32 protein-coding genes and 1 other RNA gene are annotated in these 41,142 nt (G+C 70.1%); 20 read left to right on the top strand and 13 right to left on the bottom strand.

Translation table 11 applies throughout. The features are described 5' to 3' along the window. The 3 genes from VGJ14_19685 to VGJ14_19675 form a co-directional block, all read left to right on the top strand. A partial coding sequence (locus tag VGJ14_19685) for a histidine phosphatase family protein (GenBank protein HEY2834650.1) occupies window positions 1-681 on the top strand: 681 nt, incomplete at its 5' end. Then, window positions 678-1,310 carry an NUDIX hydrolase N-terminal domain-containing protein gene (locus tag VGJ14_19680; protein ID HEY2834649.1) on the top strand — a complete coding sequence of 211 codons (633 nt, stop codon included), beginning with the start codon at window positions 678-680 and terminating at the stop codon, window positions 1,308-1,310. The genes VGJ14_19685 and VGJ14_19680, both read left to right, overlap by 4 nt. A gap of 16 nt (window positions 1,311-1,326) precedes the next feature. Then, on the top strand, window positions 1,327-1,806 hold the full coding sequence (locus tag VGJ14_19675; protein HEY2834648.1) for a VOC family protein: 480 nt from the start codon (window positions 1,327-1,329) through the stop codon (window positions 1,804-1,806). 7 nt (window positions 1,807-1,813) lie between these two features. On the opposite strand, the gene VGJ14_19670 is transcribed toward VGJ14_19675, so the two are convergent. From VGJ14_19670 to VGJ14_19655, 4 genes are read right to left on the bottom strand one after another with little or no spacing between them, the layout of a single operon-like run. Next, on the bottom strand, window positions 1,814-2,836 hold the full coding sequence (locus VGJ14_19670) for a putative zinc-binding metallopeptidase (GenBank protein HEY2834647.1): 1,023 nt from the start codon (window positions 2,834-2,836) through the stop codon (window positions 1,814-1,816). Between the two features lie 9 nt (window positions 2,837-2,845). Continuing rightward, complete coding sequence (locus tag VGJ14_19665) at window positions 2,846-3,805, bottom strand: transglutaminase family protein (GenBank protein ID HEY2834646.1); 960 nt, start codon at window positions 3,803-3,805, stop codon at window positions 2,846-2,848. Further along, window positions 3,802-6,318, bottom strand: coding sequence for a circularly permuted type 2 ATP-grasp protein (locus VGJ14_19660; GenBank protein HEY2834645.1), 2,517 nt, complete (start codon window positions 6,316-6,318; stop codon window positions 3,802-3,804). Before VGJ14_19660 ends, VGJ14_19665 begins: the two co-directional genes overlap by 4 nt. Then, complete coding sequence (locus VGJ14_19655) at window positions 6,315-9,698, bottom strand: transglutaminase family protein (GenBank protein HEY2834644.1); 3,384 nt, start codon at window positions 9,696-9,698, stop codon at window positions 6,315-6,317. The genes VGJ14_19660 and VGJ14_19655 overlap by 4 nt, the downstream gene beginning before the upstream one ends. A gap of 156 nt (window positions 9,699-9,854) precedes the next feature. Here VGJ14_19655 and VGJ14_19650 point away from each other — a divergent pair, with 156 nt between their 5' ends. Then, entirely contained in the window at window positions 9,855-10,250 is a 396-nt protein-coding gene (locus VGJ14_19650; protein HEY2834643.1) for a YciI family protein, read from the top strand. 27 nt (window positions 10,251-10,277) lie between these two features. On the opposite strand, the gene VGJ14_19645 is transcribed toward VGJ14_19650, so the two are convergent. Next, window positions 10,278-13,508, bottom strand: a complete 3,231-nt coding sequence (locus tag VGJ14_19645; protein ID HEY2834642.1) for a Pls/PosA family non-ribosomal peptide synthetase — start codon at window positions 13,506-13,508, stop codon at window positions 10,278-10,280. Window positions 13,509-13,644: 136 nt separating this feature from the next. Here VGJ14_19645 and rnpB point away from each other — a divergent pair. The 6 genes from rnpB (at window position 13,645) to VGJ14_19615 (ending at window position 22,048) form a co-directional block, all read left to right on the top strand. Then, window positions 13,645-14,035, top strand: an RNA gene (gene rnpB, locus VGJ14_19640) — RNase P RNA component class A. A 261-nt stretch (window positions 14,036-14,296) separates the two neighbouring features. Beyond that, window positions 14,297-16,360: a galactose oxidase-like domain-containing protein gene (locus tag VGJ14_19635; protein HEY2834641.1), complete on the top strand. Its 2,064-nt coding sequence runs from the start codon at window positions 14,297-14,299 to the stop codon at window positions 16,358-16,360. Further along, window positions 16,357-17,505: a hypothetical protein gene (locus tag VGJ14_19630; GenBank protein ID HEY2834640.1), complete on the top strand. Its 1,149-nt coding sequence runs from the start codon at window positions 16,357-16,359 to the stop codon at window positions 17,503-17,505. Before VGJ14_19635 ends, VGJ14_19630 begins: the two co-directional genes overlap by 4 nt. Window positions 17,506-17,631: 126 nt before the next feature. Next, the gene (locus VGJ14_19625) at window positions 17,632-18,108 is read left to right on the top strand and encodes a Fur family transcriptional regulator (GenBank protein HEY2834639.1); all 477 of its coding nucleotides are present in this window, start codon (window positions 17,632-17,634) and stop codon (window positions 18,106-18,108) included. Continuing rightward, window positions 18,095-20,284 carry a catalase/peroxidase HPI gene (gene katG / locus VGJ14_19620; protein HEY2834638.1) on the top strand — a complete coding sequence of 730 codons (2,190 nt, stop codon included), beginning with the start codon at window positions 18,095-18,097 and terminating at the stop codon, window positions 20,282-20,284. The genes VGJ14_19625 and katG overlap by 14 nt, the downstream gene beginning before the upstream one ends. A gap of 126 nt (window positions 20,285-20,410) precedes the next feature. After that, window positions 20,411-22,048, top strand: a complete 1,638-nt coding sequence (locus tag VGJ14_19615; GenBank protein ID HEY2834637.1) for a N,N-dimethylformamidase beta subunit family domain-containing protein — start codon at window positions 20,411-20,413, stop codon at window positions 22,046-22,048. On the opposite strand, the gene VGJ14_19610 is transcribed toward VGJ14_19615, so the two are convergent. Both VGJ14_19610 and VGJ14_19605 read right to left on the bottom strand, forming a co-directional pair. Beyond that, window positions 21,972-23,249 (bottom strand): polysaccharide deacetylase family protein, encoded by a 1,278-nt coding sequence (locus VGJ14_19610; protein ID HEY2834636.1) that lies wholly within the window; start codon window positions 23,247-23,249, stop codon window positions 21,972-21,974. The two genes, VGJ14_19615 and VGJ14_19610, sit on opposite strands and share 77 nt — an antisense overlap. 98 nt (window positions 23,250-23,347) lie before the next feature. After that, window positions 23,348-23,596: a hypothetical protein gene (locus VGJ14_19605; GenBank protein HEY2834635.1), complete on the bottom strand. Its 249-nt coding sequence runs from the start codon at window positions 23,594-23,596 to the stop codon at window positions 23,348-23,350. Window positions 23,597-23,896: 300 nt separating this feature from the next. Here VGJ14_19605 and VGJ14_19600 point away from each other — a divergent pair, with 300 nt between their 5' ends. Next, the gene (locus VGJ14_19600; GenBank protein ID HEY2834634.1) at window positions 23,897-24,577 is read left to right on the top strand and encodes a hypothetical protein; all 681 of its coding nucleotides are present in this window, start codon (window positions 23,897-23,899) and stop codon (window positions 24,575-24,577) included. A 155-nt stretch (window positions 24,578-24,732) separates the two neighbouring features. Then, window positions 24,733-25,515, top strand: a complete 783-nt coding sequence (locus tag VGJ14_19595) for a hypothetical protein (GenBank protein ID HEY2834633.1) — start codon at window positions 24,733-24,735, stop codon at window positions 25,513-25,515. Window positions 25,516-25,536: 21 nt separating this feature from the next. On the opposite strand, the gene map is transcribed toward VGJ14_19595, so the two are convergent. Next, on the bottom strand, window positions 25,537-26,382 hold the full coding sequence (map, locus tag VGJ14_19590; GenBank protein HEY2834632.1) for a type I methionyl aminopeptidase: 846 nt from the start codon (window positions 26,380-26,382) through the stop codon (window positions 25,537-25,539). Between the two features lie 20 nt (window positions 26,383-26,402). Here map and VGJ14_19585 point away from each other — a divergent pair, with 20 nt between their 5' ends. Further along, complete coding sequence (locus tag VGJ14_19585) at window positions 26,403-27,227, top strand: helical backbone metal receptor (GenBank protein HEY2834631.1); 825 nt, start codon at window positions 26,403-26,405, stop codon at window positions 27,225-27,227. A gap of 51 nt (window positions 27,228-27,278) precedes the next feature. On the opposite strand, the gene VGJ14_19580 is transcribed toward VGJ14_19585, so the two are convergent. The 4 genes from VGJ14_19580 to VGJ14_19565 all read right to left on the bottom strand — a co-directional run bounded on the left by VGJ14_19580 (window position 27,279) and on the right by VGJ14_19565 (window position 31,658). Continuing rightward, entirely contained in the window at window positions 27,279-27,569 is a 291-nt protein-coding gene (locus tag VGJ14_19580) for a hypothetical protein (protein ID HEY2834630.1), read from the bottom strand. Between the two features lie 145 nt (window positions 27,570-27,714). Beyond that, complete coding sequence (gene panB, locus VGJ14_19575; GenBank protein HEY2834629.1) at window positions 27,715-28,572, bottom strand: 3-methyl-2-oxobutanoate hydroxymethyltransferase; 858 nt, start codon at window positions 28,570-28,572, stop codon at window positions 27,715-27,717. 150 nt (window positions 28,573-28,722) lie between these two features. Beyond that, window positions 28,723-29,772: a hypothetical protein gene (locus VGJ14_19570; protein HEY2834628.1), complete on the bottom strand. Its 1,050-nt coding sequence runs from the start codon at window positions 29,770-29,772 to the stop codon at window positions 28,723-28,725. Between the two features lie 125 nt (window positions 29,773-29,897). Beyond that, window positions 29,898-31,658, bottom strand: coding sequence for an NAD+ synthase (locus VGJ14_19565; protein ID HEY2834627.1), 1,761 nt, complete (start codon window positions 31,656-31,658; stop codon window positions 29,898-29,900). An 87-nt stretch (window positions 31,659-31,745) separates the two neighbouring features. Between VGJ14_19565 and VGJ14_19560 the strand changes: the two genes are divergently transcribed. From VGJ14_19560 to VGJ14_19550, 3 genes are all read left to right on the top strand, one after another. Continuing rightward, window positions 31,746-32,057 (top strand): EthD family reductase, encoded by a 312-nt coding sequence (locus tag VGJ14_19560; protein HEY2834626.1) that lies wholly within the window; start codon window positions 31,746-31,748, stop codon window positions 32,055-32,057. A 77-nt stretch (window positions 32,058-32,134) separates the two neighbouring features. Further along, window positions 32,135-33,472, top strand: coding sequence for a glutamine synthetase family protein (locus VGJ14_19555; protein HEY2834625.1), 1,338 nt, complete (start codon window positions 32,135-32,137; stop codon window positions 33,470-33,472). Between the two features lie 23 nt (window positions 33,473-33,495). Continuing rightward, a complete protein-coding gene (locus VGJ14_19550) occupies window positions 33,496-36,483 on the top strand; it encodes a bifunctional [glutamine synthetase] adenylyltransferase/[glutamine synthetase]-adenylyl-L-tyrosine phosphorylase (protein ID HEY2834624.1) in 2,988 nt (995 codons plus the stop codon). Window positions 36,484-36,490: 7 nt separating this feature from the next. Here VGJ14_19550 and VGJ14_19545 read toward each other — a convergent pair whose 3' ends face one another. Further along, window positions 36,491-37,519, bottom strand: a complete 1,029-nt coding sequence (locus VGJ14_19545) for a hypothetical protein (protein ID HEY2834623.1) — start codon at window positions 37,517-37,519, stop codon at window positions 36,491-36,493. 370 nt (window positions 37,520-37,889) lie between these two features. On the opposite strand from VGJ14_19545, the gene VGJ14_19540 reads away from it, so the two are divergent. From VGJ14_19540 to VGJ14_19525, 4 genes are all read left to right on the top strand, one after another. After that, window positions 37,890-38,516 (top strand): hypothetical protein, encoded by a 627-nt coding sequence (locus VGJ14_19540; GenBank protein ID HEY2834622.1) that lies wholly within the window; start codon window positions 37,890-37,892, stop codon window positions 38,514-38,516. A gap of 280 nt (window positions 38,517-38,796) precedes the next feature. Continuing rightward, window positions 38,797-39,369: a collagen-like protein gene (locus VGJ14_19535; protein ID HEY2834621.1), complete on the top strand. Its 573-nt coding sequence runs from the start codon at window positions 38,797-38,799 to the stop codon at window positions 39,367-39,369. A 272-nt stretch (window positions 39,370-39,641) separates the two neighbouring features. Beyond that, entirely contained in the window at window positions 39,642-40,361 is a 720-nt protein-coding gene (locus tag VGJ14_19530; GenBank protein HEY2834620.1) for a hypothetical protein, read from the top strand. 148 nt (window positions 40,362-40,509) lie between these two features. Beyond that, window positions 40,510-41,127, top strand: a complete 618-nt coding sequence (locus VGJ14_19525; protein HEY2834619.1) for a hypothetical protein — start codon at window positions 40,510-40,512, stop codon at window positions 41,125-41,127. Window positions 41,128-41,142 lie beyond the last annotated feature (15 nt).

Raw genomic sequence — 41,142 nt, 5'->3', positions numbered from 1 at the left:
GACGCCGCCCCGAAGATCATCGGCTGGGCCCGCGACCTGGGCACCATCACCACGTTCCGGTTGCTGCGCCACGGGCAGACCGAACACACCCTGCAGCGCCGGTTCAGCGGCGGTTCCAGCGACCCGGCGTTGACCGAGGTGGGCCACCGGCAAGCCGATGTGACGGCGCGTCACCTCGCCACGGCCGGGCCCATCGACCTGATCGTCAGCTCGCCGCTGCAGCGCGCCCGGCAGACCGCCGCCGCGGTCGGTGCTGCTCTCGCCGTCGACGTCGTGATCGACGAAGACCTGCGCGAGTGCCACTTCGGGGTGTGGGACGGGCTGACCTTCGAGGAGGTCCGCACGGGGTGGCCCGACGAGCTCGCCGGCTGGCTGGCCTCGCCGGCAAAGGCCCCACCCCGCGGGGAGAGCATGCGCGAGGTGGCCACCCGGGTGAGCGCCGCGCAGGAGCGGCTGTTGGACCGGCACGCCGGCCAGAACGTGCTGGTGGTCGCGCACGTCTCGCCGATCAAGATACTGATCCGGTTCGCGCTGGACGGTCCGGAGCACCTGGTGCACAAGCTGCAATTGGCACCCGCCTCCCTGTCCACGGTGGCCTGGTACGGCGACGGCAACAGCGCGCTGCACTCCTTCAACGACACCGGCCACCTCGGTGCCCTGGCCAGGGTGGACGGCACATGACCGAGTTACCACCCCCGGACGGATCGGTGTGGTTGAACTGGGCGCGCAAGCTCGACGCCATGGCCCGGATCGGCTCGGAGTTCGCGGAGAACCCCTACGACCAGCGCCGCTACGCCGAGCTGGGCTCGATCGCCCGGGCCATGTTCGCCGAGCTGTCCGGCCGTCCCGAGGTGGAGCTGCCCGACCTGTATCACGCCACCGAGGGCTACGTGACACCCAAGGTGGACGTACGCGCCGCGGTGTTCGACGAGCAGCACCGCCTACTGCTGGTCCGTGAGGTGGCCGACGGCCGGTGGTCGCTACCGGGTGGTTGGGCGGACGTGGGGGACGCCCCTTCGGTGTCCGCGGCCCGTGAGGTGTACGAGGAGTCCGGGTACACCACCCGGCTGACGCACCTGGTCGGGGTCTTCGACGCGCACGACCCGACCACGCCGTTCAGTGCCTACAAGATCGTGTTCTGCGGGGAGCTGAGCGGTGGGGAGGCGGGCGGCGACCACGAGACCGATGGGGTCGGGTTCTTCGCCGGCGATGACCTACCGCCGCTGTCGCACCGACGCACCCCCGACCGCGTGGTCGCCGCGATCCTCGCCCATCGCGCCGACCCGAGCCTGCCCGCACTGTTCGAGTAACGAGAAGGGCGAACGCATGCCTCGGATAACCCCGTGCCTGTGGTTCGACGGCAACGCCGAGGAGGCGGCCGCGTTCTACATCAAGATCTTTCCGAACTCCGGCGTTACCAACGTCGTTCGCGCCCCGTCCGGGGGCACCCCGAGCAACGAGCCGGGGGCGGTGATGGTGGTCGAGTTCAGCCTGGATGGGGCGAGCTTCGTCGGGTTGAACGGCGGGCCGCACTTCACCTTCTCCGAGGCGATCTCGCTGCAGATCCCGTGCGCCGATCAAGCCGAGGTCGACTACTACTGGGACGCCCTGGTGGACGGCGGCGAGCCGGGTCCGTGCGGGTGGTTGAAGGACCGCTTCGGCTTGTCCTGGCAGGTGTTCCCCACCCGGCTGATGGAGCTGAACAGCGACCCGGATCCGGAGCGGGCGAACCGCTCCATGCAGGCCATGATGACCATGCAGAAGATCGACCTCGCGGCAATCGAGGCGGCCGTCGCGGGCGGCTGACGCGACGTCAGGCGGCAAGTCGCTCGCGCGACTCGGCGGCGATCAGCGAGTGCACCAGGCGCAGCTTTTCCAACACGGTGGGGGAGAGCACGAACGGATAGAGATCGCGCTTCCCCATCGACCGATTGACCGCGTTCAGGGCGTAGGTCAGCGGCAACCAGGCATTTATCAAATCGTCGAAGTCGTCGTGCTCCTCCAGCGGAACCGAGCTGAGCGGAGCCAACGGGTCCGGCGGAGTGTCCAGCTCCGGACCGGCCACGACGATGCCGAACGCTGCCGCGGTCTGCAGGCTGTCGCGGATGTGCAGGTAGTGCGCGAAGGTCTCCGCCCAGTCCTCCCACGGGTGGGCGGCGGCGTAGGTCGAGACGTGGGTCTCGGCCCAATTCGGATCGGGGTTGCCGGTGTAATTCGCCTGTAGTGCCGCGGCGTAGTCGGCGCGCTCGTCGCCGAACAGCGCGCGGAACACGTCCAGCGCGGGCCGCCCCGCCACCAGCACCGTCCAGTAGTAGTGCCCGACCTCGTGGCGGAAATGCCCGAGCAGGGTGCGATAGGGCTCCGCCATCTGCACGCGCAGTGCCTCTCGATGCCCGGCGTCGCCCTCGGCCAGGTCGATGGTGATCACCCCGTTGTCGTGCCCGGTGGTGACCGGTTGGCCGACGCTGGACAGCAGATCGAAGGCCAACCCGTGTTCCGGGTCCTCCTCGCGATTGCGGACCGGCAGGCCGAGGTCGTCGAGTTGGTAGAGCAACCGGCGGGAGGCGCCCTGCGCCAGCACGAAGGCGGCCATGCCCGCTTCGTCAGCGTCGTTGGGACGGGTGCGAGTCAGTTGACAGCAGTCGCACAACGGGTCCGGGCCCGGCGCCGTCCAGTTGCAAGCGGCGATCTCGGCATTGGCGCAACGCAAACCGGGCGGCACGCAGACGAAGTCCGCGGTCCGCCGCTCAAAACCCACCTGCGTGCCGCAGGCCAGGCACCTGCTGTTCTCGAAGAACAGCAGGGCCCCGCAGGAGGGACAGGTGAACGCACGCACTGACGCACGCTACCCGGCGAGCGGGGAGTCCACTCCCGCCGGCGCCACCGGCACCGGCTCCATGTCCACGAAGACCTGCATCGTGCTCTGCTTGCTCTCGGTGAAGATGACGCCACGCAGCGGGGGCACGTCGCCGTAGTCCCGGCCGATCGCGGCGACCACGTAGGACTCGTCGACGAACTGATGGTTGGTCGGGTCCAGGTCGACCCAACCGAGGCCCGGCGCGAAGACCGACACCCAGGCGTGCGACGCATCCGCTCCGACCAAGCGCGCCCGGCCGGGTGGGGGACGAGTTTCCAGATACCCGCTGACGTAACGGGCGGCCAGGCCGGCCGCACGCAACGCGGCCACCCCGAGATGAGCGAAGTCCTGGCAGACGCCCGCACGGCGGGCCAACACCTCGGCCAGCGGGGTGGACACCGTGGTGACCCCGGTGACGTAGGCGAATTCCCCGATGCGCTCGAGCAGATCGACGAGGACCTCGTCGAGGCTGCGGCCCGGCCGCATCAGGTCGGTGGCGAACGCCGCTACCTCAGGGGCACGCCCGATCATCGGGGAGGGCAACAGGAACGGGCGAGCGTCGAGCAGGTCCGGGTCCAGGTCGGCGCGGTCGGCCAACCGATCGCGGACAACGCGGGCCCGGACATCGCGCAACGCGTCGCGGTCCACCTCGGGACGGTGCACGTCGATCAGGCTGCGGCAGGTGACGGTCAGCTCTCGATGCGGCTCGCGCACCACGAAGTAGACCGAGCGGTTGCCGAAGAAGTCGGCGTGTTCGGACAACTCGACCGGACCCGGCTCGGTGTCCAGCGTGTACTCCAGGCGGTGCTGTCCCTCGCCGTGACGGGGCACCAGATGAGCCCGTCCGTAACTGGTCTGCACGTCCTCGTCGTAGCGGTACTCGGTGCGGTGGGTGAGCTGATAACGCCGCGCACCGGGCGGCGCCGGCACCGGGGCCGGCGCGCTCACCAGGACTCCGCGGCAATGACGGTGCCCGCCAGCGGGCGCTGCGGGGCGCGCTGGACGAAGAAGATGTCCTGCAGGTCCGCGGCCAGCGTGGCCAGGTCCGCGCCGAGTTCATCGAGGAACGCGCGCAGGGCGGGACGGTCGCCGTCGGCCTGCGGGATGGCCAGGGCGAGGGTGTCCGCGGCGCGCACCCGGGAACGCAGATCGCCGAGTAGTTCGCGCACCCCGGCCATCCGCTCGGCATCGGACGGGATGCGCTCCAGCGACTCGCCGAGCCGGTCGAGTTGGTAACCGATGGCCCGCGGGTTCTCCCGATCCACCAGCAACAGATCAAGCACGGTGCCCACGCCGGCGCGAGCGGTGTAGCGACGCCGGTAGGTGATGATGCTCTCCGCCGCGATCAGCACCGATTCCACGACCAGGCTGTCGGTGTCCGCGCTGCGTGTGCCGCCCAGGCCTGCGGACAGCAACGCGCAGACGTGCGCGGCGCGCTCCAGGCGTCGGCCGATCTCGCAGAACCGCCAACCGGCGTCGCGCACCAGGCTTTCGGCCATCAGCCCGGACAACGCCAGCAGGCCCTCCAGCACTTTGGCCAACGTCGTTGGCGTGTCGGTGTCCTGGCGGTTCTGCAGTTCGCGTTCCAGACCACCGAGCACCAGCCAGGTGTCGGTGGACAGTTGTTCGCGTACGTCCCCGGACAACGCGGTCAACCGCCGCACCGCGTGGGCCAGCGTGCCCGGCCGGTCCTCGTTGAACACCACATCGGTGATGTCCGGCGCGGTGCCGGTCACCGCGCTCAGCGTGCGCAGCAGCACGGCCAGCGCGGCCGCCCCCTGCTGCTCGGGTGAGTGGTGGAAGTCCGCCCAGCGGTCGTTCACGGCACGCAGCACGCGCGCGGTGTCCTCGGCGCGTTCGGCATAGCGGCCCAACCAGAACATGTCCTCGATGACCCGTGGGGAGTCGGTCATCGGCAGGATCTGCGACGGGGTGGCCTCGCGGACCCAGGGGGCAACGGTCGGTGCGCCACGCGTGTTGCGGATCCAGATGTCCTTGGATGTCGGCGGGGTCTCACGCGCCGTCAGTCCGCCGTGCGGAGTGCGCACCTGGCCGAGTCCACCGGTCATCACCTGATAGCCGACGCCGGAGGCCACGGCGAAGGTGCGCAGGGTGAGCAGCTGCGGGAACAGGTCGTCGGCCACCACGCTGGGTGCGGTGGAACAGGCCAGCGCCTCCTGGCCCACCCACAGATGCGGCTCGGCCTCGATGCGTCGGCGCAGGTCGTCGCGCTGCGCCTCGGACAGCTCCCATCCGTTGATGTGGGTGCGCGCGATGCCGCGGGCCAATGGTTTGATCACCAACTCGGCCAGCCGTTCGCGCACCAGGGTCAGCTCGTCGGGGTCGCCGCACCACCGGGTCGGCACCGACTTGAGCCGCAGCGGTTCGTCCAGCAGCAGCTGGCAGAGCGGGGGCAGGAACGGCAACAGCGCCGGGTTCTCCACCACCCCGGCGCCCAGCCCGTTGACCACCGCGACATTGCCCGAGCGCGCGGCCTCGACCAGACCGGGCACGCCCAGTTCGGAGTCCGGGCGCAGATCCAGCGGGTCGCAGAACCAGCTGTCCACCCGGCGCAGGATCACATCCACCGGCTCCCGGCGGCCCAACGTGCGCCGCCACACCCGGCCCTCGGCGACCATCAGGTCCGATCCGCGGACCAGCGGATAACCCAACAGCGTGGACAAGTAGGCCTGTTCGAAGGCGGTCTCGCTGTGCGTGCCCGGAGTGAGCAGCACGGCGCGGGGCGCCTCCGCGGTGGGCGGGGCCACCTGCTCCAACCCGATCCGCATCGCGTGGAAGAACGGCCCGAGGCGGTGAATCTCCGCCTCGCGGTGCAGGGTCGGCAGCACCCGGGAGACCACCCGCCGGTTGGCCATCGCGTAACCCGCACCCGAGGGGGCCTGCACCCGGTCAGCGACCACACACCAGGTGCCGTCGCGGGCCCGGCCGAGGTCTGCCGCGGCCAGGAACAGTTGCCGCTTGGCCCCGATCACCCCGTCCCAGGCGCGCAGGAAGCCGGGGTGCGCGTGCACCACCTCGGTGGGCAGTATCCCGGACCGGATCGACTCCCGTGGTCCATAGAGGTCGGCCAGTAGCAGGTCCAGCAGTTGCGCGCGTTGGGTGAGGCCGGGTTCCAGCACCGCCCACTCGACCTCGTCGAGGAACACCGGCAGCGGGTCCAGGCCCCAGCGCTGCTCCTCCTCGGCGCCGAGCGGACGGTAGGTGACGCCGTCCTCGTCGAGCAGTCGCTCGACCTCCGCCGCGGCCGCGGCCAGCCCCTGCGGACCGAGTTGCTCGGCGACGGCGGACAGCTCGCGCCAGCCGCCGCGGACCCGGCCGTGGAAGCCGACCATCTCGTCCCAACAGGAACGCTGCGCGGCCCGCCGGGCGGCGTAGGCGTGCACCATCCCGCGCGCGGACTCGCGAGCGCCCGGCCCGGATCCGGGCAGCGTGTCGGTCACCGTGGCGCGGGGAAGCGGCGCAGGTCGAGCGTGCGCGGGTACTCGCCGGCATCGGCCGCGGTCGAGGCGACCAGGGAGGTGGCCGGGGACGGGTGCATGGACGAAGACTGCCATGCCGCTGGGTCCACCGGCCCCGGCGTGTGCCCGCCGACGGTGAATCGCGCGCCGCGCCGGGATTCCGCCTCGGCCGCGTTCACCGGGAACGTGGTCCACGCGCGGCCGCCCGGGTGCGTGACGTGGTACGTGCAGCCGCCCAGCGAACGGTGGTTCCAGATGTCCACCACGTCGAACACCAACGGGGAGTGCACCTTGATGGTGGGGTGCAACGCGGAGGGCGGAGCCCAGGCCCGGTAGCGCACGCCCGCGACCAGCGAGTCCGCGCTGCGGGTCGGGGACAGCGGCAGCGGCACCCCGTTGCAGGTCACCGCATGGCGGCCGGGCACGGCACCGCTCACCTTCACCTGCAGGCGTTCGGTCGAGGAGTCCACGTAGCGCGCGGTGCCGCCGCCGGCCACCTCCTCGCCGAGTACGTGCCACGGCTCGATGCCGGCGCGCAGCTCCAGATGCACCGGGCCGACGTCGACCGAGCCCAGCCGCGGGAATCGGAACTCCGCGAAGGGGTCCAGCCAGGCCGGGGAGAACGGCAGGTCGTGCGCGGCCAGGTCGGCCATCACGTCGCCCACGTCCGCCAGCGCGTACTCGGGCAGCAGAAACGTGTCGTGCAACCGGGTGCCCCAGCGCACCAGTGGACCGGTGTACGGGCGCTCCCAGAACCGCACCACCAACGCGCGCACCAGCAGCGCCTGCACCAGCGCCATCTCCGGATGCGGTGCCATCTCGAAGCCACGCAGTTCCAGCAGGCCCAGCCGTCCGCGTTCGGTGTCCGGGCTGAACAGCTTGTCGATGCAGAACTCGCTGCGGTGGGTGTTGCCGGTGATGTCGGTCAGCAAGTGGCGTAGGGCCCGGTCCACCTGCCAGGGCCGGGGACCCTCGGGCGCTTCGGCCAACCGGGCGAGCTCGGCGAAGGCGATCTGGAGTTCGTAGAGCGTCTCGTGCCGGCCCTCGTCGACGCGCGGCGCCTGACTGGTCGGGCCGATGAACCGCCCGGAGAACAGGTAGGTCAGGCCGGGGTGGTGCTGCCAGTAGGTCAGCATGCTGACCAGCAGGTCCGGCCGGCGCAGCAGCGGCGAATCGGCCGGCGTCGGACCACCCAGGGTCAGATGCCCACCCCCGCCGGTGCCGGTGTGTGCGCCGTCCATGGCGAACGTCTCGGCGGCCAGCCCGACGCCGTGCGCCGCCTCGGACAGCGTCCGGGTGATCTCCGTCAACTCCGACCAATCGGTCGCCGGATGGACATTGACCTCGATCACGCCGGGGTCGGGGGTGACGGTGAGCGTGCGCACGCGGACGTCGCCGGCCGGCGGGTAGCCCTCCAGCACGACCCGCACTCCGGTGCCGGCGGCGGCCCGCTCCACGACGCCGAGCAGCGCGACGGTGTCTGCGGCATCGGGTAGCGGCGGCAGGAACACGAACACGTGCCCGTCGCGCTCCTGCACGCATAGCGCCGTGGTGGGCGCGCCCTCGACCGGCAGGACCCGGGCCGCGGCGGTCCGCACGATGTGCACGGCGGGAACGGCCGCCACGCTCGGCCGGAGCGGGGCCACGGGGGCAAAGCGGGAACGGTCCGGGTCGATCGGCGGCGGGGTCCAGGCCAAAGCGTCCAGCGGTAGCCGCAGCCCGGCCGGGGACGTGCCGGGAAGCAGGAACACCTCGCCGCGGCGGCAACGCCAGACGGTGGTGGTCCAGGCGGTGCCTTCCTCGGAACGACTCAGCGGAATGGCCCACGCCGCCGGCCGGCCGTTCTCGGCGTCCAGCGCCGCGACGATCTCCGCTCGGCGAGCGGCGTCCGCGGGCCAGGCCGCCGTACCGGGGGCGGGCGGCGGGGGACCGGCCGGCAGCCGGGCCTCGGTGGCCAGCAGGTCCAACGGGTCCTCGAACAGCGGCCGAAGATACTCGGCGGGCACGCCGAGCCCGGCCGCAATGGCCCCGGTGACCGCCGCAACGGCCTCGGCAGCGGCCTTCGAACCCGGTTGGAGCGTTGTGTCGGCCCACGGGTGGTCGAGCAGATCGGGGTCCAACCACAAAGGGGTGCCATCGGCCCGCCAGAAGATGCCGATCTGCCACCGCGGCAACGGCTCACCCGGGTACCACTTGCCCTGCCCGTGGATGGCAACGCCCGCCGGTGCGTAGTGCTCCATCAGGCGCCGGGCCAGCGCGAGTGCGTAGTCCCGCTTCTCCGCACCGTCGGCGGCGATCCGCCACTGCGCGGAGTCCATGTCGTCGGCCGCGACGAAGGTCGGCTCGCCGCCCATGGTCAGGCGTACATCGCCCGCGGCCAGGCGCGCGTCCACCGCCTCGCCCAGCGCATCGATCCGTTCGAGTTGGATGGCGGAGTACGGCTTGCTGACCCGTGGGTCCTCGTGGATGCGTCGCACGCTGTTCGCGAACTCCAGCGTGCTGACCGCCGGGCCGGTGCTGCCGCTGATCGGAGCGGCGTGCTCCGGGCGGGGACTGCCCACCAGCGGAATGTGCCCCTCCCCGGCCAGCAGTCCGGAGGTGGCGTCCAGCCCGATCCAGCCGGCGCCGGGTACGTAGACCTCGGCCCAGGCGTGCAGGTCGGTGAAGTCCTCGGTGAGGTTCGCCGAGGCGTCATCGGGCACCAGTTGAACCAGGTAACCGGAGACGAAACGGGCCGCCAAGCCAAGCTCGCGCAGCATTGCCACCAGCAACCACGCGCTGTCCCGGCACGATCCGACGCCGGTCTCCAGCGTCGTGTCGGGAGACTGCACACCGGGCTCCATACGAAGCGAATACGCGATGTCGCCGGCCACCCGGCGGTTGAGTTCGACGAGGAAGTCGACGATCGCCGTGCCCTTGGCGGACGGGGCGTCGAACTCCTCGAGCCAGTGCCGCAGCCGCGGACCAGCACCGGAGCCGACGGGGGTGCCGGGCTCGTCGACGCGGCGCAGGTAGGCCGCGAGATCCTCGGCCGAGCCGAGCGGGTACTCGAACGGGAACTGCCGGGCGGAGTCGTCGACGAAGAAGTCGAAGGGATTGATGGGGCTGAGATCGGCCACCAGGTCCACGGTGATCGACAGTTCGGTCGCCGGCTGCGTGAAGACCAGGCGCGCGGCGTGGTTTCCGTAGACGTCCTGCTGCCAATTCACGAAGTGCTCGGCGGGAGAGACGCGCAGCGAGTATCCGGTGATCGACGTGCGGCAGTGTGGCGCCGGGCGCAGTCGGACCAGGTGCGGACCGATGTCGGTGGGTCGATCGAACCGGTAGACGGTGCGGTGTTCGACGGCGACGCGGATGGCCACAGGATCCTCCGACCCACAGTTCGGGCGAACGTACGTGCGCAGCGTGCCGGGACGGCCGACGCGGACTGTTTCAGTCCGATGAAGGTATGACTACCGCCCGTTGCCCACGAACGGGTGAGCGTTTGACCTCCGTCATACCCGGCCGGACGAGGATGCGTGCAACAGCAGGAGGCGCCGGTGGCTGTGGCCCGTCATTTCGTGTACCGACTGATTCCGCGTGCGGTCGCGGGTTCGGTCGAAGTGCGCGACGTGATGGCCGAGCACCTCACCTACTGGGCCGGCTTGTTCGACGGGGGTCACGTGGTGGTCGCCGGTCCGGTGTCGACCGAGGAAGGCGTGTACGGGTTGGCGGTGGTGCAGGCCGCCGACGAGGCCGAGGTGCTCCGCCTGGCTGCCGCCGATCCCGCGATCATCGCCGGCGTGGCCGACTTCGAGGTGCTCGCCATGCCCAGCGCGTGGGCGCGGCCGGACGGCGACATTCGTGAGCATCGACGCCGGATCGCCGCCGCGCGACCGCGGGCGCGGCGCGGGCGCCCGGCAAACCGCCGCTGAGACCGGTGCGGTCGGTCGCCGGCGGACTCAACGAGGAGCGTCGGTCAGTTGTGCCGCTGGTGCGGCGGCTCTGACTGCCGCGGCGCGGCGGAGCATCGCGGCGTCCAGACCGGCGGCCACGACGAGGGCCAGCGCACCCGCGCTGCGCCAGGCGAGGTCCCAGCCGGGTTCGGCGAGCAGAAACACCCCACCGAGGGCCAGCACGATGCTGTAGAGGAGCAGGACCAGGCGGCCGCGGGAGGGCGCCGCGGGCCGGTCGGGCGCCGGCGGGTGGGTGGGCACCATCTCGACCTGGAGCGCCAGTTGGACGGGCTCGGGCGCGTCCACGGTCGTGGCGGGCAGGGCAACCGGCTCCGGCCACGTCAGGAACGGGTCCGCGGGCTGCGCGGGGTTGCCCGCCCAGTACTCGCCGGCCGGTACCTGCTCCCCCTTCATCAGGAACGAGTCCGCGGCCAACAGCACGCCGTCGCCGATCGTCACGCCGTAGTGCACGAAGGAGGCGACGCCCAGTGTGACGCCCGCGCCCACCACGGTCTTCGCGGACTTGAAAGCGCCGTCCTCCTGTGAGTGCGTCTGCGCGCCGCTGGACGCGTTCAGCGTGGCGTAGTCGCCGACGGTGACGAAGCTCTTTTCCGGGAACGACGCCCCGTCGTCGAAGACCCGCTTGCCGATCTTCGCGCCGAGCAGGCGCAGCACCACGCTCTTGAACGGAGTGCCGTTGAGGAACTGGACGTAGCCGCGGGAGGGCACCTTCCAGTACCGCTCGTGACGCCAGAATCGGTTGTCGTAGATGGAAACTCCGTCCGGGCACAGCGAGGCGTAGCGGGTGCATGCACGTTCCACCGCGAGGTAGAAGGCGAACAGGAACACCGCGTAGCCGGCCTCGGCCATCGCCAGGCCCCAGGCGCTGCCCGAGGAGTCGATGGCCTCGCCGCCCGCCTCGGCAAACACGAACAACGAGAACACGCCGATCCAGCGCACCAGCAGGAACATCAGCACGGTCAGCGTGTTGTGACGATTCTTCTGCCGCAATCCGCGGCGCAGTTCGGCGGGGTCCTCGATGGCGAAGCCAGTGTCGCGGGCCACGGTGCGGGGGATCTCGAAGGGCGGGGAACCCAGCAGGCCGACGCCTTCTCGCACCGGGCCGTCGATCGGGACCATGGTCATGGTGCCGATCAGGCAGTTGTCCCCGACCGTGGCGCGGGGCGGGTAGGCAATGCCGTTGCCCAGGAAGCTGTGGGCGCCGATGGACACCGGGGCTACCCGGAACGTGGACGCCGAGTAGTCCACGTTGTTGAGCGACAGGCCGTCAGCGATGACCGTGCCGGTGCCGACCCGCGCGGCGAACGGGGTGTCGTGCGCGACCGTGCCGAAGTTGGTGCCGGTCTGCAGGATCGGGGTGAGCCGGTAGCCCAGTGCGCGCAGGAAGTACACGACGTAGGAGCTGTCGGCCACCATCCCCGCGTAGAACTTCATGGTGGTGATGCGGGTGATGGTGCGCAGCGCGGAGTGCCGGATGCCGTGCAGTCGATAGACCTTGTCCGGTCGCACCAGCAGGCTCAGCGCCCGCGCGGTCAGGTTCAGCACAGGGAACCAGACCAGCAGCACGCCGAAGAACAGCACCGCCGAGTTGGCGGCGGCGCTGCCGTAGAAGCGTGCGGTGCTCAGTGAGGCCGTGCCGGGCGTGCCGCCGCTCAACCGGATGGCCAGATTCCAGAATCCGTCCAGCACCGCCAAACCGAGCGGCAGCGTGAACAGGATCGTCCACAGCAACTGGCTGATGCCGAACAGAGTGCGGCGGCGGCGCGAGCAGCTGCGGCACGGGTCCGGCTCGACGGCGCCGAAGTCAACGTTGCCCGGCCCGGCGGGGGAGCCGTACCAGCGCTCGCCGGCGGGCACTGATTGGCCGGGGTGCAACGCGGAAGCGTGACCGAGCTGGGCGCCGTCGCCCATCGCGGTCTCGATGTCGACAACAGTCTTGGCGCCGACCACCACCCGGTCGCCGAGGGTGATCCGTCCGGTGCGGATGAGGCCGGCCTCGGCGTGGTAGCCGGGCATCACGGTGTCGCGGCGGATGACGGTGTCCTCCCCGACGGAGAACAGGTCGGTGCACAGCGGAACCTGGTTGGTCAGGATCGTGGTGCCACGGCCGATCCGCGCACCCAACGCGCGCAGGTACACGCCGTACAGCGGGGAACCGAGCATGATCAGGATCAGCGGGTTGCGCTGCACCACCGACTTGACCACCCAGAACCGCAGGTAGCGCAGCGACCAGACGCGGATGGTGGTCGGCTTCCACCGCCCGATCAGCGTCCACTTCAGCAGCACCGGCAGCAGGAAGCAGGCCAGCACACCGCCCGTAGCGAAGGTGACCGCGCGCAGGTACGTCGCGAGCGGGCCATGCGCCGGGTCCAGCCAGCGGTAACCGACGACGCTCGCGGCCGAGACCAGCACGGGCAGCAGCAGCAGGATCACCAGCTGGGCCAGGCCGCAGAAGGCGTAGGCGAACCGCCCGACCGGGTCGATGACGAAGGGCGCCGGGGGCCCGCCGCCGCGCACCGGTTCGATCGCCGCGGGCGACGCGGCGGGCGCCGGGGCTGCGTCCGCGCCGGGCACCAATAGCGCGGCTGCCCCCGCGCCGGGCGCGAGTGCGGCGGCCAGCTCGGCGAGGGTCGGATGCCGGTAGACGTCCTTCATCGACACCTTGGGTAGGTCCGTGCGCCTACGGACCGTCGCGCAGAACTTCGCCATGGTCATGGAATCCGCGCCGAGTTCGTCGAAAACGTGCGCGCCGGGGGAGACTTCCGCGCCGGCCAGCAACTCGGTGAGGATCTGCCGATAGGCCTTGAGTGTCGCGAAGAAATCGCCGGAACCCACGGGCTCGATCGGGGCGGGTGGAGCCGGGTGCTCCGCGATCTCGGTGCCCAGCGCCGCGCCGAGGAACGCGGGGGCGGGAGCGGACTCCACACCGACCCGGGGCACCGGCACGGCTGCCGGAGGGGGCGTCGGCGCGGATTCCAGGCCCGCGACGATGGCCGCGACGCTGGGCCAGCGATAGATGTCCTTCATGGAGACGCGGGGCAGCTCCGAGCGCTTGCGCACGGTGGCGCAGAACTTCGCCATGGTCAGCGAATCAGCGCCGAGGTCCTCGAAGAACGTCGCCTCCGGCGTGACCGTCGCAACCCCGAGTACCTCGGCGGCGATGGCGCACAGCTGGACGGTCAGCTCCGACCGGTCGCCCGAATCGGTGCGGCCCACTGGTTCCTCCGGTCAGACGTGCGGCAGTACAAACCGAGAATGCCTACCGATCGGTCACTTTGCACGGACCGCGCAGGTGAGAGTCTGGAAAAAAGTCGCTGAGAGGTATCTGTCGAAGTAGGGTTTCCGGTGGCGACGAGCCGGCCGGGCGGCCGCGGCGGAGCGATCCGTCGAGGAAAGTCCGGACTCCACAGGGCAAGGTGGTGGGTAACACCCACCCGGGGCGACCCGCGGGACAGTGCCACAGAGAACAAACCGCCACTGCACTTCGGTGCAGCGGTAAGGGTGAAACGGTGGTGTAAGAGACCACCAGCGTCCGGGGTGACCCGGGCGGCTCGGTAAACCCCACCCGGAGCAAGGCCAAGATCGGCGGGCTCGCCCGTCGTGTGTGAGCGTTCGAGGGCGGCCCGCCCGAGCTCACAGGTAGGCCGCACCGAGGCCGACGGCAACGTCGGTCCCAGATGGATGGCCGCCGGTCGGCCCGCAAGGTCCGGCCACAGAATCCGGCTTACAGGCCGGCTCGTCGTCTCCTCTCACCGACCGCTGCGCGTCCGGCTCGTGATGCAGTTTGGAACGCATGGGGCATTTGAGGCGCCTCATCGGCCACAGGCGGCGCAACGTGCATTGCCGGCCCGGGTAGGGCGGTGGTCCGCCGGCTCCCCCCGCTCGGATGGTTTGGGTGGGTTTGCACTGGAATGACCGGTCTCCCCGGGTGCACGATGAGCGCAGGCGCTCTCGTCCCAGGTCGTGATGCCGGACGACCGGAGGCGCCCCGGTGAGGTGAGACGATGCGCAACCCGGTCCTCGCGGTGACTGCCGCCGCCCTGATCGCCCCGTTCGCCCCGACGGCGCCCCACGTCTTCACCGCGGCCCAGACCGGGCTGTTCAGCGGGGTGTTCGAGAACCCGAAGGGCATCAACTGCGAACGGGCGTTCAACCCGCAGCCGCGGTGCAACCCGACGGCCAACGCGATCGCCGAGCTGGCGGACGGCCGCGACCTGTACTGGAGCGGACTGGAGGGCATCAACCACGTCGGCAACAAGGACACCCTGGTCACCGAGTTCGGCACCACCGCGCAGAACAGCAACTCGGCGATTCTGGACCTGCGCAGCGGGACGCCGAAGTTCTCGGTGCCCAAGCAGCCGGACACCGGAATCAACCCCAACGGCAACCCGGACAACGAGTACCTGCCCGGGCCGCTGCACAACAACGACGTCACCGACAACGACGGCGACCTGTTCTGCGCCGACCTGAACTTCCTCGCCGATGGGCGGGTCATCACCAACGGTGGTACCGCCTACTACCAGGAGCCCGGCATCCCCGGGCACCCCGAATACGGAATCGTCGAGCTCAACGGCCTGAAGAACACCCGGATCTTCGATCCGCGCACGAACTCCTGGTCCGAGGCCGGGAAGATGAACTGGGCCCGCTGGTATCCGACCATGGTCACCCAGCCGGACGGCTCCATCATCACCTTCAGCGGCGTCACCAAGATGATCAAGCCGTACTACCCGGACCGGCCCGGCGATTCGATGGCCAACGAGCGCCACATCGAACGCTTCAACCCGGCCACCGGGCAATGGACGACGTTGCCGGATTCGGCGAAGAAGTCGCTGCCGCTGTTCCCGCGGATGCATCTGCTGCCCGACGGCCGCACGCTGTTCAACGCCGGCGGCCAGGTCGCCAACCCGATGGGGTACTCCTGGGACGAGGCGACCTGGGGCTTCGACTCGGTCTTCGACCCGAAGACCAACGGCTGGACCGACCTGGGCATGAACGACTTCGGCGGGCTGCCGCTGGGCTTCCGGGGGTCCGGGGTCTCGGTGATGCTGACCATCAAGCCCGGCGACACCGCGACGAAGTTCCTCTCCGTCGGCGGGGTGCCGTTCGAGTGGCCCGGCGGCTACTTCGGTCAGCTCGCTACGACGTTGACCTCGGTGGGCTACGGCACCGACGCCTTCTCCTCGGTCTCGGCCGGGAATCTACACACCCCACGCTGGCTGTCGGACGGCGTGCTGCTGTCCACCGGCCAGGTGTACGTGGTCAACGGCGGCGACCGCGATCACCTGGAGACCCCCGGCATCGACTACGCCAACAAGTCCACCGAGATGTGGGACCCGGCCACCAGCAAGTGGACGGTGCTCGAGCCTCAGGCCCACCGGCGCAGCTACCACACCACTGCGGTGCTGCTGCCCGACGGTCGGATCCTGGTCGGTGGGCACGCGCCGGTGGGGGCGCTGCTCTACGGTCAGCCCACCGACGCGGCTGCGGACAACTTCGGCATGGCCCCGGGTTGGGCGGACTCCAGCTTCCAGATCTTCACCCCGCCGAACCTGTACTGGGGCAAGCGTCCGGTGATCACCGGCGTGAACCCGATGATCAGCACCAACAAGGTGCTCACCGTGAAGGTGGACCGGCCGCAGGACATCTCCAGCATTCGGCTGTACCGCAACCCGTCGCAGACCCACCTGGTCGACGGCGACCAGCGCAACGTGGAGTTGAAGATCGTCGGCCGGACCGCGAACGCGGTCAAGGTTGAGGTGCCGGGTAGCAACTACCTGACGCCCGGCCCGTACTTCCTGTTCGCGCACACGATGTCGAACCAGGGCGAGATCCCCTCCGTGGCCCGGCAGGTGTTCGTCGACTCCAAACAACCCGTCGCGATGGTCCATGCCCTGATGGCCCGTCAGATCGAGCTGGCGGCGAAGGAGTTGCGCGCCGGGGTCCCGGTGGTTCCGCTCACCCCCGACCCGTCCCGATCAACGCTTCCCGACACCGGTCGTGACCACGCCGTGCTACCGGGCGCCCCGGTGCGCTCGACGGCCGGACGTCGGGGCCGCCGGGCCCGGTGAGGCGGCGCTCCGGGTCACCTTCCGTCCGGGCGCGGCTGGTCCGCGGTCCGCTGCTCGTCGCGGTCGCGGTCGCGGTCGCGGTCGCGGCGGTGCTGTGCCCAGCGCCCGCGGCGCTCGCACACGGCACCGATCCGACGCTGGTTCCGGTGATCGACTCGATCTCCCCGGCGCTGCCGGCCGGCGTCGTCGTCCAGGTCCGCACCGGGGTCAGCGAGCAGATGCTGGTGGCGAACCCGGCGCGCGACGTGCTCACCGTGCTCGACCCGGACGGGACCGCGTTCCTGAAGGTGTCGAGCGCCGGCGTGCTCGGCAACCTGGCGGATCCGTTCTTCTCCGAAACGCTGAATCCGCCCGACGTCCCGCCGCGGTTGCCCACCGAGGCGCGGCCCGGTGCGAAGCCGCACTGGGTGCAGGTGTCGCAAACCGACGCCTTCGGCTGGTTCGAGCCCCGGCTGCACCCGCTGGCTCCCGGCACCGAGCCGAACAGCACGATCGTGGCGCGCTGGACGATCGGGATGCGGATGGGTTCGGTCCCGGTCACGATCATGGGGGCGTTGGAACGCAAGGCTGTCACCGGGACGTTCGTGGCCGAGCCCGACCCACGCCGCGACGACCTGCAGCTGACCGTGTCGCAGGGCCGGGTGCCCGCGCTGTTGCTGGTCGCACCGCCCGGCCGCACGGTCGTGGTGCTCGGTGAGGACGGCAAGGACTTCCTCCGCCTGGACGCCGAAGGGGCCTGGGCCAACACCGAGAGCCGGAACTTCCGCGACAACATCGACTTCACCGACCAGGCCGAGGGCCGCACCGGGTGGGTGCGGGTCGGCGAGTCGGGCCGGGTCCGCTGGCTGGACACCCGGTTGCAGTACTCGGCCGACCGCCCGCCGGCGGTGGTCGAGCGGGAGGGCAAGACGGCGCAGCTCGGCCGATGGACGATCCCGCTGCGGCTGGACGGTGCCTCGGCGCAACTCGGCGGCACGATCAGTTGGCTGCCGAACAACGCGCTTCCGCGGAAGCGCAGCGACGGTGCTCTGACGTGGGTGGTCGCCAGCGGGGCGGTCGTGCTGGTGGGGATCGCCGTCCTCGCGGTGGTGGGGCGTCGCCGCCGCGGGCGGCCCGGGGAACCCGCGGTCGCTGATGCAGGTTGAAAGGCGGGGTGCACCTGAGGCGACTCAGGCGTCACCGCCGCCGCCATCTGCATCCCCAGCCAAAACCCCCTCCGACCCGCCGCGCTATTCTTGACTCATTCCAGTCAACGGGTGTTGGGTAGGTGCATGTCCACGATCTTCGAATTCGAGGACATGGTGCGCGCGGCGGGGTTGCGCGTGACCCGACCTCGAACGGCAGTGTTGGCCGCGGTGCACGCACATCCGCATGCCGACACGGACTCGATCATCAGTAACGTGCGCACCGAACTCGGTGAGGTGTCGCATCAGGCCGTCTACGACGTGTTGCGCGCACTGACCACCGCCGGTTTGGTGCGTCGTATCCAGCCCCCCGGCTCGGTGGCCCGCTACGAGTCCCGCGTCGGGGACAACCATCACCACGTCGTATGCCGGTCGTGCGGGGTGATCGCCGACGTCGACTGTTCCGTCGGGGACACCCCGTGTCTGACCGCATCGAACGATCAGGGCTTCGCGATCGATGAGGCCGAGGTCGTGTATTGGGGCCTGTGCCCGGCATGCCAAATCAGTGATCCACCCCTCCATGGAACTGCGAAACAGGAAGAAGGACGACGTGTCCGAAAGTGAAAACCCAGCACTGTCCTCCCCGAAGCCGACTCAGCACAATCCGCAGAGCAACCTGGACTGGTGGCCCAACCAGGTGAACGTGCAGATGCTCAATCAGCACGGGCCGCAGTCCACCCCGGTGGGCAACGACTTCAACTACGCCAAGGCATTCCAGAAGCTCGACGTCGCAGCCGTCAAGCGCGACGTCACCGAGGTGCTGACCAACTCTCAGTCCTGGTGGCCCGCGGACTACGGCAACTACGGCCCGCTGTTCATCCGGATGGCCTGGCACGCGGCCGGCACCTACCGCATCGAGGACGGCCGCGGCGGCGGTGGCGCGGGCCAGCAGCGCTTCGCGCCGCTGAACAGCTGGCCGGACAACGGCAACCTGGACAAGGCTCGCCGGCTGCTCTGGCCGGTGAAGAAGAAGCACGGCGACGCGATCTCCTGGGCCGATCTGCTGGTGCTGGCGGGCAACGTTGCGCTGGAGGCGATGGGCTTCCAGACCTTCGGCTTCGCCTTCGGCCGCCCCGACGTCTACGAGCCCGAGCAGGTCTTCTGGGGCCCGGAGGACTCCTGGCTGGGCGACGAGCGCTACAGCGGCGATCGCGACCTCGCGGGCCCGCTCGGTGCGGTCCAGATGGGCCTGATTTACGTCAACCCGGAGGGGCCCAACGGCAACCCGGACCCGGTCAAGTCCGGCCGCGACATCCGCGAGACCTTCGCTCGGATGGCCATGAACGACGAGGAGACCGTCGCGCTGATCGCCGGTGGTCACACCTTCGGCAAGGCGCACGGCAACGGCGACCCGGACCTGGTGGGCCCGGAGCCCGAGGGCTGCCCCGTGCACGCCATGGGCCTGGGCTGGAAGAACGCCAACGGCAGCGGCCTCGGCTATGACGCGGTCACCTCGGGCATCGAGGGGGCGTGGACCCCGACGCCGACGACGTGGGACACCAGCTTCTTCGAGACGCTGTTCGGCTTCGAGTGGGAGCTGACCAAGAGCCCGGCGGGCGCCAACCAGTGGAAGCCGGTCGGCACCACCGGTGACGGGCTGGTGCCCGACGCGCACGACCCGAGCAAGCGGCACGCGCCGATGATGACCACGGCCGACATGGCGCTGCGGATGGACCCGATCTACGAGCCGATCTCGCGCCGGTTCAAGGACAACCCCGACCAGCTCGCCGAGGCCTTCGCCAAGGCCTGGTACAAGCTGCTGCACCGCGACATGGGCCCGGCCTCGCGTCTCCTCGGGCCCGAGGTGGCGCCGATCCAGATCTGGCAGGACCCGGTGCCGGCCGTCGACCACGCGCTGATCAACGCCTCGGACATCTCCTTGCTGAAGGAGAAGGTGCTCGGCTCCGGTCTGACGGTCACTCAGTTGGTGTCCGCGGCCTGGGCGTCGGCGGCGACGTTCCGCTGCACCGACAAGCGCGGTGGCGCCAACGGTGCTCGGGTCCGGCTGGAACCGCAGCGCAACTGGGAGGTCAACGAGCCCACCGAGCTGGCCAAGGTGCTGCAGGGCCTGGAGCAGATCCAGCAGGACTTCAACATGTCCGCCTCGGGCGGCAAGAAGGTCTCGCTGGCCGACCTGATCGTGCTGGCCGGCTGCGCGGCCGTCGAGTCGGCGGCCAAGGCGGGCGGGCAGACGGTCACCGTGCCGTTCCAACCGGGCCGCACCGACGCCGCGCAGGAGCAGACCGACGTCGACTCCTTCGCGGTTCTGGAGCCCAAGGACGACGGCTTCCGCAACTTCCACCGCGCCGGTGACAAGGTGCCGACCGAGGTGCGGTTGGTGGACCGGGCCAACCTGCTCGGCCTCACCGCGACGGAGATGACCGTGCTGGTCGGCGGCCTGCGGGTGCTCGGGGCCAACCACGGCCAGTCCAAGCACGGCGTGTTCACCGACCGGGTCGGGACGCTGAGCAACGAGTTCTTCACCAGGTTGCTCGACGCGGACACCCTGTGGTCGCCGTCGGCCAGTGCCGAGGGCATCTTCGAGGGCAAGAACATGGCCAACGGTGCGACCGTCGGGACCGCCACGGCGGCGGACCTGGTGTTCGGGTCGAACTCGATCCTGCGGGCCATCGCCGAGGCCTACGCGCAGGACGACGCGGCCGGGCGGTTCGCGCAGGACTTCGCGGCCGCCTTCGGCAAGGTCATGGGCGCGGACCGGTACGACCTGATTCCGGGCTGAGCAAGACCCGTCCGGGTCGGCCTGCTGCACGGCCGACCCGGACGGCGCGGCGTTTGCCGCCTGCTGATCTGTCCTGTCCTAGGGTCGACGCGTCCCCGCTTATTGCCGAGAGCGCGAGGCGACCCAATGCACGCTGGTATCCCTTCCCGAGCACGTCGCGCGGTCGGTGCGCTGGCCGCCGTCGCTCTGCTGGCCGCCTGCGGCAGTACCGCTCGCGCCGCCTCCGCGACCCCGGTGGTCGCCACCGCGCCACCCGGGTCGAGTGCCGGACCGGGTGTGGACCCCGCCGCCGAGGCGGGAAAGCTGCTCACCGTGCCGGCCGCGGACATCACCGCGGAGAACGCCAAGCCCGGCGCCAAGCACTGGCGGCTCACCCATCCCGCCGGGCCGGGGGAGTTGGAGGGTTACGCCGACCACGTCTCGGTGCTGCCCGGCCAATCGTTCGCGCTCTACGTGTCCACCACGGCCGCGCACTTCACCGTGCACGCGTTCCGCGCCGGTTGGTATGGCGGGGACCGCGCCCGCGAGGTGTGGACCTCCCAGCCGGTGGCCGGGGAGAAACAAGCGCCGGCCAAGGAGATCAGGGCGACACTCACCGACTACGCGCCCTGGAAGCCCAGCCTGACCGTGACCACCACCGACTGGCCCGCGGGCAGCTACCTGCTGCGGCTGGACGGGGACAACGGCAAGCAGAGTTGGGTGCCGATCACGGTGCGCACCCCGTCGGTTGCCGGTCGGGTGGTGCTGATCAAGGAGGTGACCACCGAGCAGGCCTACAACCTGTGGGGTGGGCGCAGCCTGTACCTGGGCAAGGACCGGACCTTCGGCAGCCGGGCGCGGGCGGTCAGCTTCGACCGTCCGTATGGGGCCACCAACGGGGCGGCGTTGTTCTTCCACGACGAACTCGCCCTGGTGTCCCTTGCCGAGCGCCAGGCGATCCCGGTCGCCTATGCCACCGACATCGAACTGGACGCCGACCAGCACTACCTGGACGGGGCCCGCGCGGTGATCAGCGAGGGCCACGACGAGTACTGGTCGCGGGCCATGCGGGCGACGGTGCGCCGTGGCCTGGACGCCGGGGTGAACCTGGCGTTCTTCGGGGCCAACGAGGTCTACCGCAAGATTCGCTTCGGTCCGACCGCGTTGGGCGACCGGCGACTGGAGATCGACTACAAGATCGTCAACGAGGACCCGCTGTTCGGCAAGAAGGGCCAGGAGGACCTGGTCACCGGCAACTGGCGGGACCAGCCCGCCGCCGATCCGGAGAGCACGTTGGCCGGGTCGATGTACGCCTGCTTCCCCGGCGACAACCCGATGGTGATCGAGGACGCGGACAGCTGGATCTGGGCCGGAGCCGGGGTGCACAACGGCCAGAAACTGCGCGGCGCGGTCGGCATCGAGTACAACCACATCAGCCTGAACTGGCCCACCCCGCGACCGATCGAGATCCTCGCCCACTCACCGAGCACCTGCGACGGGCGGCCGAGCTTCGCCGACGCGTCCTACCACGTGGAGCCCAGCGGGGCCGGGGTGTTCGACGCCGGCACCATGCGCTGGGTATGCGCGCTGCGCCACTGCGGACCGAAGACCGATGCCTCCTCGGGACCGATCCTGTCCCGCGCGACGTTGAACATCCTGCGTGCCTTCGCCGTCGGGCCGGCCGGGAAAACCCACCCGGCCAAGGACTTCACGAAGCAGAATCTGGCCCATCCACCGGTCCGCGGCGCGGTTGAGCCGGAGGAGGATACGGCGGACGTTCGCTGAGGCCATCTTCGCCCGGGGCCGGCTCGCCGGGTGGCGGCGACGGGGGAGCGGTCGCCACCGTGTCGTCCGGCGGTGCGGTCGCGGTCACCGTGCCGGTGTCGTCCGCGGGCGGTTCGGCGGCTGCGCTCTCCTCGGCCGGCTCACCCTGAGCCGCCGGCGCGTCCGGCGCCGGGGCGGTCCGCAACTCCGGGTCGACCCACGGCTTGCGGTGGCGGTGCTCGGCCTTGTCCTTGGCCCGCGCCCGGGCCACCTCGTCCACCCGGCCGTGATACATCTGATGAGCCCTCAGTTTTGATTGGTAGAGCTCGGAGACCGTGACGAACGTGTAGTGCTGCTGCTTGTAGAAGTCGATGATCCGGGGCACCGCGGCCACCGTGGTGGGGTAGATGTCGTGCATGAGCACGATCGAGCCGGGTCGCCCGGCGCTGGTCACCCGCTGGTAGACCAGGTCGCTGTTCTGGTCGCGCCAGTCGTCCGGATCCACCGACCACAGGATCAGTGGGTAGGGGATGAGTTTGGCGGTGGGCACGTCGATGGCGCCGTAGGGCGGGCGGACCAAGTTCGGGACCACGCCGGTGTAGTGGGTGATCACCGCGGAGGTACGGCTGAGGTCCGCGGCGATCTGATCCAGCGAGCGGCCGGGTAACGCCTGGTGTGCCCAGGTATGCATGCCGATCTCGTGGCCGTCCCAGGCCGCCCGGATCGTCGGGCCGGGATCGGCTGCCACATTGCGCCCGATCACCATGAACGTGGCCCGGACGTGCTCGCGCGCCAGGATTTCCAACAATCCGTCGGTGGTCTGTGCCCCGGGGCCGTCGTCGAAGGTCAACGCGATGCACTTCAGGTGCAGGCAGTCGATGTGCCGATCCGGCGTGCCGGCCCACGTCGGACCGGACGGATAACGCGATCGGGCCCGCGTCCAGGCGGCGGCCACCGCGGCGGTGGAATGACCCGCGAACGGCAACTGGGAACGGGCCTGGTCGATGCTGGCGCGGGCGACGTGGGTCGGGACCCGGACCGGGGTGGGACGAGCCGTGGCGGCCGGCGTCGATGGCGTGCTCGCAACGACCGGCGCCGCCGGCGAACCGGCAACGACCAGCGTCAGGGACCGGTGGTTCGGTGCCGCGGCCAGGGTGCCCGCGGTCAGGCCGACCACCGCGAGCAGGGCGCCGATGGTGCGCAGCCCCCGACCGGTCGCCACGGAGCGAGCGATCGGCAGGTGAGGCAAAGTTTTCCGTTCAGCGCAGGGATGTACCTGCGATTCCTACCTGCTCCCATGGCGCGTCGTCCATGGGGAATTCATCCCGAATTGCCCACATTTGTGGAGTGGGGCGCAGGCGTCGCGGCGGGGGCGTCGTGATCCTCCGGTGCGGGGACGAAGTGCATGACCTCGCCGCCCCCGATCGACCACTCCGCGGCCAGGTTGTAGTCGGTGAAGTGGGTGACGAACTGGGCCAGCGCCCGGTCGTAGACGTCGGGGTCCGCAGAGTCGACGACCAGCTCGACGCCGTTCTCCACCGGGTACACGAACCAGTGATCGCCGACCATGGCTTCCCCCTGTTGCGCCGACCGGCATTTGTCCGGTTCTGTGCGCCCTTCGACCGTCAAGAGCAGGCCTGGGTTTCCTCAGATCCGGCAAACCAGCCGAACGATTTGTGGGGGTCCGTCGTTCGGCCGATGGGGTGAACTCCGGGTGTGCCGGCGGAGGTGTCGGACACGTCGCCATAAGGACGACCGCGGGTATCAGACGTTCGGCCAATCCCCGGGAAAACACCCGCGGCGCGATCAATTCCTCCGGTCTCATGGATAGCGGATGCCCCTGTCCATCACCGCCCGAGAGGACACCTGATGTACACCGCCGACCGTCCGCGGGTCGCCACAGCTGACTACGAGCAGCGTGTTCGGCCGGCCAAGGATCCGCTGGGTCGGGTCTCGGTGGCGTGCGGGTTGTTCGCGCTGGTCTGCGCCATGGTGCCGCCGGCCCGCACGTTGGGCCTGCTGACGTGTTTCGTCGGCATCCTGCTCGGCCTGATCACCGCCGCCCGCGGCCGCCGCAATCGGCGCGACGGCGTGGAGGTTGCCTGGGCGGGCCTGGTGCTGGCTGTGCTCTCCGGTGTCGGTCTGGTTGCCTCGCAGGCCGCGTTCGGCTCGGTGGCGGACACCAACCCGACGGCCGGGCCGTCCGCCGCGCCGGGTGTGCCCGCGCCCTCGCCGGCGGTGGCCAACGTGCTCGGAACGGTCATCACGGTGAGCTTCGGCAGCCCGCGCACCGAACTTGAGGACACCGGCAAGCACATGGTCTCGGTGCCGGTCACGGTCACCAACATCAACGGCCACGCGGGCAGCTACGACCTCACCTTCCAGGCGCTGGACAGCAAGGGTCGGCTGATCACCACGGACTCGGCCTACGTGCCCAACCTGGACGGTCGGCAGTCCGCCCAACTGCGGGTGTTCAACATCGTCAACGACACCCTGGTGCCGCAGCTGATGAAGGCGCGGTTCCGGGTCGTGGAGGCGATCGCCGACTGACCAACCGACATCCGAACCACCGGGCTGACCTGCATATTTCTGTTGGTCACGGCCCGGCGGCCATTCGGTCAAATCACGTCAAGGCCGGTTCCGACCGGGTCCTGACGAGCGCACTCTGGTAGACCAGCCGAGCGGGGAAAAGGACCTCACCAACCATGTTCAGCACCCGGGTCAGGGACGAATACGACGTGTACTACGAGAGCCCCGGGCGTAGCTGGTACGGCAAGCGGAAGAAGCCCGCCGTACGAAAGGCCACGCCCAAGGGGGGCTACGACCGTTACCGCGGCTACGACGCCGTGGAATACGTCGAAGCCAAGCCCGTCAAGTCCGTCGACTTCTCCATGTCGGCGTTGGTGCTCGGTGCGTCCGCGCTGCTGCTGGCCTGGTGGCCGATCCTGAAGTACGTCGGCCTGGTGTTCGCGATGGTCGCGGTGGTCATGGCCACCCGCGAGCTGTCCCGGTTCGACCCGGCCGCCCGGATCCGGATGAAGGGCGAGGCTGCGCACGCCGAGCGGTGGGCGCGCACCGGGCGCACCCTGGCGCTGGTCGCGGTGGCCGTGGTGATCGGCAACTCGCTGTGGGGCCTGAAGACCGCGCACGACGACAAGGTGAAGGCTTCCGGCGGCGGCACCGGCTTGGTGCTGGACGACGTCAAGGTGGACTTCGGCGCGTTCACCACCGGCTACAACGGGGTCGGCCAGCCGATCCGCTCGTTGTCAGTGATCATCAAGAACCGCTCCGGGGCCACGCACAGCTTCGACATTCAGGTCGAGGCACTCAACGCGCAGGGCCAGCGCATCGCCAGCGACGAGCTCTTGGAGCAGGCGATGAGCCCCGGCGAGACGCGGCAGCAGGGGCTCTTCCAGTTCGTCGACGACCCGACCACGAACTCGTTGAAGACGGCCACGTTCCGCGTGGCGACGGCCACCGAGAAGTAGCGCGGGCGCCGGACCTGCCGCTCAGGGCAGGGTCAGGATCTCCGCGCCGGTATCCGTGACCAGGATCGTGTGCTCGAACTGGGCGCTGCGCGAGCGGTCGAGGGTCAGCACTGTCCAGCCGTCGTCCCACATCTCCCAGCCGGCGCTGCCCAGGGTGAGCATGGGTTCAACGGTGAAGGTCATGCCCGGCTCGATGATGGTCTGGTAATGCTCCGCGTCGTAGTGCGGGATCACCAGGCCGGAGTGGAACGCGGTGCCGATGCCGTGCCCGGTGAACTCCTTGACGACGCCGTAGCCGAAGCGCGCCGCATAGGACTCGATGACCCGGCCGACGATGTTGACCGCGCGGCCGGGCTTGACCGCCTTGATGCCTCGGTGCATGGCCTCCTGCGTGCGCTCCAGCAGCAACGCGGAGGTCTCGTCGATCTCGCCGACCGGGTAGGTGGCGTCGGTGTCCCCGTGCACCCCGTCCAGGAACGCGGTGATGTCGACGTTGACGATGTCGCCGTCGCGTAGTTCCCGGGAATCCGGGATGCCGTGGCAGATGACCTCGTTGACCGAGGTGCACAGCGACTTCGGGAAGTGGCGATAGCCCAGCGTGGACGGGTAGGCGCCGTGGTCACAGAGGAACTCGTGGCCAATGCGGTCCAGCTCGTCGGTGGTGACGCCGGGTGCGATGTGCTTGGAGACCTCGACCAGCGCGCGCGCGGCCAGCCGGCCCGCGGCGCGCATGCGCTCGATGGTGTCGGCGTCCTTGACCTCCGGGCCGCGGTACGGCGTCGGGGCGTCCTTGCCGACGTACTCGGGGCGGGGGATCGCGGCCGGCACACCGCGCAGGGGAGAGACGGTGCCGGCGACCAATTGCATGGCCGGCAGTCTAGGTGCTGATGCGTACAGCGACCGATGACACGGGGGCGGTGGTCGCGCTGCCCGCGCCGGTGCGGCGGGTGGTGTCGCTGGTGCCCTCGCTCACCGAGGCGATCGGGGAGACGGCCCCGGAACTGTTGGTCGGCGTGACCGACTGGTGCACACATCCGCCGGGGCTGGACTGCGCCCGGGTGCGCGGCACGAAGAACCCCGATCTGGAGCAGGTGGCCGACCTCCGGCCGGACGTGGTGTTGGCCGCAGTCGAGGAGAACCGCGCCGAGGACCTCTCCGCGCTGCGTTCGCTCGGACTGCCGGTGTGGGTGACCGACATCCGCGACGTGCCCTCCGCGTTGGCCTCGCTGGGCCGACTGCTCGACGGGTTGGGCCTGGACGAGCCGGCCTGGTTGACGGCGGCGCGAACATCCTGGGCCGCACCGCCGCCGCAGGTGCGCCGCAAGGTGGCCGTGCCGATCTGGCGGCGGCCGTGGATGGTGGCCGGCGCCGACACCTTCACCACCGACGTGCTGTCCCGCATGGGCTTCGACAACGTGTTTCACGACCCGCCCGCCGACATGGCCGGCCGCTACCCGAAAGCCTCTGTCGAGGAGATCCGCGCCCGCGGCGCCGAGCTGATCGTCCTCCCCGACGAGCCGTACGCCTTCTCCGCCGACGACGGCCCCGACGCCTTCCCCGACCTCGACGTAGCCCTGGTCAGCGGCCGCCTGCTCACCTGGTACGGCCCCTCCATGGCCACCGCGCGCGACGAGCTTGCCGCCGCGATAGGGCAGGCCCGTCCCGGCGGATGTCATCCGCACGAGGGCCTTGTCAGGCGTCCAGACGACTGACAAGGCCGCGTTGCGCATGACATGCGCAACGCGGCCTCGGTGCTCCTGTGGTCAGATCCCGTCCTGGCGGGGGATGCGACGACCCTTGCCTGCCGGGTGCGCGTCACGCGAGCGCTGCTCGGCGTCGCTGATCTGCCGCGGGGCGGGTACCACGTCGACCGGAGCCGGCACGAAGTGCAGCACCCAGGCGGTGTCCAGCAGGTGCTCGGTGAGCAGGTTGTAGTCGCTGTACTGAGCACAGACCTCGGCCAGCGCGTCCTCGAGGACGTCGTCCTCGGCGGAGTCGATGACCAGCTCGAAACCGTCCTGCACCGGGTACACGAACCACTGCTGAGTGCTCACTGCCGACCCCCTGTCCGACCCGGCGGATCCCGGGTTCTTGGGGCCTTCGACTCCGGCGGTGCGCGGTCGGTTGCACAAATCGGACGATTTGGAGCAAACGGTCAGGTTGGGGTCCTCCGTTCGGCGGACCCGTCTTTGTCAGCGGTCAGTGATACGCGTGCTCGTGGGACGGGAAGGTGCCGCCGACGACCTCCGCCGCGTAAGCCTTGGCGGCCTCGGTGAGCACGCCGCGCAGGTCCGCGTACCGCTTGACGAACCGCGGAATCTGACCCTCTCTCAGGCCGGCCATGTCCTGCCAGACCAGCACCTGCGCGTCGCAGTCCGGCCCGGCGCCGATGCCGATCGTCGGGATGTGCAGCTCGGCGGTGACCTGCTTGGCCACCTCGGCGGGGACCATCTCCAGCACGACGCAGAAGGCACCCGCCTCCTGCACCGCGTGCGCGTCGGCGAGCAACTGCTCGGCGCCGGCGCCGCGGCCCTGGACGCGGTAGCCGCCCAGGCCGTGCTCGCTCTGCGGGGTGAAGCCGATGTGCGCCATCACCGGGACGCCGGCGTCGACGATCGCCTTGATCTGCGGGGCCACCCGCACTCCACCCTCGAGCTTGATGGCGTGCGCGCCGCCCTCCTTCATGAACCGGATCGCGGTCTCCAACGCTTGGCCGGGGGAGACCTGGTAGCTGCCGAACGGCAGGTCCCCGACCACTAATGCGCGCTTGCTGGCGGTGACCACCGCGCGCACCAGCGGGAGCAACTCCTCGACGGTGACCGGAACCGTCGTCTCGTACCCGTAGACGTTGTTGGCCGCGCTGTCGCCGACCAGCAGCACCGGAATGCCGGCGGCGTCGAAGATCTCCGCGGTGTACATGTCGTACGCGGTGAGCATCGGCCACCGCTCGCCGCGCTCCTTCATCGCCCGCAGGGCCGGGATGCGCACCCGCTTGGCGGGCGGCAGGTTTCCGTAGACCGGCGCGGTCTCTTCCGCGGAAGGGTTCTTGGAGGTCATGGGCTGACTCCTTGAGGTCGTCTCGAGTCCTCCCAATGAGGTACCCGGACGCCCCCAGCGTACGGCGTGGTCGAGGCTGACGTCATCTGCGTGAACCACCGTGCAGGGCTTCTGGACGGTCAGCACGACTGACAGGCTGAGCTCTCAAGTTCAGATGGACAGGCGCGCCGCTCTGGCGAACGCCGCCAGGATGCGAGCGCGGATGAGCTGGGGGTCGCCCATCAGCTGCTCCCAGGTGATGCGAACGACTTCGTACCCGGCTTCCCGCAGTCGGTCCTCGCGCAGCTTCTCTCGCCACAGCACTTCGCCGGGGTCGCCGAATGGCGAGAGGTACTTAATCTTGCCGTCGATCTCGATGATCGTTCGCTGCCCACGGAAAAGGAAATCGACCCTCCCGATCAACCCACTGACGTCGTAGATGTCGACCTGGAGTTCGGGCTCGGGCAGGCTAAGCATGTCGAAGATCACGCGGGCAACGGACTCGGCGGGAGATTCGGCACGACCGTCGGCGAACGCCAGGACGCGAGCGGCCTGCGTGCTGCCGCGCCAGGAGGCGCAGTGGTCGAGGACCGCATGTAGCTCGGACTGGGTCGTGCCCCAGTGCAGCGCGGCATCGGTGACAGTCACGGCTTCCTGCCACGGCAGCTCTCGAGCGAGGTCGATTGCAGTACGAGCACGCGTCGTCGTCGGGAGCATGCCATGCCGCGTGACATGTTCGGGCGGCAGATCAGCCGGGCAAACCTCGACGCCCCATCGGTAGCTACGCCGACAGCGGTCGGCGCTGACCAATTCGACCTTGCGCGCCGGTTCGAACGGGCGCTCGGTCCGAAATCCACGGTCGCTGGGCCGCGCTGGCGGACGTGTGCGGACCAGTGGCGGCAGCGGTCCGCCGAGGTTCCAGAGCACCGCCGCGCTGAGATGACCGGCGGCCAGACTGGGCGCCGGGCCGAGGCTTCCGGGCCAGGGTGGCCGGCGATTGCGGAGCAGCAGCGCGGCCGCAATATCCATCGCGTGGCGGCTCACCACGTCGGCGCCAACCAAGCGGTCCGCCGTCGTGAGCACGCCCTGCCGAATCGATACGACCGCGTAAGCACGCGTCGCACTGCGCAGCTCATTGGGTGTCATGCCATGAGTAAGCGCTTGTCGTGGTGTGAACACGCCACCTTGACGATGGCACAGCTCTGCCAGTTCTGGGGTCATGGCCTGATCGTGCTGACTTGCCGCCGCAGCCGAGGGCTGAATCCGCGCCCTGTGGAGAACCCGCGAATCCATGTCAGTCGCCTCGACCACGAAAGTGCCCGTTGCTGTGGCCTACGCGGATGACGTCAGCCTTGGCCGGCTGTCTCGCGCCAGGCGTTGGTGATGGGGAGGCGGCGGTCGCGGCCGAAGGCGCGCAGGGAGATTTTGGGGCCGGGCGGGTACTGGCGGCGCTTGTATTCGGCGACGTCGACCAGGCGGAGGATGCGTTCCACCAGGGCCTCGTCGAAGCCGGCGGCGACGAGGTCGGCGGCGGAGGCGTCGTGTTCGACGTAGTCGTCGAGGAGGTCGTCCAGCACGGCGTAGTCGGGCAGGGAGTCGGTGTCGAGCTGACCGGGCCTCAGTTCCGCGGAGGGGGACTTGGTGATGGAGCTGGGCGGGATCGGGGGGGTCTCCCCGCGCCGCGAAGCCTCGGCGTTGCGCCACTCCGCCAGGCGCCACACCAATGTTTTGGGCACGTCCTTGATGGGCGCGAAACCGCCCACCGCGTCGCCGTAGATCGTCGAGTACCCGGCGGCCAGTTCGCTCTTGTTGCCGGTGGCCAACACCAGATGCCCCTCGGCATTGGACAGCCCCATCAGCGTGGTGCCGCGCACCCGGGCCTGCAGGTTCTCCTCGGCCAGACCGGTCAGCTTCAGCGCCTCCAGATAGGCGGCCACCATCGACTCGATGGCCACCGTCCGGTACTGGCACCCGGTGCGCTCGGCCAGGTCGTCGGCGTCGGAGCGGGAGTGGTCGGAGGAGTAGCGCGAGGGCATCGAGACGCCGTGCACGTTCTGCGCCCCGATGGCGTCGCAGGAGATGGCCGCGACCAACGCCGAGTCGATGCCGCCGGACAACCCGAGGATCACCGATTGGAACCCGTTCTTCAGTACGTAATCCCGCAACCCCACGACCAGCGCGCCGTAGACCTCCGCCTCCGGCGGCAATCGGTCCACGCAGCCCATCAACACCGGAGTGCCCGCGGGGAACGGCTCGGAGGACACCACGGTGCGCTGCACCGCGACCTCCGCGTCGCCCGGCGGCTCGGACGGCTCCGCCGCGGCCGCGGCCAGCTCCAGATCGGCGACCAGCACTGCCTCGCGGAACTGCGGGCCGCGACAGATCAACTGCCCGTCCGGCGCGACGATCAACGAGTCCCCGTCGAAGACCAACTCGTCCTGACCGCCCACCAGGTTCACGTAGGCCAGCGGGGCGCCGGCCTCCCGGGCCCGCCGGGCACACAGCGCCAGCCGGGTGTCGTCCTTGTTCAGCTCATAGGGCGAGCCGTTGATGACCACCAACAGCCCCGCGCCGGCCCGTGCGCATGCGGCCACCGGGCCGCCCTCCTGCCAGAGGTCCTCACAGATGGCGAACGCGACGTCCACCCCGCCGATGCGCACCACCGGCAGCACGGTGCCCGGCACGAAGTAGCGGAACTCGTCGAACACCCCGTAGTTGGGCAGGTGATGCTTGGCAGACCGGGCCACCACGGCGCCGCCGTGCAGCACGGCGAGCGCGTTCTCCGGGGAGCCGGCCGGTCGACCCAGCCGCGGGGTGTCGTGCTCGGTGGCGTCCAGGTAGCCGACCACCACCGTCGCGTCGCCCAGTCCCTCCGCGGCCAACCGGACGGCCAGGGCGTCGATGGCGTGGCGGGAGGCCAACTGGAACGACCGCCGCAGCGCCAGGTCCTCGACCGGATACCCGGTCAACGCCATCTCCGGGAACGCCACCAACCGGGCGCCGGCCGCGACCGCCTCGGCGGTCCGGGCCGCGATCAGGTCGGCGTTGGCGGCCAGTGCGCCCACCGTGACGTCGACCTGACAGAGTGCAATTCGCAGCTGTGGCATACCCGCAGGGTAAAAGGCGGGGGTGCCAAGGACGCGGGCCGGGTGATATGACCGGCGTGCAGCAGGTCACCTGACAAGGGAGTCTCGATGATCAAGGTAAGCGTGTTCTACCCGCACTCCGACGGCGCCGCGTTCGACATGGACTACTACCAGAACAAGCACATCCCGATGGTCGCCGAGTTGACCGGCGACGCGTGCAAGGGCACGGCCATCGATTCCGGCCTGGCCGGTGGCGCGCCCGGCCAGCCGCCGACGTACGTCGCCGTCGGCCACCTGCTGTTCGACTCGGTCGAGGCCTTCCAGGGCGCTTTCGGGCCGCATGCCGCCCAGATCATGGGCGACATCCCGAATTACACCGCGATCGCGCCGGTCATCCAGATCAGCAAGGTCGTCAGCTGAGACATCGTCGGTAACCGGCTGGAAACACGCGGGAGGCAGACTGCACCGCGTCATCCGCCATCGGTGAATATGGGGCTATGGATAAGCAGACCGAGTTCGTGCTGCGCACGATCGAAGAGCGGGACATCCGCTTCGTACGGCTCTGGTTCACCGACGTGCTCGGCTTCCTCAAATCGGTCGCCGTGGCGCCGGCGGAGCTGGAATCGGCGTTCGCCGAGGGCATCGGGTTCGACGGCTCGGCCATCGAGGGCTTCGCTCGCGTGTACGAGTCGGACATGCTCGCCAAGCCCGACCCGTCGACGTTCCAGCTGCTGCCGTGGCGGACCGAGGCTCCAGGTACCGCCCGGATGTTCTGCGACATCCTGATGACCGACGGCGCGCCGAGCTTCGCGGACCCGCGCTACGTGCTCAAACGCACGCTGGCGCGCGCCTCGGAGCTCGGCTTCACCTTCTACACCCACCCCGAGATCGAGTTCTATCTGTTCGAACGCCGCCCGGAGGTGGGCGAACGCCCGATCCCGATCGACGCCGGCGGGTACTTCGACCACACCTCGCACCGCATGGGCCAGGACTACCGGCGCGCGGCGATCACCATGCTGGAGAACATGGGCATCTCGGTGGAGTTCAGCCACCACGAGGGCGGCCCGGGCCAACAGGAGATCGACCTGCGCTACGCCGACGCCCTGACCACCGCGGACAACGTGATGACCTTCCGGACGGTCATGAAGGAGGTCGCTCTCGACCAGGGCGTGTACGCCACGTTCATGCCCAAGCCGTACACCGAGCACCCCGGCTCGGCCATGCACACCCACCTGTCGCTGTTCGAGGGGGACCGCAACGCCTTCCATGAGGCGGGCGCGGAGTACCAACTGTCCAAGGTGGGTCGCTCGTTCATCGCGGGCCTGCTGCGCCACTCCGCGGAGATCACCGCGGTGACCAACCAGTGGGTGAACTCCTACAAGCGACTGTGGGGCGGCGGTGAGGCGCCGGCGTACATCTGCTGGGGTCACAACAACCGGTCCGCGCTGGTCCGGGTACCGATGTACAAGCCGACCAAGGGCCAGTCCACCCGGGTCGAGGTGCGGTCGATGGACTCGGCCTGCAACCCCTACCTGACCTACGCGTTGCTGCTCTCCGCGGGCCTGAAGGGCATCGAGGAGAACTACGAGCTGCCGCCGGGGGCGGAGGACGACGTCTGGTCGTTGACCCCGGCCGAGCGGCGCGCGATGGGCATCGACCCGTTGCCGCAGAACCTGGCCGACGCGATTGCGCTGATGGAGCGCAGCGAGTTGGCTGCCGAAACTCTCGGCGAGCACGTGTACGACTTCTTCCTGCGCAACAAGCGACGGGAGTGGGAGGAGTACCGCATCCAGGTCACCGCCTTCGAGTTGGACCGCTATCTGCCGGTCATGTGAACCGGCCCCGTTAGGTTGAGACGGTGAGCACGTCCGCGGAGCCGTCCCGCCAGCGGACCGAGTCGCGGCTGGTGCGGCTGGGCTTCGCCGACGAGGCGACGGCCAGGGAGCGCATTGCTCTGCCCTCGCTGGACATCGCCGGCGACCCGGCGCTGTTGGCCGCGCTCGGTGAGGCGGCCGACCCGGACCTGGCGTTGGATTCGTTGATCCGGTTGGCCGACGCGGAGGACCCCGGGGCGCTGCGCGCGGCGTTGCGCGAGCAACCCGGCTTGCGGGATCGGTTGATCGCCGTGCTCGGTGTCTCCACCGCGCTGGGCGACCACCTGGTGCGCCACCCCGAGGACTGGCGGCTGCTGGAACCCGAGCCCGGACCACCCGCCAAGCCCGAGGTGTTGCGCGCGGAGTTGTTGCGCGCGGTCGGTGCGGACCCGTCCGCCGCCGAGCCGGTTGCCTCCTCGGCGGGCAACGACGCCTACGAGGCGCTGCGCGTGCAGTACCGCCGCGGCGTGCTCACCCTGGCCGCGCGTGACCTGACGGGACTGGCCGGGCTGGAGGAGGTGGCCGCCGAGCTTGCCGACCTGGCCGCGGGCACCCTGGACGCCGCCCTGGCGGTGGCCCGCGCCGGGCTGCCGGAGAACGCCGCGCCGTGTCGGCTGGCGGTCATCGGTATGGGCAAGTGCGGCGGGCGCGAACTGAACTACGTCAGCGACGTCGACGTGATTTTCGTGGCCGAGGCGCCGCCCGGCGCGGCGGACGACACCCCCGCGTTGCGCACCGCGACCACGCTGGCCACCGCGATGATGCGGGTCTGCTCGGCGGCCACCCCGGAGGGCACCATCTGGCCGGTGGACGCCGGGCTGCGCCCGGAGGGCAAGGCCGGCCCGCTGGTCCGCACCGTCGCCTCCCACCACACCTACTACATCCGGTGGGCGCAGACCTGGGAGTTCCAGGCGCTGCTCAAGGCCCGGCCGGTGGCCGGTGACCTCGAGCTCGCCGAGCGGTACACCGACGCGATCTCGCCGTTGGTGTGGCAGGCCGCGGGACGGGAGAACTTCGTCGCCGACGTGCAGGCCATGCGCCGCCGGGTGGAGGCCTCGGTGACCGCCGCGCGCGCGGCCCGGCAGATCAAACTGGGTCCCGGCGGATTGCGCGACGTGGAGTTCGCCGTGCAGTTGCTGCAGTTGGTGCACGGACGCGCCGACCCGACACTGCGCGCGGGCGGCACGCTGGCCGCACTGCACGCGCTGACCGCGGGTGGCTACGTGGGCCGGGACGACGCGGCCAGCCTGGACGAGGCCTACCGATTCCTGCGCACGCTGGAGCACCGCATCCAGCTGCACCGCATGTGGCGCACCCACGTGCTGCCCGATGCCACCGACGAACTACGCCGGTTGGGTCGCTCGATGGGCATGCGCACCGACCCGGCGCAGGCGCTCACCGACGTGTGGAAGCGGCACGCCTTCGACGTGCGCCGGCTGCACGAGAAGTTGTTCTACCGCCCGTTGTTGCTCGCGGTGGCCCGGTTGCCGGGGGAGCAGACCCGGCTCACCCCGGACGCCGCGCGCACCCAGTTGGCCGCGCTGGGCTACGCCGACCCGGCCGGTGCGCTGCGCCACCTGGAGGCATTGACCTCGGGGTTGTCCCGGCGCGCGGCGATCCAACGCACGTTGCTACCGGTGATGCTCGGTTGGTTCGCCGACGCCGCGGACCCGGACGCCGGCCTGCTGTCGTTCCGTCAGGTCTCCGACGCGCTGGGCGCCACCCCCTGGTACCTGCGATTGCTGCGGGACGAGGGCATGGCGGCAGAGCGGATGGCCCGGGTACTCGCGTCCAGCCGGTACGCCGCCGACCTGTTGGCCGGCGCCCCGGAGGCAGTGGCCATGCTCGCCTCCGACGCGGACCTGGCCCCGCGTCCGTACGACGTGCTGCAGACCGAGGTGACTGCCGCGGTCGGGCGCGCGGGTTCGGGCGAGGCCGCCGCGATTGCCGCGCGCGGGGTACGTCGGCGCGAACTGTTCCGCATCGCCGCGGCGGACACGCTGGGCCTGCTGGACGTGGCCGCGGTGGGCGCCGCGCTCAGCGACGTGGTCGGGGTGACCCTGCAGGGCGCGGTGGAGGCGGCCACCCGCTCGATCTGCGGGGACAAGCCGTGCCCGACTCGGTTCACGGTGATCGCGTTGGGTCGCCTCGGCGGGTCGGAGGTGGGCTACTCCAGCGACGCCGACGTGATGTTCGTGCACGATCCGCTGCCGGGCGTGGCGGAGCAGGAAGCCACCGCCACCGCCACGTCGATCGCCAACGAGTTGCGTCGGCTGATGCACATGGCCGCACCGGAGCCGTCGCTGGAGGTCGATCCCGACCTGCGACCGGAGGGCCGCAACGGGCCGTTGGTGCGCTCGCTGGCCTCCTACGAGTCCTACTACCGACGCTGGTCCAGCGTGTGGGAGTCCCAAGCGTTATTGCGTGCCCGGTACCTGGCCGGTGATCGTCAGGTGGGGGCCGCCTTCGAGGCGCTGATCGAACCGATTCGCTATCCCGCCGATGGCCTGACGGACGATCAGATTCGTGAGATCCGCCGGATCAAGGCGCGGGTGGAGACCGAACGGCTACCCCGGGGGGCGGACCCGACCACGCACACCAAGCTCGGTCGGGGCGGCTTGGCCGACGTGGAGTGGGTGGCCCAGTTGCTCCAGCTGCGCCACGCGGGCGACCGGCCCGAGTTGCGCTGTACCGGCACCCTGGACGCGCTGGACGCGGCGAGTCGCGCCGACCTGCTGGACGCGGCCGATGCCGCGGCGCTGGCCCGGGCGTGGCGGTTGGCGAGCCGGGTGCGCAACGCGATCATGCTGGTTCGCGGCCGTCCGGCGGACTCCCCGCCACCGGCGGGACGCGAACTCACCGCGATCGCCCGCTGCCTGGGCTACGCGCCGGCACAGGCCGGTCGGATGATCGAGGACTACAAGCGGGTGACCCGTCGCGCGCGCACCGTGGTGGAGCGCGTCTTTTACTGACGTAGCGTCAGCTCGCTGCCCCATCGGTGATCTGTCGGTCATCGAGAGGCCGGTCCAACGTGACGTCGACATAAACCCGGCGGGCGATCATCGGGCACATCTGCGGCTTGTCGCTGGGCGTGTGGCCCTGGAACAGGGTGATCTGCACCGCGTCGGCGCTCCACCGCACCCGGACGTGATCGAGCACCGCACACGGTGCCACACCAGAGGTGTAGTAAATCCGCACCACCTGCGGGGCGATCAGCTTGGCCTGGTCCCACGCCACCGGGTGGGCGTCGGCGGTGTTGTGCTGCGCGTAGACCGGGGTGGCGCCGTCGTCCGGGCCGGGCTGCGGCGGGCTCGCCTCGGGTGGGGCCACCGGGCCGGGGGAGGCCGGCGCGGGCGCCGCACCGTCGGTGATCCGGCGGCCGTCCACCGCGGAGGCGAGGTGCACGTCGACCGCCTGCGGCCGGGTCACCGCGGCGCACATCCGGTCGGGCTGCGTGGGGTCGGAGCCGGAGAACAGCGTGATGGCCACGGCCTCTGGCCGGTAGTCGACCTGCACCGAGTCCAGGACGTCGCACGGCGCCGCGCCGCCGGTGAAACTGACGCGCACGGTCCGCGGATCGAGCACGGTCGCGCTCTGCCAGCGCACCGGGTGCAGGCCGGTCATTCCCGGCCGGGCCATCACCAGCTCCGGGCCGCGCGCGGGCACCTCGGTGAAGGTGCCGCGGGACCTCGCATCCGGCGCGGTCCCCTGCGGTGCGGCCGGGGCAACCCCGGGCTGCGCTATCGAGGAGTGCGCGGGTGCCACGGCGGAGTGGCGCACCGGGGCGGCGGGCCCAGTCGGCGTACGGAAGGCGGCAGAGTCGGGCACCGAGGCTTCGGCAGCGATCGCGCCGAGGTGGGCTTCCTCGCTGTCCCGCTGGACGTCCACCGGACTGGACGCCGGCGTCCTCGGGGCGGGCGCGGACTGCGCACCGACCACCGACGGCGCACCGCACCCGGCCAGCACGCAGGCGAGCCCTGCGGCGGCCAGTGCCGCCATCCGCCTCATATGTCCGCCTCCCCAAGAATGCCGGTCCCATGCTCCTACAGGGACGGCCCCGACGTCGGCCCCGTTCACCCGATAGGCCATATGTCGTACGCCGACCCGGACAAATCGGACAACCGGGGCGCCCCACCCCCAGCCTCGTCCGGCGTTTCGGGGTATCAGGCCGCGTTGATGGCCCGAAACGCCGGAACCAGTGGAGGTGCACCAGCCGTTTGCATGATCCGGATGTGCCGAATCGGCTGAGCGGAGTCGATCCCTTCGGGCGACCCGAACAGCTGCCGGCAACCCGACATTCTCGCTGTCGTCATCAGTAGGCGGCCCGGATGGCGTTGAGGTCCTTCCGGAGGGCTTGTCATCCCAGGGGGAATCGCTCATGGCTCGTTTCCGTCCGTCCGGCCGCACCATCGCCATCGTCGCGCCGCTGACCATCGCCGTCGGCCTCGTCGCCGCTCCGGCCAACGCGGGCGTGGGTGACCTGCTTGGCCTCGGTGACCTGCTCAACATCCTGAACGGTCACAACGCCGCTCTGTGCGCCGTGGGCAACGTACTGAGCATCGCCGTGGACAACAACGGCGAATGCGACTCCGGCAGCCTGCCGGTCACCGCGGACCAGCTGCTCAAGGGTGACAAGGGCGACATCGGCCCCGCGGGCCCCGCGGGCCCGGCGGGCCCCGCAGGCCCCGCCGGCGCCGCTGGAACCCCGGGTGGCCCGGCCGGTCCGGCCGGCGCCGCCGGCGCCAAGGGCGCCAATGGTGTCTCCGGCTACCAGATCGTGTCCAAGTCCGAGACGCTCAAGAAGAGCGTCGCGATGACCTGGACCATGTCCTGCCCGGCCGGCAAGAAGGCGACCGGCGGCGGTGTGCGCGCCTCCTCGGCGGGTTCGTTCCTGATGCAGGGCTCCGGCCCGTCCGCGTCCGGCAACGGCTGGACCGTGACCATGGTGAACGTCGCCAAGTCCAGCCACAAGATCACCGGCTACGCAATCTGCGCCGCCGTCTGATCTGACGAGGCTTCAGGGCCCCGGTCGGCATTGCCGACCGGGGCCCGCGCTCGTTCCGATAGCGGACGCGTTGTGCGGCCCTATCGGCTTTTCCGGACCTGGACTTGATCCCGGGTACTCCAGGAGTTCGACCGATTTTTTCCTGCCTCATCGGGCAGTTTGCGCAAAGCGTTCGGCGGATTCGGCCGGCCGTGCCGGCGGGCACAGTTGCCGTGTCGCCAACGGCGACCCGGTCTTCGCATGGGACCGGATCCGCTGAACTCTCGGGAGTACCTCGATCATGGCCCGCTTTGCCCGTCCTTCCGCTCGCGCTCTTGCCCTGCTCGTCCCGGCCGCGATGGCCGCGGTGGCCATCCCCTCGGTGGCCATGGCCGATGCCCTGAGCAGCGACGGCCACACCTTCAATTCCTGCGTTGACCAGACCGGCTTCGTGTACTTCACCGTGATGGACGTCGACCCGGGATGCGCCGACATCCAGGCGATCATCCGCGCCGACACCAGTGACCCGTCCAACGCCTCGGTCGTGCTCAGCCAGGTGAGCTGGAACGAGAAGGGCCAACCCGGTCCCGCCGGTGCGACCGGTGTGGCCGGGGCCAAGGGCGCCAACGGCGTCTCCGGCTACACCACCGTCACCAAGTCGGTGTCCCTGGCCAAGCACAAGACCTCGACGCTGTCGCTGTCCTGCCCGGCGGGCAGGAAGGTCACCGGCGGTGGTGCGCAACCCACCTCGGACGCGATGGCGCTACTGGCCTCCTACCCGTCGACCAACGGCGCCGGCTGGACCGCGCGAGTGTTCAACGACAGCGGCAGCACGCACAGCGTCAAGCTGTACGCGATTTGCGCGGCCGCATAGGGAATCTGACGACAAGTCAGGCACGGCGGCGGCCCGGTTCTACGAGAACCGGGCCGCCCCTCGGTTTGTAGGCATCCCAGCTTTATCCCTAACGCCCCCGCTCTTCAGTTGATTTTCGGATGACGATCCGGCCAGTGGTGATCAAGCTCTTCGACCGATCCCGCGGAGGTGAGCATCCGGCAAAGTCTTCTTGTCGCCGCCCACCGGCGACCCCGGATGCGGCGTTAGAGGCTCCGCCCGGCACTACAGACCAATTCCCTTGGGGGGAAACCTTGTTCGGAATTTCGCGCCCGTCCACCAAGGCGCTGGCAATCGTCACTCCGCTGGCCATCGCCGCGGTGACCGTCCCGTCCGTCGCCATGGCCGTGATCCACCCGGCCGAGGTCACCAACCACACCTACAGCGCGTGCCTCACCCAGCTGAACAGCCTGATCAACATCCACGTCGACTCGACGTCCACCTGTGCCGTGTTCGGTGGCACCAATGGTGAGGTCATTTCCTGGAGCGCCCAGGGCCCGAAGGGTGACACCGGCGAGACGGGTGCGACCGGCGCTCAGGGCCCGGCGGGCGACACCGGCGCCACCGGTGACACCGGTCCGGCTGGACCGACGGGTCCGGCGGGTGACACCGGTCCGGCTGGTCCGGCGGGTGACATCGGTCCGGCTGGTCCGGCTGGACCGACGGGTGACATCGGTCCGGCGGGTCCTGCGGGCGCCACCGGTGCGGCCGGCGCCAACGGCACGAACGGCGTCTCCGGGTTCGAGAACAACCGGCAGACCTTCAACGTCGCCAAGCACTCGACCGCGATCTTCACCGTGTCCTGTTCCGGCGGCAAGGCGGTGACCGGCGGCGGCGCGTGGGCCCCGTCCAGCGCGGTGGGCGTGCTCAGCACCAGCCCGGCCCCGACTGCGTCCGGCTGGACCGTGCGCGTGCAGAACAGCGGCGGTGTCACCCACTCGGTGAGCGTCTACGCCCTCTGCGCCTCGGTCTGACGCCGACCTGATCGCAGACAACGAACCCCGGCCGGTGCCCACCGGCCGGGGTTCGGCGTTCCGCGGATCGAAAGATCTTCGACGATTCGCCGCACTGCCCCGAACCGGATACTGGTCCCACCGTCATCATCCGCCGGAGGGATCGCTCGTGCTCACTGAGCCTGCTGCCACGCGTCGTGCCCTGCACGGCATCGGCGAACAAGTCCTGGCCGGCCCGCAGCATCGGCGCAGTGCCACCATCCGGCTGCGGGTGAACGCCGAGGGCATTGCCACCGTTGCCGAGCCCGCCGTCGCACTGACGGCCACTCGGCTGATCGGGCCGAGCGGTGACGCGGCCCTGATCGGCGCGAGTTGTCTCGAGTTGGCCGCGGCCGTGGGGGTGGACGGCGGCGCTCCGCAGGGCCTGTACAAGGACGTCACCGACGTCGATCCGGAGGAGACGCTGAGCGTCGACGCCGGGGTGGCCGCCGATCTGCTGGGCGCGTTGTGGCGGGGTGAGCAGGCGCTGCGTCGGCTGGCGCCCGGGGAAACCCCGGTGCTCTGGCCGGAACACTTCGACCTCGGGATTGCGCTGTCCGAGGTCAACTACGGCATCTCTCCCGGTGACAGCTATCTGGACGAGCCCTACGTCTACGTCGGTCCGTGGGCCCCGCGGACCGGGGCGTTCTTCAACGCGCCGTTCGGCGCCGCCCGGCCGCTGCGCGAGCTGTCCGACGATGCGTTGGACGAATTCCTCGCCGAGGGTCGACGCCTGAGCGCAACCTGAGCGCTCCTACGGATC

The sequence above is a fragment of the Sporichthyaceae bacterium genome (assembly GCA_036493475.1).
Classification (GTDB): Bacteria; Actinomycetota; Actinomycetes; order Sporichthyales; family Sporichthyaceae; genus DASQPJ01.
The sequence above is the reverse complement of the archived record's forward strand: the minus strand, read 5'-3'. Positions and strand labels throughout refer to the sequence as shown.

Excerpts from the sequence above, each read along its gene's own strand:
- VGJ14_19680 (HEY2834649.1), top strand. The coding sequence starts at position 678 with ATGACCGAGTTACCACCCCCGGACGGATCGGTGTGGTTGAACTGGGCG.
- VGJ14_19675 (HEY2834648.1), top strand. The coding sequence starts at position 1,327 with ATGCCTCGGATAACCCCGTGCCTGTGGTTCGACGGCAACGCCGAGGAG.
- VGJ14_19635 (HEY2834641.1), top strand. The coding sequence starts at position 14,297 with ATGCGCAACCCGGTCCTCGCGGTGACTGCCGCCGCCCTGATCGCCCCG.
- VGJ14_19625 (HEY2834639.1), top strand. The coding sequence starts at position 17,632 with ATGTCCACGATCTTCGAATTCGAGGACATGGTGCGCGCGGCGGGGTTG.
- VGJ14_19615 (HEY2834637.1), top strand. The coding sequence starts at position 20,411 with ATGCACGCTGGTATCCCTTCCCGAGCACGTCGCGCGGTCGGTGCGCTG.
- VGJ14_19605 (HEY2834635.1), bottom strand. The coding sequence starts at position 23,596 with ATGGTCGGCGATCACTGGTTCGTGTACCCGGTGGAGAACGGCGTCGAG.
- VGJ14_19600 (HEY2834634.1), top strand. The coding sequence starts at position 23,897 with ATGTACACCGCCGACCGTCCGCGGGTCGCCACAGCTGACTACGAGCAG.
- VGJ14_19595 (HEY2834633.1), top strand. The coding sequence starts at position 24,733 with ATGTTCAGCACCCGGGTCAGGGACGAATACGACGTGTACTACGAGAGC.
- map (HEY2834632.1), bottom strand. The coding sequence starts at position 26,382 with ATGCAATTGGTCGCCGGCACCGTCTCTCCCCTGCGCGGTGTGCCGGCC.
- VGJ14_19585 (HEY2834631.1), top strand. The coding sequence starts at position 26,403 with ATGCGTACAGCGACCGATGACACGGGGGCGGTGGTCGCGCTGCCCGCG.
- panB (HEY2834629.1), bottom strand. The coding sequence starts at position 28,572 with ATGACCTCCAAGAACCCTTCCGCGGAAGAGACCGCGCCGGTCTACGGA.
- VGJ14_19570 (HEY2834628.1), bottom strand. The coding sequence starts at position 29,772 with ATGACCCCAGAACTGGCAGAGCTGTGCCATCGTCAAGGTGGCGTGTTC.
- VGJ14_19565 (HEY2834627.1), bottom strand. The coding sequence starts at position 31,658 with ATGCCACAGCTGCGAATTGCACTCTGTCAGGTCGACGTCACGGTGGGC.
- VGJ14_19560 (HEY2834626.1), top strand. The coding sequence starts at position 31,746 with ATGATCAAGGTAAGCGTGTTCTACCCGCACTCCGACGGCGCCGCGTTC.
- VGJ14_19555 (HEY2834625.1), top strand. The coding sequence starts at position 32,135 with ATGGATAAGCAGACCGAGTTCGTGCTGCGCACGATCGAAGAGCGGGAC.
- VGJ14_19545 (HEY2834623.1), bottom strand. The coding sequence starts at position 37,519 with ATGAGGCGGATGGCGGCACTGGCCGCCGCAGGGCTCGCCTGCGTGCTG.
- VGJ14_19540 (HEY2834622.1), top strand. The coding sequence starts at position 37,890 with ATGGCTCGTTTCCGTCCGTCCGGCCGCACCATCGCCATCGTCGCGCCG.
- VGJ14_19535 (HEY2834621.1), top strand. The coding sequence starts at position 38,797 with ATGGCCCGCTTTGCCCGTCCTTCCGCTCGCGCTCTTGCCCTGCTCGTC.